The organism is Halomonas sp. 5021, assembly GCF_036663435.1.
GTDB lineage: Bacteria > Pseudomonadota > Gammaproteobacteria > Pseudomonadales > Halomonadaceae > Vreelandella > Vreelandella janggokensis.
In genome coordinates this window covers 172,089-215,501 of the sequence record NZ_JAXOVU010000007.1, presented here as the reverse complement: position 1 = coordinate 215,501, position 43,413 = coordinate 172,089, and the positions used below count along the sequence as shown (strand labels likewise).

At 58.7% G+C, this 43,413-nt stretch carries 43 protein-coding genes (1 of these 43 cut by a window edge); 30 read left to right on the top strand and 13 right to left on the bottom strand.

Features of this window, described 5'->3' with window-relative positions; all coding sequences use genetic code 11:
* The 4 genes from ftsY to rpoH all read left to right on the top strand — a co-directional run.
* On the top strand, positions 1 to 1,077 hold a 1,077-nt coding region (gene ftsY / locus R3F64_RS13155; RefSeq protein ID WP_332611874.1), incomplete at its 5' end, for a signal recognition particle-docking protein FtsY.
* On the top strand, positions 1,074 to 1,742 hold the full coding sequence (ftsE, locus tag R3F64_RS13150; protein WP_085918316.1) for a cell division ATP-binding protein FtsE: 669 nt from the start codon (positions 1,074 to 1,076) through the stop codon (positions 1,740 to 1,742). The genes ftsY and ftsE, both read left to right, overlap by 4 nt.
* Positions 1,739 to 2,779, top strand: a complete 1,041-nt coding sequence (ftsX, locus tag R3F64_RS13145) for a permease-like cell division protein FtsX (protein ID WP_085918317.1) — start codon at positions 1,739 to 1,741, stop codon at positions 2,777 to 2,779. The genes ftsE and ftsX overlap by 4 nt, the downstream gene beginning before the upstream one ends.
* A gap of 105 nt (positions 2,780 to 2,884) precedes the next feature.
* Positions 2,885 to 3,751, top strand: a complete 867-nt coding sequence (gene rpoH / locus R3F64_RS13140; protein WP_199284588.1) for an RNA polymerase sigma factor RpoH — start codon at positions 2,885 to 2,887, stop codon at positions 3,749 to 3,751.
* Between the two features lie 90 nt (positions 3,752 to 3,841).
* On the opposite strand, the gene slmA is transcribed toward rpoH, so the two are convergent.
* The 5 genes from slmA to coaBC form a co-directional block, all read right to left on the bottom strand.
* Positions 3,842 to 4,450, bottom strand: coding sequence for a nucleoid occlusion factor SlmA (slmA, locus tag R3F64_RS13135; protein WP_085918319.1), 609 nt, complete (start codon positions 4,448 to 4,450; stop codon positions 3,842 to 3,844).
* 20 nt (positions 4,451 to 4,470) lie between these two features.
* Positions 4,471 to 5,370 (bottom strand): acetylglutamate kinase, encoded by a 900-nt coding sequence (gene argB, locus R3F64_RS13130; RefSeq protein ID WP_085918320.1) that lies wholly within the window; start codon positions 5,368 to 5,370, stop codon positions 4,471 to 4,473.
* Positions 5,371 to 5,485: 115 nt separating this feature from the next.
* The gene (locus R3F64_RS13125; RefSeq protein ID WP_085918321.1) at positions 5,486 to 6,874 is read right to left on the bottom strand and encodes a phosphomannomutase/phosphoglucomutase; all 1,389 of its coding nucleotides are present in this window, start codon (positions 6,872 to 6,874) and stop codon (positions 5,486 to 5,488) included.
* A gap of 32 nt (positions 6,875 to 6,906) precedes the next feature.
* A complete protein-coding gene (gene dut, locus R3F64_RS13120; RefSeq protein WP_085918322.1) occupies positions 6,907 to 7,365 on the bottom strand; it encodes a dUTP diphosphatase in 459 nt (152 codons plus the stop codon).
* The gene (gene coaBC / locus R3F64_RS13115; RefSeq protein ID WP_085918323.1) at positions 7,362 to 8,639 is read right to left on the bottom strand and encodes a bifunctional phosphopantothenoylcysteine decarboxylase/phosphopantothenate--cysteine ligase CoaBC; all 1,278 of its coding nucleotides are present in this window, start codon (positions 8,637 to 8,639) and stop codon (positions 7,362 to 7,364) included. Before coaBC ends, dut begins: the two co-directional genes overlap by 4 nt.
* Positions 8,640 to 8,755: 116 nt before the next feature.
* Here coaBC and radC point away from each other — a divergent pair, with 116 nt between their 5' ends.
* From radC to ald, 7 genes are all read left to right on the top strand, one after another.
* The gene (gene radC / locus R3F64_RS13110) at positions 8,756 to 9,430 is read left to right on the top strand and encodes a RadC family protein (RefSeq protein WP_085918324.1); all 675 of its coding nucleotides are present in this window, start codon (positions 8,756 to 8,758) and stop codon (positions 9,428 to 9,430) included.
* 252 nt (positions 9,431 to 9,682) lie between these two features.
* Positions 9,683 to 9,919: a 50S ribosomal protein L28 gene (gene rpmB / locus R3F64_RS13105; protein WP_066319413.1), complete on the top strand. Its 237-nt coding sequence runs from the start codon at positions 9,683 to 9,685 to the stop codon at positions 9,917 to 9,919.
* Between the two features lie 50 nt (positions 9,920 to 9,969).
* Positions 9,970 to 10,125, top strand: coding sequence for a 50S ribosomal protein L33 (gene rpmG, locus R3F64_RS13100; protein WP_027337782.1), 156 nt, complete (start codon positions 9,970 to 9,972; stop codon positions 10,123 to 10,125).
* 155 nt (positions 10,126 to 10,280) lie between these two features.
* Positions 10,281 to 11,108, top strand: coding sequence for a bifunctional DNA-formamidopyrimidine glycosylase/DNA-(apurinic or apyrimidinic site) lyase (gene mutM, locus R3F64_RS13095; RefSeq protein WP_085918325.1), 828 nt, complete (start codon positions 10,281 to 10,283; stop codon positions 11,106 to 11,108).
* Between the two features lie 130 nt (positions 11,109 to 11,238).
* Positions 11,239 to 12,429: a class I SAM-dependent rRNA methyltransferase gene (locus tag R3F64_RS13090; protein ID WP_085918326.1), complete on the top strand. Its 1,191-nt coding sequence runs from the start codon at positions 11,239 to 11,241 to the stop codon at positions 12,427 to 12,429.
* Positions 12,430 to 12,461: 32 nt separating this feature from the next.
* A complete protein-coding gene (locus tag R3F64_RS13085; RefSeq protein WP_085918327.1) occupies positions 12,462 to 12,896 on the top strand; it encodes an acyl-CoA thioesterase in 435 nt (144 codons plus the stop codon).
* Positions 12,897 to 13,062: 166 nt separating this feature from the next.
* Positions 13,063 to 14,181, top strand: a complete 1,119-nt coding sequence (gene ald / locus R3F64_RS13080; RefSeq protein ID WP_199284589.1) for an alanine dehydrogenase — start codon at positions 13,063 to 13,065, stop codon at positions 14,179 to 14,181.
* A 25-nt stretch (positions 14,182 to 14,206) separates the two neighbouring features.
* Here the strand turns inward: ald and R3F64_RS13075 are convergent, their stop codons facing one another.
* Positions 14,207 to 14,455 carry a SlyX family protein gene (locus R3F64_RS13075; RefSeq protein ID WP_199284590.1) on the bottom strand — a complete coding sequence of 83 codons (249 nt, stop codon included), beginning with the start codon at positions 14,453 to 14,455 and terminating at the stop codon, positions 14,207 to 14,209.
* A gap of 111 nt (positions 14,456 to 14,566) precedes the next feature.
* Between R3F64_RS13075 and R3F64_RS13070 the strand changes: the two genes are divergently transcribed.
* Positions 14,567 to 15,103, top strand: coding sequence for a cold-shock protein (locus R3F64_RS13070; RefSeq protein WP_085918330.1), 537 nt, complete (start codon positions 14,567 to 14,569; stop codon positions 15,101 to 15,103).
* A 77-nt stretch (positions 15,104 to 15,180) separates the two neighbouring features.
* On the opposite strand, the gene R3F64_RS13065 is transcribed toward R3F64_RS13070, so the two are convergent.
* The 7 genes from R3F64_RS13065 to map form a co-directional block, all read right to left on the bottom strand.
* Positions 15,181 to 15,567, bottom strand: a complete 387-nt coding sequence (locus R3F64_RS13065) for a hypothetical protein (protein ID WP_176243655.1) — start codon at positions 15,565 to 15,567, stop codon at positions 15,181 to 15,183.
* The gene (gene dapE / locus R3F64_RS13060; protein ID WP_085918332.1) at positions 15,567 to 16,739 is read right to left on the bottom strand and encodes a succinyl-diaminopimelate desuccinylase; all 1,173 of its coding nucleotides are present in this window, start codon (positions 16,737 to 16,739) and stop codon (positions 15,567 to 15,569) included. Before dapE ends, R3F64_RS13065 begins: the two co-directional genes overlap by 1 nt.
* On the bottom strand, positions 16,726 to 17,751 hold the full coding sequence (gene dapD, locus R3F64_RS13055; protein WP_085918333.1) for a 2,3,4,5-tetrahydropyridine-2,6-dicarboxylate N-succinyltransferase: 1,026 nt from the start codon (positions 17,749 to 17,751) through the stop codon (positions 16,726 to 16,728). Before dapD ends, dapE begins: the two co-directional genes overlap by 14 nt.
* 30 nt (positions 17,752 to 17,781) lie before the next feature.
* Positions 17,782 to 18,120, bottom strand: coding sequence for a Spx/MgsR family RNA polymerase-binding regulatory protein (locus R3F64_RS13050; protein ID WP_085918334.1), 339 nt, complete (start codon positions 18,118 to 18,120; stop codon positions 17,782 to 17,784).
* 41 nt (positions 18,121 to 18,161) lie between these two features.
* Positions 18,162 to 19,358 (bottom strand): succinyldiaminopimelate transaminase, encoded by a 1,197-nt coding sequence (gene dapC, locus R3F64_RS13045; protein WP_332611879.1) that lies wholly within the window; start codon positions 19,356 to 19,358, stop codon positions 18,162 to 18,164.
* Between the two features lie 112 nt (positions 19,359 to 19,470).
* Positions 19,471 to 22,146 (bottom strand): [protein-PII] uridylyltransferase, encoded by a 2,676-nt coding sequence (locus R3F64_RS13040; RefSeq protein ID WP_332611858.1) that lies wholly within the window; start codon positions 22,144 to 22,146, stop codon positions 19,471 to 19,473.
* Positions 22,146 to 22,937 carry a type I methionyl aminopeptidase gene (gene map / locus R3F64_RS13035; protein ID WP_085918337.1) on the bottom strand — a complete coding sequence of 264 codons (792 nt, stop codon included), beginning with the start codon at positions 22,935 to 22,937 and terminating at the stop codon, positions 22,146 to 22,148. The genes R3F64_RS13040 and map overlap by 1 nt, the downstream gene beginning before the upstream one ends.
* Before the next feature lie 351 nt (positions 22,938 to 23,288).
* Between map and rpsB the strand changes: the two genes are divergently transcribed.
* The 18 genes from rpsB to tilS all read left to right on the top strand — a co-directional run.
* Positions 23,289 to 24,044 carry a 30S ribosomal protein S2 gene (gene rpsB, locus R3F64_RS13030; RefSeq protein WP_085918338.1) on the top strand — a complete coding sequence of 252 codons (756 nt, stop codon included), beginning with the start codon at positions 23,289 to 23,291 and terminating at the stop codon, positions 24,042 to 24,044.
* 223 nt (positions 24,045 to 24,267) lie between these two features.
* Positions 24,268 to 25,137 carry a translation elongation factor Ts gene (tsf, locus tag R3F64_RS13025; RefSeq protein WP_332611855.1) on the top strand — a complete coding sequence of 290 codons (870 nt, stop codon included), beginning with the start codon at positions 24,268 to 24,270 and terminating at the stop codon, positions 25,135 to 25,137.
* A gap of 123 nt (positions 25,138 to 25,260) precedes the next feature.
* A complete protein-coding gene (gene pyrH, locus R3F64_RS13020) occupies positions 25,261 to 26,049 on the top strand; it encodes a UMP kinase (RefSeq protein WP_085918340.1) in 789 nt (262 codons plus the stop codon).
* Positions 26,042 to 26,599 (top strand): ribosome recycling factor, encoded by a 558-nt coding sequence (gene frr, locus R3F64_RS13015; protein WP_085918341.1) that lies wholly within the window; start codon positions 26,042 to 26,044, stop codon positions 26,597 to 26,599. The genes pyrH and frr overlap by 8 nt, the downstream gene beginning before the upstream one ends.
* Positions 26,600 to 26,689: 90 nt before the next feature.
* The gene (gene uppS / locus R3F64_RS13010; protein WP_085918342.1) at positions 26,690 to 27,481 is read left to right on the top strand and encodes a polyprenyl diphosphate synthase; all 792 of its coding nucleotides are present in this window, start codon (positions 26,690 to 26,692) and stop codon (positions 27,479 to 27,481) included.
* Positions 27,474 to 28,280: a phosphatidate cytidylyltransferase gene (locus R3F64_RS13005; RefSeq protein ID WP_085918343.1), complete on the top strand. Its 807-nt coding sequence runs from the start codon at positions 27,474 to 27,476 to the stop codon at positions 28,278 to 28,280. The genes uppS and R3F64_RS13005 overlap by 8 nt, the downstream gene beginning before the upstream one ends.
* Positions 28,277 to 29,473 (top strand): 1-deoxy-D-xylulose-5-phosphate reductoisomerase, encoded by a 1,197-nt coding sequence (gene ispC, locus R3F64_RS13000; RefSeq protein ID WP_332611852.1) that lies wholly within the window; start codon positions 28,277 to 28,279, stop codon positions 29,471 to 29,473. Before R3F64_RS13005 ends, ispC begins: the two co-directional genes overlap by 4 nt.
* 37 nt (positions 29,474 to 29,510) lie before the next feature.
* Entirely contained in the window at positions 29,511 to 30,869 is a 1,359-nt protein-coding gene (rseP, locus tag R3F64_RS12995) for a sigma E protease regulator RseP (protein ID WP_332611850.1), read from the top strand.
* Positions 30,870 to 30,969: 100 nt separating this feature from the next.
* Positions 30,970 to 33,312: an outer membrane protein assembly factor BamA gene (gene bamA / locus R3F64_RS12990; protein WP_422823514.1), complete on the top strand. Its 2,343-nt coding sequence runs from the start codon at positions 30,970 to 30,972 to the stop codon at positions 33,310 to 33,312.
* Positions 33,313 to 33,365: 53 nt separating this feature from the next.
* Entirely contained in the window at positions 33,366 to 33,872 is a 507-nt protein-coding gene (locus tag R3F64_RS12985) for an OmpH family outer membrane protein (protein ID WP_085918346.1), read from the top strand.
* A 54-nt stretch (positions 33,873 to 33,926) separates the two neighbouring features.
* Positions 33,927 to 34,967 carry a UDP-3-O-(3-hydroxymyristoyl)glucosamine N-acyltransferase gene (lpxD, locus tag R3F64_RS12980; protein WP_085918347.1) on the top strand — a complete coding sequence of 347 codons (1,041 nt, stop codon included), beginning with the start codon at positions 33,927 to 33,929 and terminating at the stop codon, positions 34,965 to 34,967.
* 130 nt (positions 34,968 to 35,097) lie between these two features.
* Entirely contained in the window at positions 35,098 to 35,541 is a 444-nt protein-coding gene (gene fabZ / locus R3F64_RS12975) for a 3-hydroxyacyl-ACP dehydratase FabZ (protein WP_085918348.1), read from the top strand.
* Entirely contained in the window at positions 35,538 to 36,305 is a 768-nt protein-coding gene (gene lpxA / locus R3F64_RS12970; RefSeq protein ID WP_199284595.1) for an acyl-ACP--UDP-N-acetylglucosamine O-acyltransferase, read from the top strand. The genes fabZ and lpxA overlap by 4 nt, the downstream gene beginning before the upstream one ends.
* A 12-nt stretch (positions 36,306 to 36,317) precedes the next feature.
* The gene (gene lpxB, locus R3F64_RS12965) at positions 36,318 to 37,502 is read left to right on the top strand and encodes a lipid-A-disaccharide synthase (RefSeq protein ID WP_332611847.1); all 1,185 of its coding nucleotides are present in this window, start codon (positions 36,318 to 36,320) and stop codon (positions 37,500 to 37,502) included.
* Positions 37,492 to 38,109: a ribonuclease HII gene (rnhB, locus tag R3F64_RS12960; protein ID WP_332611845.1), complete on the top strand. Its 618-nt coding sequence runs from the start codon at positions 37,492 to 37,494 to the stop codon at positions 38,107 to 38,109. The genes lpxB and rnhB overlap by 11 nt, the downstream gene beginning before the upstream one ends.
* 36 nt (positions 38,110 to 38,145) lie before the next feature.
* A complete protein-coding gene (dnaE, locus tag R3F64_RS12955; RefSeq protein ID WP_085918352.1) occupies positions 38,146 to 41,649 on the top strand; it encodes a DNA polymerase III subunit alpha in 3,504 nt (1,167 codons plus the stop codon).
* 99 nt (positions 41,650 to 41,748) lie between these two features.
* Complete coding sequence (gene accA / locus R3F64_RS12950; protein ID WP_332611843.1) at positions 41,749 to 42,705, top strand: acetyl-CoA carboxylase carboxyl transferase subunit alpha; 957 nt, start codon at positions 41,749 to 41,751, stop codon at positions 42,703 to 42,705.
* Positions 42,686 to 43,413, top strand: partial view of a tRNA lysidine(34) synthetase TilS gene (gene tilS / locus R3F64_RS12945; RefSeq protein ID WP_332611841.1) — the 5' portion only. It continues 538 nt past the right edge of the window; the window shows 728 of its 1,266 coding nt (coding positions 1–728); its start codon is at positions 42,686 to 42,688; the stop codon falls past the right edge of the window. The genes accA and tilS overlap by 20 nt, the downstream gene beginning before the upstream one ends.

Sequence of the window (43,413 nt, the reverse complement as noted above, 5' to 3'; positions counted from 1 at the left end):
GAGCCAGAGCCAGAGCCAGAGCCAGAGCCAGAGCCAGAGCCAGAGCCAGAGCCAGAGCCAGAGCCAGAGCCAGAGCCTGCGTCAGTTGAAAAACCGGCGCTGCAGGAGAAACCGTCTGCTGACAAAGGCGGGAAAAAAGGCTGGCTGTCGCGTATCAAGTCAGGCCTCGGCAAAACCCGCGCGAACCTGACCGACGGCATTGCCGATCTGTTCCTGGGCAAAAAGCAGATCGACGACGAGCTGCTAGAAGATCTTGAAACCCAGTTGCTGATGGCCGACGTGGGCATTGAAGCGACCAGCGAGATTATCGAGCGGCTTGAAGCCCGGGTCTCGCGCAAAGAGCTGAAGGATCCCGAGGCCCTTTACCGTGGTCTGCAGGAAGAGCTGGCGGCCATGCTTGAGCCGGTCACCATACCGCTGAGCTTTGAAAAAGCCAGCGACGGTCCCTTCGTGATATTGGTCGTTGGCGTCAACGGTGTGGGCAAGACCACCACGATCGGTAAACTTACCCAGCGTTTTCAGCGTGAAGGCAAAAGCGTCATGCTGGCGGCCGGGGACACCTTCCGTGCCGCCGCCGTGGAGCAGCTCAAGGTATGGGGAGAGCGCAATAGCGTACCGGTCATTGCCCAGCACACAGGGGCCGACAGTGCCTCGGTGATTTATGACGCGGTGGCGGCGGCCAAGTCGCGCGGTGTTGATGTGTTGATCGCGGATACGGCAGGTCGTCTGCACAACAAGGGCCACCTGATGGAAGAGCTGAAAAAAGTCCACCGGGTGATGAAAAAGATCGATGAGTCTGCGCCTCACGAAGTGATGCTGGTGCTGGATGCGGGCACCGGGCAAAACGCCATTTCCCAGGCCAGTACCTTCAACGAGGCCGTGCCGGTCAGCGGTATTACGCTGACCAAGCTGGACGGCACCGCCAAGGGCGGGATTATTTTCGCCCTGGCGAAGCAGCTCAATACGCCGATCCGCTTTATCGGTGTCGGCGAAGGGCTGGATGATCTGCGGCCCTTCGAATCGAAAGACTTTGTCAACGCGCTGTTTGACCGCCAGGGAGACGATGCCAACCCATGATCGCCTTTGAGCATGTGGGTAAACGCTACGGAGGGCGCTTCGAGGCGCTATCGCACCTTAACTTTCGCGTAGCGCGGGGCGAGATGGTGTTTCTTACCGGCCACTCCGGCGCGGGCAAGAGTTCGCTGTTGCGCTTGGTCATGCGCCTAGAGAAGCCGAGTCGGGGGCGCGTGGTGGTGGCAGGGCACGATATTGCCCAGTTGCATGCCAGCCAGGTGCCGTTTTACCGGCGCCAGATTGGTGTGGTCTTCCAGGATCACCAGTTACTGTTTGACCGCAGCGTGTTTCACAACGTCTCGCTACCCCTGGATATCCAGGGCATCGAACCCCGCGAGTCGGCCCGTCGCGTGCGTGCAGCCCTGGATAAAGTCGGGCTGTTGCACCGTGAGAAAGCGTTACCCATTGAGCTTTCCGGCGGTGAGCAGCAGCGCGTGGGTATTGCCCGCGCCGTCGTCAACAAGCCGGCCCTGCTGCTCGCCGATGAGCCGACGGGCAACCTGGACCCCCAACTGTCCGCTGACATCATGGGATTGTTTGAAGACTTTAACCGGATTGGTACGACCGTCATGATTGCCAGTCACGATCTGGCGTTGATCGCGGGATTGCAGCATCGGATCATACGCCTGCGCGATGGCCGTCTGGTAGCGGACGAGGGGGCCGCATGAAACGACCCACCGGTATCAAACCCAAAGGCGCCGCGCCTCGCTCGGGGCGTCCCCGTGCGGCGACCAAGGAAGCCCAGCGCCCTCAAAAACAGGGCGCGCGATCTCAGCAGCCGCGCCGTTCTAGCCGCCTGCGCGCCTGGGGTAGGCACCACCGGGCAATGGCGCTCGACAGCCTCCAGCGACTGATTCGCTACCCGCTGGGCAATTTACTGACCATGCTGGCAATCGCCATCGCGCTGGTGCTCCCCGCCGCGCTGTGGTTAACCCTGGACAGTGCCCGGCTGCTGGATGCTGAGCTGGACGAAAGCGCCACCCTCACCGTTTACCTTGAAACCGGCGTTGAGACGCCAGAGGCCGAACGCATCGAGCAGGCCGTCAGCGCTGATGACGATGTGCATAGCACTCGGTATGTCAGTGCTGAGCAGGGCATGGCTGATTTTCAGCAATCGCTGGGCGTTGAGGATGCGCTATCGGGGCTTGATGATAACCCTCTGCCGCACAGTATCGTGGTGCGCCCGGGTAGCGTTGATCCTGAACTTATGCAGACACTGGCTGAGCGGTTAGGCGACATGACGGGTGTCGACGAAGTGCGCCTCGATCTGGCCTGGGTGGAGCGCCTGCGCCACTTGGCGGCGTTGGGAACGCGCGTTGCGCTCGCACTGGGGGTCCTGTTTGGCCTCGGGGTTTTGTTGGTAGTGGGCAATACCATCCGGCTATCGGTGGAGAGCCGGCGCCGTGAAATTGAAGTGGTGATGCTGATAGGCGCGACCCATGCGTTTGTCAGGCGTCCCTTCCTTTACAGCGGCGCCTGGTACGGCGTTGGTGGCGGTGTACTGGCACTGGGGCTTCTGTCGTTGGGTAACCACTGGTTATCAATGCCGGTGGCCGCCTTGGCGGAAAGTTACGGCGCCAGCTTTTCGTTGCCCCGATTGGACTTCACAGGCTCCACAATTTTGCTATCTTGCAGTACACTACTTGGCTGGCTGGGCGCATGGCTTGCCGTGTCCCGGCATCTTGCCAGTATCCGTCCGCGCTGAACGGCCCGCGTTGCTCATCAGGCGACGGCGAGGGAACCTTGTCTACACGGCAAGGTCATAGAGACACACTAACCACGTAAGGGTTACAAGGGAGACCACCTGCACATGAGCACTAGTCTTCTACCGGTGGGACAGCTATCACCAGGCAATGACCTGGGCGGCTATATCAAAGCGGTCAACGGCATTGCGGTTCTGAGTGCCGAAGAAGAGCGTGAGCTTGCGTTCCGCCTGCACGATGAAGGCGACCTGGAAGCAGCGCGACGCTTGGTACTATCGCATTTGCGCTTTGTTGTGCACATCGCCCGTAGTTATTCGGGGTATGGCCTGGCGCAAGCCGACTTGATTCAGGAAGGCAACGTGGGTCTGATGAAAGCCGTCAAGCGCTTTGACCCCAATCAGGGCGTTCGCCTGGTTTCATTTGCGGTGCACTGGATCAAGGCCGAGATCCACGAGTTTGTGCTGCGTAACTGGCGTATTGTCAAAATTGCGACCACCAAGGCGCAACGCAAGCTGTTTTTCAACCTGCGCAGCGCGAAGAAACGCCTGGCCTGGCTCAATAATGATGAAGTCGACGCCATCGCCAAAGACCTTAATGTCAAACCTGGCGTTGTGCGTGATATGGAAGGACGGCTGTCGTCCTACGATGCCGGTTTCGATGCCTCGCCAAGCGACGATGAAGACAGCGCCTACCAGGCGCCGGTCAACTTCCTGGATGACATGGCGGCTGATCCGGCAACGCAGCTTGAAGACAGCGATTTCGAGGAAGACTCGACGCGCCGTCTACAGCTGGCGCTTGAAGAGCTGGATGAGCGTTCTCGGGATATTCTCCAGCGTCGCTGGCTGGTCGAGGACAAGGCGACGTTACACGACCTGGCCGACGTGTACGGCGTTAGCGCCGAACGTATTCGCCAGCTCGAAAAAAATGCCATGAAGAAGTTGCGCCAGAAAATGGGCGATGCCATCGCGGCTTAAGTAAGCGAGCAGGTTCGACCTAATAAAAACGGCACCCCAAGGGGTGCCGTTTTTTATGGAGGACTGAACTGTAGCCTGCCCGATTTGCCGCTAAGCGGGCTGCACCGCTTCGCGCAGCAGCTGGCCCGACAGCAGGATCCACTGATCATCCCAGTAGTCCGTGGGCAAACGTTTGAAATCGCTGCGTACATACTGGGAGATACGCCCCTCGGCGTGGGCGATCAGCAGGTTCGCCGCCGCCGAGGCGGGGATGCTCGGGCGACGCCCTTCACGCAGTTCGGCTTCGCGGAGGATTTGCTTGAACTGGGCTTCCAGCCGTTCGAACAGCTGGTGGATCCGATGCCGTAGGCGCGCAGTTTCGCCGGTCAATACGTCGCCACCCATGACGCGTGCAAGGCCCGGGTTCTTCTCGGCAAAACCGAGTACCAGTGACAAGATAGTGCCACAGCGGTTAGTGGCGTCGGGGACCTCGTCCATGATCCGGGTAATGCGGGCAAAGATGCTTTCTTCGATAAAATCGATCAGCCCTTCGAACATGCGCGCCTTGCTCGGGAAGTGGCGATACAGAGCGGCTTCCGAGACGCCTACCTGGCGGGCTAGTGCCGCAGTGGTGATCCGCTTGCCACTGTCTTCTTCAAGCATCAGGGCAAGGGCCTGAAGGATCTGCTCGCGGCGGCGAGGCTTGCGTTCATCGCTCATGATGTTGCTCTCCGTCGCGGTTAGTGAGTGTCGGTGATCAGCGTGCCGACCCCGGCGTTGGTGAAGATCTCCAACAGCACGGCATGCGGTACGCGGCCATCGATGATGTGAGCACTGTTGACGCCGCCTTTCACTGCATCCAATGCGCACTGAATTTTAGGCAGCATGCCACCATGAATAGTCCCATCGGCAATCAGGGCGTCAACTTGAGCCGTGGTCAAGCCGGTGAGTACCTCGCTCTTGGCATTCATCAGGCCTGCCACGTTGGTCAGCAGCATGAGCTTTTCGGCGTTGAGAGCCTCGGCAATCTTGCCGGCCACCAGATCCGCGTTGATGTTGTAGCTGTGACCTTCGCCGTCCACGCCAATCGGCGCTATCACAGGGATGAAGTCGCGCTTTGCGAGCATTTCAATCAAGTCGGTGGAGATCGACTCGACTTCGCCCACATGACCAATATCGATGATTTCCGGGGCGGTCATTTCAGGACTTTGATGCTCGACCTTCAACTGGCGGGCACGAATCTGCGCGCCGTCCTTGCCGGTCAGGCCAATCGCCTTGCCACCACTCTGGTTGATGAGGTTGACGATGCTCTTGTTGACGAGCCCGCCGAGCACCATTTCCACCACGTCCATGGTCTGCGAGTCGGTGACGCGCATGCCGTTGACGAAGCGCGATTCGATATTGAGTTTGGCCAGCAAGTCGCCAATCTGGGGGCCGCCGCCATGAACGACCACCGGATTGATGCCCACTTCCTTCATTAACACGATGTTGCGGGCAAAGGAGTCGATCAGGGTGGTTTCCGTCATTGCGTTGCCGCCATATTTGACGACCACCGTTTTGCCGGAAAACTGCTGAATATAGGGGAGGGCTTCGGAAAGCACCTCCACAACGACCTGGGGGTCGCGACTGGCTGAACTCATGACGTTGTCCCTTGAAAATGATGTGGCTAACTTATGGGTATTCAGCGCACTGTGACGCTCATGTCGGGCCGTGCCTTCTATTGGGCTCGGTCCCGCAGCATGATGGCGTTCCAGGTCAAACCTGGGGTAGCGTCAAGGCGGGGTCGACGCCTTTCAGTGCGTTGGCAAACTGCGCTTTAATACGCGTCAAGGCTGCCTCGTTTTTTCCTTCAAAACGTAGTACTAACACGGGCGTGGTGTTTGAGGCACGGCAAAGACCCCAGCCGTCCGGGTAGTCGACCCGAATGCCATCCAGCGTGGTCTTAATACCATCGCCGAAGTCGCCCTCCCGAGCAAGTTTATCCACCAGGGTGAATTTGTTGCTGTCGGTGACGGCAATGTTGATTTCCGGTGTGCCGATGTCCTGGGGGAAGCTATCAAAATAGGCATCGGCATCGCCTGGGTAGTTGGCCAGAATCTCGACAAGTCGTGCGGCGGCATAAATACCGTCGTCAAAGCCGTACCAACGCTCCTTGAAGAAAATATGACCGCTCATTTCACCGGCCAGCTGGGCGCCGGTTTCTTTCATGCGTGCCTTGATCAGCGAGTGGCCTGTACGCCACATTTCCGGTTCGCCGCCTGCGTCACTGATCACCTGGGTCAGGTTGCCGGTGCATTTGACGTCAAAAATCACCTTGGCACCAGGGTTGCGGCTTAGCATGTCAGTGGCGAACGCCATTAGCAGATGGTCCGGGTAGATCAACCGGCCGCTTGGGGTAATCACGCCAAGCCGGTCGCCATCGCCGTCGAAGGCCAGACCGATATCGGCGTTCGTTTCCTGGACCGTGCGAATCAGGTCCTTGAGGTTTTCGGGCTTGCCGGGGTCAGGGTGGTGGTTCGGGAAGGTGCCATCTATCTCGTCAAACAGTGGTATCGTTTCAACGCCCAGGCGCTCGATCAATTGCGGGCCAAGCTCGCCCGCCACGCCGTTGCCGCAGTCGACCACTGCCTTGAGGGGGCGGCTGACGCTAACATCATCGAGGATGCGCTGCATATAAATGTCGCGCACGTCCTCTTGGCGGATGCTGCCGCTCCCACTTTCCAGTGCGCCCGACTCGAGACGCTCATAAAGCGCGGTGATGGCGTCGCCGGAGAGCGTCTCGCCGTCGAGCACGATTTTAAAGCCATTGTAATCGGGTGGGTTATGGCTGCCGGTGACCATGACGCCCGAGCGGGTGCCGTCGAGAATATGGGTGGCGAAATACAGGACCGGGGTGGGCACCATGCCGATATCAATCACGTCACGCCCGGCCGCGTTCAGGCCGCGCATTAACGCGGTCTGTAGACGAGGGCCCGAGAGCCTGCCATCGCGGGCCACTACCACGGTGGACTCGCCCCGTGCGGCGGCTTCAGAGCCGATAGCGCGGCCAATCCATTCCACTGTGTCTTCGGTAAGGGTGTCGTCGACAATGCCGCGGATGTCGTAAGCGCGAAAAATCGAAGCAGGAATTGCGGGTGTCGTCATGGGAATATCCTTACGAAAATGGCCAGTGCCGATTAATGACGGCCAGTGCTGCCGAAGCCGCCGCTGCCGCGGGTGGAATCGCTAAATTGATCGACCAGATCAAGTTCAGCCTGTACCACCGGAACAAGCACGTACTGTGCCAATCGCTCAAAGGGGGCAATCGTGAAAGCGCTTTGCCCTCGATTCCAAACGGAAATCATCAACTCGCCCTGGTAGTCGGCATCGATCAACCCCACCAGATTGCCCAGCACGATGCCGTGCTTATGCCCCAAACCGGAGCGCGGCAAAATCATGCCGGCAAGGCCGGGGTCTTCAATATAGATCGCCAGGCCCGTTCGTACGAGCTGGGTGTCGCCCGGGTTCAGGGTAAGCGGCTCGTCAAGCAGCGCACGTAGATCCATGCCCGCTGACCCGTTGGTCGCATAATGGGGTAAATAGTCACGCAGTCGTTCATCCAGCATTTTGCACTGCAGGCGAGGACGGGGGCTCATAAGGTTGCTCCGTTAGGCGAGGGGAGTAGCGTCAGGGCTTGTTGGATCACGCGCTCCGCTAACTGTGTTTTGGGCTGGGGGACTTCCATCCGACGCTCGATACCCTGGGGGGAGCGCCATAGCAGAAGCGCCGCGTTGTCGTCGCTGCCAAAGCCCATGCCTTGCTGGCTAACGTCGTTGGCGACGATCATGTCGAGGCGCTTGCGGGTCAGCTTGTCCGCTGCATAGCGTTCAACGTCCTGGGTTTCGGCGGCAAAGCCGACCACCACAGGGCGACTGGCAGGTGGAAGTGCTGCCACCGAGGCAATAATGTCGGGGTTTTTGATCAGGGTCAGCGTCAAATTGTCGCTGTCATCGGTCTTTTTCAGCTTATGCTCGGCGGCACTTGCCGCGCGGTAATCAGCGACGGCGGCACAGCCGATAAACAGCGCTGCCTTAGGGGCCAGTTGCAGCGATTCCTGGTGCATCTGCTCGGCGGTTTCAACGTCAATGCGTGTGACGCCTGCAGGCGTTGCCAGCGTCACCGGGCCGCTGATCAACGTGACCCTGGCACCCTGAGCGGCGGCCGCGGCGGCCAGGGCGTAGCCCATCTTTCCCGAGCTGTGATTGGAGAGGTAGCGCACCGGGTCGAGGGCTTCCCGGGTGGGGCCTGCAGTAATCACGACATGCGGCGCTGACGCTTTCGGCGTCGCGCTGCTCAGGGGCGAAAACTGGCGCAATAGCGCGTCAACAACCGTTTCGGGTTCGCTCATGCGGCCTGGGCCAACGTCGCCGCAGGCCTGGTCGCCAGCGGCAGGGCCTATCAACTGCCAGCCATCGCAAGCGAGCCGTTCCACGTTGCGCTGGGTGGCGGGGTGGCGCCACATGGCCTGGTTCATGGCCGGAGCGATCAACCTGGGCGCCTCCGAGGCCAGGCAGAGCGTGGTCAGCAGGTCATCGGCCATGCCATGGACCAGACGAGCAATAAGGTCAGCGGTCGCCGGGGCAATCAACAAGACATCGGCCCAACGGGCAAGCTCAATGTGGCCCATGCCCGCCTCGGCTTCAGGGTCGAGCAGCGAGGTTCTTACCGGTTCACCCGACAGCGCCTGTAGCGTCAGCGGGGTAATGAATGCCTGGGCACCATCGGTCATGACGACGCGAACCTCGCAGCCCGCCTGTTTCAACAGTCGCACGATCAGCGCGCTTTTATATGCGGCGATACCGGCACTGATGCCCAGCAGCACGCGCTTACCGTTAGCAATTGGCATTGTGGTCGAAGTCACGGACGTCATGGCAGAGGATCCATATTGAGCGTTCTTTAGGAGGCTTACCATACCATTCGTCCGCACAATTTGGCATGCTGCATTCACGCATAGGGACAGGTGAAACACCGCGCAGGGAGGCGATGATGGGCATTAACCACTGGCCGGAAGGCGAGCGGCCAAGAGAAAAGCTATTGAATCTGGGCGCGCAAGCGCTATCCGATGCCGAGCTGCTGGCTATTTTTCTGCGTGTCGGCGTTCAGGGGCGTTCAGCGGTCGACCTGGCGCGAGATCTGCTTGCTAGTTTTGGTGGCCTGCGTCAACTGCTGGAGGCCGACCAGGATAGCTTTTGTAACGCGCGCGGGCTGGGTAGTGCCAAGTTCGCTCAGTTGCAAGCGACGCTTGAGCTTTCAAGGCGGCATCTGGCTTCCCAGCTTGCCCGCGGTGAAGCGCTGACATCGCCCACCCTGGTGCGCCATTATTTGAGTGCACAGCTGCGCCATTTGGGCCACGAAGAATTTGCGGTGCTTTTTTTGGATACACAGCACCGAATTATTCGCTATGAATCCCTGTTTCGCGGTACCCTAGACAGCGCATCCGTTTATCCCCGCGAAGTTGCCAAGCGTGCCCTGGTGCACAACGCTGGCGCTGTTATCCTGGCCCACAACCATCCTTCGGGGGTTGCTGAGCCCAGCGATGCTGATCGACGCATTACAGATCGCCTGAAAGAAGCGCTCGCCCTGTTTGACGTGCGGGTGCTGGATCATTTCGTGGTGGGGGACGGAGACGTGGTGTCATTTGCCGAGCGCGGCTGGCTATAGCGGTGCTGGCCCGGTAATCAGTGATTAACGTAAGTAAAATGAGCAAAAAGCGGTTTTTTCGCCCTTCTGCAACGGTTTTTCTTGCTGATCGCCAGGTGCTCTGGTATAAAGTGCCACCTTTAAACTTGGGTTGAATAACGGATTTGGTTAAAGCTTGGCGGTTAAATACGTCGACTCCTTCCCTGCTCCGGTTTGCCCGACAGTTTTGAACACTCAGGTTATTATATCCTGGCCAAGCGGTTGGAGGCTCTCATGTCCAAAGTATGTCAGGTTACCGGCAAGCGTCCGGTAACTGGTAACAACGTTTCACACTCCCAGCGCAAGACACGTCGTCGTTTCTTGCCGAACCTGCACACCCATCGTTTTTGGGTTGAAGCTGAAAGCCGCTTCGTCAAGCTGCGCGTTTCCTCCAAGGGTATGCGCATCATTGACAAGAAAGGCATCGAGACGGTTCTGGCCGATATCCGCAAGCGCGGCGACGCCATCTAAGCTATTTGTTTGGCTAACCATTCTTGGCCAAAAATTGGGAGAGTTAAACCATGCGCGATAAGATCAAGCTGGTGTCCAGTGCCGGTACAGGCCACTTCTACACCACTGATAAAAACAAGCGGAATACCCCGGACAAGTTCGAATTCAAGAAATACGACCCGGTGGTCCGTAAGCACGTCATGTACAAGGAAGCCAAAATCAAGTAACTACGGTTACGATGACTGGCTTTCACTGCAGGCGAGCGCCTGTCAAAAACCCGGCCCCAAGCCGGGTTTTTGCATGCCTGGGTGTTCAGCGCATGCAAGCGTGAACACCGCAAGCGTCAACGATCGTCACCACTCTGTCATCAAAGGCTCTCATCATGCCCGAGCTGCCCGAAGTTGAAACCACTCGGCGGGGTATTGCACCTTATCTGGAAGGTCAGGAAATCACCGAGGTATTGGTGCGCCAGCCCCGTTTGCGCGTGCCGGTACCGGACGATTTCGCCGAACGGCTCGTGGGGTCTCGTATCGGTGAGTTGGCACGCCGAGCCAAGTACCTCCAGGTTCCACTGGCTACCGCTGAGGGAGAGGCGACGCTGCTGTGGCATTTGGGGATGTCGGGCAGCTTGCGGATTGCGCGTGTGGGTGACTTGCCTAAAAAGCATGATCACGTGGATGTGGTGACCCAAAGCGGCGATGTGTTGCGCTACCATGATCCGCGGCGGTTTGGCTTTGTCGATTGGCAGCAGGGAGACGGCAGCGCTGACAGGCGCCTGATGCATCTGGGCCCCGAGCCTCTGGATGATGCCTTTAACGGGCGATGGCTGTATCGCATCTCACGCAATAAGCGGGTATCCGTAAAGCCCTTTTTGATGGATAACCGTGTGGTCGTCGGTGCTGGCAACATCTACGCCGCTGAAGCGTTATTCATGGCGGGGATTGATCCCCGGCGGGCGGCAGGGCGTATTTCTCTGGCCCGTTACGAGAAGTTGGCGGCTGCCGTGAAGGAAGTGCTGGCGGCTGCCATTATCCAGGGCGGTACCACGCTGCGTGATTTCGTCAGCGGCCAGGGCGAGCCTGGCTATTTTGCTCAGCGGCTGAATGTTTATGGTCGGCACGGTCAACCCTGCATGCGCTGTGGGGTGGAGCTGCGCCGTATTACGCTTGGCCAGCGAGCCAGCGTGTTCTGCCCTGGCTGCCAGCGCTAATCGGGGCGCCACACTTTTTTGTTTTTCTAAATTTTTAAGCCCAGGTTTGAGCCCACGTTTTAAGCCCTGCTGCCTGAATACTGGTGTTAGAAACCGAGCTTTTGAAGCCAAAGCTGTTTTGGAGATTGTTGTGACCCAACGCCTGCGCCTGAATAAAAACGCTGACCGCCGCCTCAAAGCGGGTCACCTGTGGATCTATTCCAACGAAGTCGATATCAAGGAAACCCCGCTGAAGAACTTTACCGCGGGTGAAGCTGCCCTGGTCGAGGCATCCAACGGTAGAACCCTCGGGGTCGCCTATGTGAACCCGCATTCGCTGATTGCGGCGCGGGTGATGTCACGTGATCCCGAGATGCGCCTGGATCGTTCGTTGTTCGTGCATCGCTTTAACCAGGCGCTTGCCTTGCGTCAGCGCCTGTTTGAACAACCGTTTTACCGTCTGGTTCACGGGGAAGGTGACCTGTTGCCGGGGCTGGTGATCGACCGCTTCGGCGATGTGGTGGTGGTGCAATTGAACACTGCGGGTATGCAGACGCTGGCCGAAGAAATCGTCGATGCCCTGGAGAAAGTCCTCAAGCCCAGCGCGATTGTGTTCCGCAATGACACCGGCGGGCGTCGCCAGGAAGGCCTGGATGCCCAGGTGGAAGTGGTCAAGGGCACATTGCCCGACGAAGTCGTGCTGGAAGAGAACGGCGTGCGTTTTGTGGTGCCGGTCATCGATGGTCAGAAAACCGGCTGGTTCTTCGATCATCGGGTCAACCGTTCCTGGCTCAATACTCAGGTTGCCGGTAAGCGGGTGCTGGACGTATTCAGCTATGTCGGCGGTTGGGGGGTGCAGGCTGCCGCCAGCGGTGCCTCTGAGGTATTGTGTGTCGATTCATCTGGCCCTGCGCTTGAGCAAGTGGCCCGCAACGCCGAACTCAACGGCTTACAGGAACAGGTCGCCATTGGTGAAGGCGATGCGTTCGAGGCGCTGGCGGCGCTTAAAGCCGACGGCGAACAATTCGACGTGGTAATTCTGGATCCGCCCGCGTTTATCAAGAAACGCAAGGATATCCCCAATGGCGAACGTGCCTACAACCGTCTGAACCGCGAAGCAATGCGCTTGCTGGGGCGTGACGGCTTGCTGATGTCGGCGTCTTGCTCCATGCACCTGGCGCCGGAGCGTCTGGTAGATGTGGTACGCGGCGCGGCGCGCCATCAGGACCGCCACGCTCAGGTGATCTTCCAGGGTCACCAGGGGCCGGACCACCCGGTACATCCGGCGATCCCCGAGACGTCCTACCTGAAGGCGCTGGGCGTGCGCGTGTTCCGCGACTAGGTCGTCAAGCAACCGGTGAAGGAGCCAAGACAATGGAGTGGGCGCTACCCGAGCCTTTTGTGATGGAGATCGACGTGACGGATGAGGCCATCGACGCCTACCGGCACGTCAACAACAGTGAATACCTGCGCTGGGTTGAGCAAATCAGCTGGGCGCATTCAGAAGCGCTGGGGCTTACGCTCGAGCGCTACCGAGAGCTTGACCGCGCCATGGTCGTGCACCGCCACGAGTTGGACTACCTGGCGCCAAGCTATGAGGGTGACCGGCTTCAGTTGGCGACCTGGATCGTGGCCTGTGACGGACGCTTTAGCTTGACCCGTCGCTTCCAGTTGAAGCGCAAGCACGACTCTAAAACCTTGCTCAGGGCCCGTACCCGCTTTGCCTGCGTGGCGCTATCCAGCGGGCGGCCCATGCGTCTGCCCGACGAGTATCGGCGACTTTACGGTGATGCGGTGGTTGTTGAATAACGATGATTTTTTTGCCAAAAGCCGCTAGCCGCTAGATTTTTCTCCTGATAAACGCCTTAACCGGCGTTTTTTTTGTTTTATATGCCGGGGGATGGAGGCGAGTAAAAGCTGTGCTGTAATGGCATCAATATTGACGAATTTCTCGCTCAATCACGAGGAGCCAACTATGCGCATCGCTGTCCCTAAAGAGATCAAAAACCATGAATACCGGGTGGCCTTGACGCCCACTGGCGCGCGCGAATTGACCGGGCGGGGTCATCAGGTAACGGTTCAAGCGGGCGCGGGTGAAGGTGCCGGTTTTCATGACCGCGACTACGAAGCAGCGGGGGCAAGCGTCGAGGCGGATGTCGCGATGCTTTGGCAAAACGCCGAGCTGATTTTGAAAGTGAAGGAGCCTCAGGCAGAAGAAGTCGCACGGCTGACGCCACAGCATACCCTGTTTACCTACCTGCATCTGGCTGCCGAGAAGACCCTCACCAAGGGGTTGATGGAAAGCGGCGCGACCTGCATCGCTTATGAAACGGTTACCGACGCCAAGGGCGGCTTGCCGTTGCTCGCGCCGATGAGCACGGTGGCGGGACGCATGGCCGTGCAGGCGGGCGCCCATAGTCTTGAAAAAGCCCAGGGGGGTGCGGGCGTGCTGTTGCCGGGCGTGCCGGGAGTGGCGCCAGGGAAAGTGACCGTCATCGGTGGCGGTGTGGTCGGTGAAAACGCCGCGCGTATGGCCCTGGGGTTAGGCGCAGACGTCACCATTCTGGACAAATCCATTGATCGCCTGGAAGTGCTGGACGACCGCTATCAAGGCCGGATCAAAACCGTCTACTCAACGGCGGATGCGCTCGATGAAGCCGCCAAAACGGCTGATATGATCATCGGTGCGGTACTCATCCCGGGGGCAGCGGCACCTAAGCTGATTACCCGTGCCATGCTGGCGGATATGCAGCCCGGTAGCGTGCTGGTGGATGTGGCGATCGATCAGGGCGGTTGTTTCGAAACCAGCCGACCCACTACCCATGCCGAGCCGACCTATATCGTCGATGGCATTGTCCATTACTGCGTTGCCAACATGCCGGGGGCGGTGGCGCGGACCTCCACGCTGGGGCTGACCAATGCCACGCTGCCATTCGTGCTGGCGTTGGCCGATAAAGGATGGCAACAGGCGTTACGCGATAACCGGCACTTCTTGCCAGGGCTTAACGTCCACAATGGACAGGTGACCTACGCGGCGGTGGCTGAGGCGTTTGATCTGGAAAGTGTTGACCCCGCAGACGCGGTGAATCGATAGGTCGCTGTTGGGGCATTATCATTCATCAGTAGTGGGGCGGTATGTCGTCCTCGGGTCGGCTGGCATCGGGGGCGTCATCCATATGGCGTGCCTGGTGCTGTTCGCGAATCCGTTCGTGCATCAGCGCACTGAGTTGCTCCAGTGTCGCTAGTCGGCGTTCCTGTTGGGCGACGGCTTGATCCAGGGTATCGAGCCAGTGTTCTTGATAGGCCAGGCGGCTTTCTAAAGATTCAAGCTGTTGAGTGAGCTCAGCGGGCGATAACGTAGATGTCATGGTAACATTGCAACCTTGTGTAGTAGCTCGATACATTGGGTCGTCAAAACCCGTTGAATTGAGTATTGTCCTTCTTCTGTTACCCATACAACAAGAGAGCTTTTTTTATCCATGAACCCAAAAGTTGTGTTTCGCAGTATCTTGATCAGTATTTTACTTGCCGCCCCCACGCCGCTATTGCTGGCGGGGATTGTTCATTTAACCGACGCACCCCTGGCTGAGCAGTGGCTGGCCGAGCTTGCCGTGACAGGCGCTGGCGGCATCTATATTGCCGTTGCCATCGGAAGTTTCATTGTGCTTTGCATTGCCACCTTGGCAACCGCTGCGCTCGCACCGCCTGTCGTGGTGTCGCCTGATGTGGCCGTTCGTTCCAAGCCAGCACCGCGTCAGTCTCAAGCCCCGGCGGCGGACGATGATGAGGATCTCATCGACCCTAACGACGGCCGCGAAGAGGGTGAGGTGAAATGGTTTAATACCAATAAAGGTTACGGCTTTATTACCCGCGATAACGGCGACGATGTGTTTGTCCATTTTCGGGCAATTCGTGGTCGTGGTCCGCGCATGCTCGCGGAAGGCCAGATTGTGCGCTACCACGTGATTAAAAATGAGCGTGGTTTGCAGGCTGACGATGTGAGTATTATCGAGTAGTCATCAGCCAGGGTGTTATTGGCTAGCATGATCTCTTGACCCCGCCTCGGCGGGGTCAAGTTCTTTAGGTTGATCGGTTAGCGACCTGAATCGGGCCATTGTATGGGCCCTTCGCGGCCGTCGGGTAGCACCTGCCAAAAACGATCGGGGTCATCACCGGGATGCCAGCCGCCCAGCGAGCAGCGAATTTCGGTCTGCAAGGCTTCAGCCGCGTGCTGTGCGGCTTCCTGGTCGGTCTGCCAGGGGCTATGGCTGCTGTCCAGCCATAGGCTGGCAAAGCCGTCGGCGGCTTTTTCCACCAATAACACGGGGACGACGTGCCCCTGGTAGCTGCCCTGAGTGCGCCATTTGCCTTTACCTGCCGATGCAAGCGGCGGTGCCTCCAGAGCGTCGGCGAGCCATTCGTTTAGCGCCGGATGGACGACATCGGCAAGGTAAATCTCAATATCCGGGTAAGATTCCATTATGCGCGTACCTTGTCGGCGATGAACAGCGCTTGCAGGGTGGCTTCGTAGATCCGGCTTAAGTCGTCCAGGTCGTTTGCACGCACGCGTTCATCGATCTTGTGGATCGTGTCGTTGAGCGGCCCCAGTTCGACCACCTGGGCGCCCAGGGTGGCGATAAAACGTCCATCCGAGGTGCCCCCGCTGGTGGATAGCGCGGGACGCTCGCCAGTGATGGCTTCAACGCCGCGCATGGTGGCATCGACCAGCTCGCCTTCGGCGGTCAAGAACGGCTCGCCGTTGAGCATCCAGTCAATGTGGTACTCAAGGCCGTGCTGATCCAGGATCGCTTCGCTGCGTGCCTTGAGGGTTTCATGGGTGACTTCCGTTGAGTAGCGGAAGTTGAAGACGACTTCGACCTCACCGGGAATCACGTTGGTGGCGCCCGTCCCCGCACGAAAGTTGGAAACCTGAAAGCTGGTAGCCGGGAAAAAATCATTGCCCGCATCCCAGTGTTCGTTGACGAGTGCATCCAGCGCAGGCATTGCCTGGTGGATCGGGTTGCACGCCAGGTGCGGGTAAGCCACGTGGCCCTGCACCCCTTTTATATGCAGCACGCCTCCCAGAGAGCCGCGTCGGCCGTTTTTGATCGCATCCCCCAGGCGTGACGTGGAGGAAGGCTCACCGACGATGCAGTAGTCGAGGCGTTCATTGCGCTCGCGCAAATGCTCGACCACCGCGCGAGTACCGTCGACGGCGGGGCCCTCTTCATCGGAGGTGATCAGAAAAGCAATACGGCCATCGTGATCGGGGTGCGCGGTCACAAACCGCTCGACAGCCGTGAGCATTGCCGCGAGGCTGCCTTTCATGTCGGAAGCACCACGCCCGCACAGCATGCCCTCGTCGTTGATGCAGGGAGTGAAGGGGGGATACTCCCAATTGGTATGAGGCCCGCTGGGCACCACATCGGTGTGGCCAGCAAAAGCCAGCACCGGGCCATGATGGCCGCGCACGGCCCAGAAATTCTTTACATCGCCAAACGGCAGTTGCTCGATATGAAAGCCGAGCGCCACGAGGCGCTCGATCATCAGGTCCTGGCAGCCCTCGTCATCTGGCGTCACCGATGCCCGGCTGAGCAGGTCAAACGCCAGCTGCAGCGTCGGTGATAAACCTTCTGGCTCAGTTATGGGCATGCAGCGCCTCGTTGAGTGCGATGGCGCTTTTATTGGTCAGGCACTCAATACGGCCGCTTTGTGAGTGACGGCGCAGCAACAGATCGTCCTGGCCTGCCAACTCGCGTGCGGCGACGGTGTTGACCTCCTGGCCCTGGTCATCCAGCAGCGTCACTTTCGCCCCTGCGGTAATGTACAGGCCCGCTTCGACAGTGCAGCGGTCGCCAAGTGGAATGCCGATGCCCGCGTTGGCGCCGATCAGGCAGCCCTCGCCAACTTTGATTACCATATTGCCGCCGCCGGAAAGCGTGCCCATGGTGGAGCAGCCGCCGCCCAGGTCGGAGCCCTTGCCCACCATGACCCCTGCCGCAATACGTCCCTCGACCATGCCGGGACCTTCGGTGCCCGCGTTGAAGTTGACGAAGCCTTCGTGCATGACCGTTGTGCCTTCGCCCAGATAGGCGCCCAGGCGCACCCGGGCGGTGTCGCCAATGCGGATGCCTTGGGGAACGACGTAGTCGGTCATCTTGGGGAATTTGTCGACGCAGTCCACCGACAGTGCACGGCCTGCCAGGCGTGCCTTGAGGCGGCGGGCGGCAAGCTCTTCAATGTCGATGGGGCCTTCGTTGGTCCAGGCAATGTTGCGCAGCAGACCGAACATGCCAGTCAAATCCAGTCCGTGGGGTTTCACCAGGCGATGGGAGAGCAGGTGCAGCTTGAGGTAGACCTCAGGTGCGGTTTGCGGCGGCTGGTCGGTTTCCAGGAACATGGCGACCAGGGGGCGCTGGCTGGACGCGAAAGATTCAGCAAGCTCCGCCTGTTCGGGATGGCCCGCTTCCTGAAGGGCCTTGGCCAGGCGCGTGCAGTCTTCCGGCAGGAAGCTGATGGCCGCATTACCCTGGGGCGCGTCGACAACGTCCTTGGCAGCACTCACCAGGCTTTCTGGTGGGTTGATCAGCGGTGCCGGGTAGTAGATTTCCAGCCAGTCGCCCTGGGTATTTTGGGTGCCGATTCCAAGCGCAAAGCTCAGCATAACTGCGTTCCTTTAGGTCAGTGTTTCGTCTTAAAGTTTGTCGTAGTCGCCATCTTTGTAGCCGACCAGGATGGTTTCGTCGTCGACTTCCAGTAGAGGGCGCTTTAACAATGTGGGGTGTTTCAAGAGCAGCTCGCGGCCCGAGTTGGCATCAAAATCTTTTTCTTCATCCGATAGCTCGCGCCAGGTTTTGCTTTGCTTGTTGATCGCCTTGACCAACGGGACGCGGTGCAGGATATGCTCCAGCAGTGGTGCTGACAGACCGTCCTTGCGCAGGTCGTAGGTTTTAAAGGGAATGCCCTTTTCGTCCAGTGCCTTGGCCGCTTTGCGGCAGGTGTCGCAGTTGCTGATGATATAAAGCGTTAGCATGTATGACCTCCTACAATGTCGTCATGCCGTCAACGTTTGCGTTAGCCGCGCTCGATAAGTTGGCGTAGCCGCTCGGCGGCTTCAAGCGTGGGGGCAAGCTCTGCCACCAATGCCAAGCGTAGTCGACCACTTCCTGGATTACGGCCTTCGCGCCCGGGACGGCCCATCAAACTACCGGGCAGCACGCTGACATGCTGCTCGACAAATAGCCGCTGGGTAAAAGCGATATCGTCGCCACCAGGCACGGCGGGCCACAGGTAAAAACTCGCCTCGGGCGTGGGGAAATCCATTACCGGGGCGAGTAGCTCTGTCACGGCGCCAAACTTTTCACGATAAGCCTCGCGATTGGCGAATACGTGGTTTTCATCCTGCCAGGCGGCAATGGAAGCGTGCTGCATGGGCAGTGACATGGCGCAGCCGTGGTAGGTGCGATAGCGCTTGAAGGGCATTATCAGGTCAGCATCGCCCGCGATAAACCCTGAACGTAGCCCTGGCAAATTGGAGCGCTTGGAGAGCGAGTGAAACACCACGCAGCGCTGATAATCATCGCGGCCCAGCTCGGCGCAGGCTTGCAGGAGCCCAGGCGGCGGTGCAGCTTCGTCGAGGTAGAGCTCCGAGTAACACTCATCGGAGGCAATGATGAAATCGTGTTCATCAGCGAGCGCAATCAGTTGCTTGAAGTCGGCGAGGGGCGTGACCGCGCCGGTGGGGTTACCCGGCGAGCAGATAAAGACGATCTGCACATCACGCCAGGTGTCGGCGCTTACGGCGGAGAAATCCGGACGAAAGCCGTTGTCGGCGGTGCAGTCGAGATACAGCGGTTCCCCGCCGGCAAGCAGAGCGGCGCCTTCATAGATCTGGTAGAAGGGATTGGGCACCGCCACTTTGGACGGGCGGCTCCGGTCAAGGGCGGCTTGAACGAAGGCAAAAATGGCTTCGCGCGTGCCGTTGACCGGCAGGACCTGACGCTCGATATCGAGGCCTGCTAGCGCGAAACGCTGGCAGGCCCAGGCGGCAATGGTCTCGCGCAGGGCGGCCAGCCCGTTGGTGGCCGGGTAACGGGCCATCTCAGCCTGATGCGCCACCAGTGCGGCCAGAGCCCCAGGGTAGGGCGCATGCTGGGGTTCGCCGATAGTCAGTGGGATGTGCGCAAGCGATTCGGGCGGGGTCAGGTCCGCCTTGAGCGCCGCGAGCTTTTCGAACGGATACGGATGCAGGGCGTCGAGATCAGGGTTCATGAGTATCCAGAACGCCGTGCTGGCGTCGTTGTAGGCGTCGTGTCGCGAAAAGTAGCCGACGATTATAGGCAAGCCCCGCTGTCGGCTCAAATCCACCGGGGCGATAAGACAATTAAACCCCCAGCACCTCAATCAGGCGTTCACGCAGCTGTTGTTGGCGGTCCGGGTCGGTCAGCGGCTCGCCAGCCTTGGTGGTGATAAAGAACACGTCTTCAACGCGTTCACCCAGGGTGGCGATTTTCGCCGCGGAGAGCGCAATGTCCTGCTCCATGAAGATGCGCCCGACGCGGGCCAGAAGCCCCGGCCGGTCAGGGGCGCTGAGCTCCAGCAGTGTGCGGTCGTTGGCGGGATCCTGTTCGATCAGCACCTCGGTGGCGACCCGGAAGTGCTTGAGCTGGCGCGGCGTGTGCCGCGTGACGATGTCGGGATAGTCGTCGGGATCGTCGAGTTCTTCCACCAGGTGCTGGCGCATTTCTTCGATACGCGCTGAGTCGCGGATTGGCTGGCCCTGATTGTCCAGCACGATGAAGGTATTGAGTGTCCAGTCGTTGTTGGACGTCGCGATACGTGCGTCGTGGATCGACAGTCCCAGCTGTTCCATGGCGGCGGCAGTGGCGGCGAACAGGTCGTCCACCGAGCGGGTGTGGATGAACACCTTGGTGCCCCCTTCGGCCATGTCAGCCGTGGGCGCGCTGATTAATACCAGCGGCAACGGCGATGGTTGATGGGCAAGAATTCCCTGGGTCTGCCAGACGATTTCGCTGGGCGCATACTGCAGGAAATAGTCTTCGCCCAGCGATTCCCATAACCGGTCGATATCGGTTTCATCAACGCCAATCGTTTGCAGTAGTGAACGGGCTTCGGTGCGCGTTTCGCGTACCCAGTCGTCGCGGTCGGGCGGGTTGTTCAGCCCGCGCCGCAGGGCGCGCTTGGTTTCGGCATGCAACTGGCGCAACAGCGACGCCCGCCAGCCGTTCCATAGCGTCGGATTGGTCGCATTGATGTCCGCAACGGTCAGCACATAAAGATAGTCCAGCCGCGTCTCGTTGCGCACTTCCATGGCAAAATCGCGAATCACATCCGGGTCGCTGATGTCGCGCTTTTGCGCGGTCATGGACATCAGTAGATGGTGCTCGACCAACCAGCTGACCAGGTTGGTGTCGTGTTGTGGCACATGATGGCGCTGGCAGAACTGTTCGACGTCCCGGGCGCCGATTTCCGAGTGATCACCACCGCGCCCCTTGCCGATATCGTGAAACAGGCCAGCGATCCAGAGCAGGTCCAGCTTGGGTAACTGCTGCATCAGGGTGGCGGCGACCGGGAAATCGTCCTTGGCCTCCGGCTTGCGGAAGCCGTGCAGGAACTTGAGTAGCCGCAGCGTGTGAGCATCCACGGTATAAATATGAAACAGGTCATGCTGCATCAGACCCACCGCGCGGCCAAATTCGGGCAGGTACTTGCCCAGAATGCCGTAGCGGTTCATGCGCCGCAGTTGGCGTGGAACATTGCCAGGCGCGCGCATGATGGCCATGAAAAGCCGTTGGTGGCGAGGGTCTTCGCGGTAGTGATCGTCGATCTGGTGGCGATGGTCGCGGATCAGGCGGATGGTGTCGGCGCGGACGCCTTCTATTTCAGGGTGCTTGGCCATCAGCAAAAACAGCTCCAGCATGGCCGAAGGCTGTTCCCGGAACAGGTTGCGCGAACGCACCTGAATATAACCGCCCTTGGTTTCAAAACGTTCGTTGAGCTTGACCGTCTCCAGTGCTTCCTTGCCGCGCAGGATGACTTCATCGAAGTGCTGCAGCAGCATGTCGTTAAGCCCGGCCAGGGCGGTTACGTGCCGATAATAGCGTTTCATGAACTGCTCGACCGCCAGGCCTTCGGGGGTGTCGCGAAAGCCGAACATCTCGGCAATGGTGCGCTGATGGTCAAACAGCAGGCGGTCTTCGGCACGGTCGGTGAGCATGTGCAGGGCGTAGCGGACCTGCCACAGAAACGCCTGCCCCTGGCTCAAGATGCGCAGTTCGGCATCGTTCATGAAGCCGTTGGCGACGATATCAGCGTACTGCTCGGTTCCGAAATGGCGCTTGGCGACCCAGCCGATCATCTGGATATCGCGCAGCCCACCGGGCGAGCTTTTGAGGTTCGGTTCGAGATGGTACTCGGAGTTGTTGTAACGGTAGTGACGGGCAATCTGCTCCTGCCACTTGGCTTCGAAAAAGCGGTCGGCCGGCCATACATGCTTGGCGCTGAGCCGTTCGCGCATCTTGTGGCGTAGCGACTCAGGGCCGGCAACCAGGCGGGACTCAAGCAGGTTGGTGATCACCGTGACATCGGCGGCCGCTTCGCGCTCGCAGTCGTTGAGCGAGCGCACGCTATGGCCGATTTCCAGACCAATGTCCCACAAGAAAGTGATGAAGGCGGTCAGCGGCTCCCGGTAGGGACTGTCGTCGTCGTGTTCCAGCAACAACAGCAGGTCGATGTCCGAATGCGGGTGCAGTTCACCGCGCCCGTAGCCGCCCACGGCCACAAGGGCAACGCCGTCGTCGGGCCAGGCATGCTGTTCCCAGGCGATAGCCAGCAGTTGATCCAGATACCACGCGCGGCCCCGGACCAGATCGCGGATATCGGCGCCGGCGCGAAAGCGTTCGTCCAGGCGCGTCTGGATTTCACCAAGCGCTGCCTTGAACGGCGCGATGGGGGAGCGTGACCCCGCAAGCTCGGTGCGGAACAACTCAAGATCGAACAGCGTGGTGTCGGGCTCGAACCGGTAGTGGTGTAAAAGCATCAATGATTCAAGAAGCTGAAGTCTTCGTCGCCGCGTGCGGTCAGCACGTCAACGCCGGTGTCGGTGACCAGCAGGGTGTGCTCCCATTGCGCCGACAGGCTGCGGTCCTTGGTGATTGCCGTCCAGCCGTCGCGTAACACCTTGGTTTTGTAGCCCCCGACATTGATCATGGGCTCGATGGTGAAACACATGCCCGCTTCCAGGCTGATGTCAGCGCTGGGTGCATAGCCATCGTAATGCAGGAACTGGGGGTCTTCGTGAAATTCAGCGCCGATGCCGTGACCGCAAAAGTCGCGAACAACCGAGTAGCCATTGGCTTCAGCGTGTTTCTGAATCACGCGGGCGAGTTCAGAAAGGCGCACACCGGGTTTGACCTGCTCAATACTTTTATACAGGCATTCCTGGGTAATGCGGCACAGGCGCTCGCCCTGGATGGTCTCGCCGACCACGAACATCACGCTGGAATCGCCGTGGTAGCCAGCGGCTGTGCGCACGGTGATATCCAGGTTCATGATGTCGCCGTTCTTGAGCTTTTTGGCGTCGTCGGGAATCCCGTGGCAGACCACATGGTTGATCGAGGTGCAGGTCGCCTTGGGGAAGCCGTGGTAATTGAGTGGCGCAGGCGTCGACCCCAGCTCGTTGACGATGTACTCGTGGCACAGGCGGTCGATTTCACCGGTGCTGATGCCCGCCTGGACGTGAGGGGTGATCATCTCGATGACGCTGGCTGCCTGGCGTCCAGCTTCGCGCATGTTGTCGATTTCAGAAGGCGTTTTAATGGGAACGTTCATGGATTCTCGATGTTGACTCAGAATGGCAAGTTGAGCGGCAATAAAAGGCCCGCTGAACGGATGACGGCTTCATCTTAACGATGATCTATGGTATAAAGCCGCGCGCTTTCCTGCAATCGTCATCCGCTGCAAACTTTCTGCTGTCGGGGACAATGGAGCATCAAAGCGTTATCACGGCATCGCAGGTTTCGTCGCTTACGGGCGGTTGAACGATGCGGTATTGAACAGCAAGCCTTGAAAACACACATGCACCGGCACATGGTCCCGGGTGCCGCTGGCAGCGTCTGACGATGCCAATGGTCGGATCCATGGGGTGCGTGGAGGCCTAACCCGAGTTTCAGGAGTTTTACCATGTCTCACGTCAATATGCGTGACCTGCTTAAAGCAGGCGCTCACTTCGGTCACCAGACCAAGTACTGGAATCCGAAGATGAGCAAATTCATCTTCGGCGCGCGCAACAAGATTCACATCATCAACCTCGAGCATACACTGCCGGCGCTGAACGAAGCGATCGACGTGGTCGAGAAGATGGCGGCATCCAACAACAAGATTTTGTTTGTTGGCACCAAGCGCAGCGCCAGCAAGATCATTAAGGAAGAAGCCAACCGCGTAAGCCAGCCGTTCGTCAACCATCGCTGGTTGGGCGGCATGCTGACCAACTTCAAGACCATTCGCGTGTCCATCAAGCGTCTGCGCGAACTTGAAGCGATGCACGAAGACGGCACGTTCGAGAAGTTGACCAAGAAAGAAGTTCTGATGGCAACCCGCGAGCAGGACAAGCTCGAGCGCTCCGTAGGCGGTATCAAGAACATGGGCGGCCTTCCGGACGCACTGTTCGTGATTGACGTTGACCACGAGCGTATCGCGATCAACGAAGCTAACAAGCTGGGTATACCGGTCATCGGCGTGGTGGATACCAACTCCAACCCCGATGGTGTGGACTACGTGATTCCGGGCAACGATGATTCCATCCGCGCTATCCAGATTTACGTAAAAGCGATTGCCGATGCCTGCGCGCGTTCCAAGGAAGGTCGCCCCGACGAGTTCGTCGAAGTGACTGACACCGAAGAAGCCGCTGACGCCGACAGCAGCGCTGCCGCCGAGTAAACCGGTGGTCGATGCGGCGTCGTCACGGGTGCCGCATCATGTTAAGAGGGGGCCTGAGCCCCCTTTTTCCCGCTTTGGGTTAAGGCTTGGAGTGGGCAGTCTTGGGCCGACATCAATGTTGGCAGCGCCATGCAGAGTGAGATCATTCGGTCATGAACCGTTGCGACACTCGGCAAGGCGTTTAACTAACTCTCAGCTAGAACCATTTCAGAGGTGAAATCTCATGGCCGCTATCAGCGCCTCTCAGGTTAAAGATCTTCGCGAACGCACCGGCTTGGGCATGATGGAGTGTAAAAAAGCACTCACCGAAGCGGGTGGCGACATCGACGTTGCCATCGAGAACCTGCGTAAAAGCTCCGGCTTGAAAGCCGCGAAAAAAGCCGGCCGCACCGCTGCGGAAGGCGCCGTTGTAACCCGCGTTGCCGACGATGGCAGCTACGGCGTTATGGTGGAAATCAACTCCGAAACCGATTTTGTGGCTCGCGATGACAACTTCATCGACTTCACCAACAAAATTGCTGACGCCTTCTTTGCCGCGAAAAGCGAAGACGTTGCCGCCGTGATGGACGGTGAGCTGGAAACCGCTCGTGAGCAGTTGGTGCAGAAAATCGGCGAAAACATTGGCGTGCGCCGTGCCATTGTTGTCGACGCTGTTGACGGTGGCGTGGTCGGTGAATACGTTCACGGTGGCCGTATTGGTGTGCTGACCGTCCTTAAAGGCGGCAATGCCCAGGTGGCGAAAGACGTGGCGATGCACGTTGCCGCCATCAACCCGTCGGTTGCGCATCCGGAGAACATGCCTCAGGAAGAGCTGGACGCCGAAAAAGCGATTATCCTTGCTCAGCCTGATATGGCCGGTAAACCGGAACAGATCGCTGAAAAAATGGTGCAAGGTCGCTTGAAGAAGTACCTGGCAGAAAACAGCCTGACCGAGCAGCCGTTTGTGAAAGACCAGAACCAGACGGTGGCTGAGTATGTCAAAGCGGCAGGCGGTGAAGTGATTGGCTTTACCCGCTTTGGCGTAGGCGAAGGCATCGAGAAAGAAGAAGTCGACTTCGCGAAAGAAGTTATGGAACAGGCTGGCCGTCGCTAAGGTCTGATGTTCCAGCTGTAGGTTGGCGTGCGCGCGAGCGCACGCCTTCGCGTATCCGGCCCCTGCATAATACAAGGGGTGATGCCGCTTGTCGGCGCCAAGGTCTGCCCTAGGAGAATTGCCATGTCGCGTGATGTTCAAGAACCGCTTACCTCCCTGTCTAGCAAATCGAAAACCGACGGTTCCAAGTCGAAATACAAACGTATTTTGCTCAAGCTGTCGGGTGAAGCGCTGATGGGAGAGCATGATTTTGGCATTGACCCGAAGGTGCTGGATCGAATGGCACTGGAAATTGGCCAGCTAGTGGGTATTGGCGTTCAAGTGGGTATCGTCATCGGTGGTGGCAATTTGTTTCGCGGTGCGGCGCTGAATGAAGCCGGTATGGATCGCGTCACCGGTGATCATATGGGCATGCTGGCAACGGTGATGAATGCCCTGGCGATGCGTGATGCGCTGGAACGTTCCAATATTCGCTCGCGAGTGATGTCGGCGATCCCCATGAGCGGGGTGGTCGAGCACTATGATCGGCGTACGGCGATTCGCTATTTGACGTCCGGTGACGTGGTGTTGTTTTCAGCCGGGACCGGCAACCCTTTCTTTACCACTGACTCGGCTGCTTGCCTGCGGGGTATTGAGGTCGATGTCGATGTGGTGATCAAAGCGACCAAGGTCGACGGTGTCTACGATAAAGACCCGGTGAAGCACCCCGACGCCGTCAAATATGAACAACTCACCTACGATGATGCGCTTGATCAAAAGCTCGGCGTCATGGATTTGACCGCTATCTGCCTGGTACGTGACCATGACATGCCAGTGCGGGTGTTTGATATGAACAAGCCTGGTGCCCTGCTAAATTTAGTAGTTGGGGGCAGGGAAGGTACGCTGATAGACAGAGGTTATCCACGTGATTAATGACATTCAGAAAGATGCCGCGGCGCGCATGAAAAAAAGTGTCGAGGCACTGCACAGCAACTTTAACAAGATTCGTACCGGGCGTGCCCATCCGAGCATTCTGGATGCGGTGACCGTGGAATACTACGGTAGTCAGGTGCCGCTGAACCAAGTGGCCTCGGTCAACGTTGAAGACGCGCGTACACTGACGATCTCCCCCTGGGAGCAGAGCATGGTGCAGAAAATCGAGAAGGCCATCATGACCGCCGATCTGGGTCTCAACCCGGCCAGTGCGGGCAACGTGATTCGCGTGCCGATGCCGATGCTCACCGAAGAGACGCGCAAGGGCTATATCAAGCAGGCTCGCAGCGAGGCAGAGCATGCCCGTGTTGCGGTGCGCAACGTACGCCGCGATGCCAACGGTGATTTCAAGTCATTGCTAAAAGATAAAGAAATTACCGAAGACGATCAACGTGAAGGCGAAGATGCGATTCAAAAGCTGACCGACAAGTATATCGCTGAGATCGACCAGGCACTTGCTGCGAAAGAGCACGACCTGATGCAGGTGTAAGAAGCGGATGTTCACGCCGCGGGCAGCAGGGCTGCCCGCTCAGCCATCTTTGAGTGGCTTTTCTATGATTGATCTTTGGTGCAAGCATTCATGACGTCACCGCAGCTCCCCGGACAACGACCGGACGATGCCAACGCGATGGAGGTGGAGCAGGATTCGTTGCCGTCCCATGTGGCGATTATTATGGACGGTAATAATCGCTGGGCGCGTGCGCGAGGTCTGTCAGGCGCGCGCGGGCATCGCGCAGGCGTAGAGGCCGTCAGGGCGGTTATTCAGCGTGCCGCCGAGCGTGGGGTGCAAACGCTTAGCCTGTTCGCTTTCTCGAGCGAGAACTGGAAGCGGCCAGCAACGGAAGTCAATGCGCTGATGGAGCTTTTTCTGATGGCCCTCAAGCGAGAGGTCAAGAAGCTGCATGAGCGTAATATCCGCCTGTCGATTATCGGCGAGCAGCGTGGTTTTTCCCATGCGATTCAGAAGCATATTCAGCGTGCCGAATCGTTGACCGCCAACAATACCGGTATGCATCTGGTGATTGCCGCGAATTATGGCGGCCAATGGGATATTGCTCAGGCGGCCCGCCGACTGGCTGAACAGGCGGTTGCAGGGGAGATTTCCCCATCCGCTATCGACGAAGTCCAGGTGGATCAGGCGATGGGTGAGGGTGCTTATGTTCCACCTATCGACTTGTGTATTCGAACCAGCGGTGAACAACGGCTTTCGAATTTCATGCTCTGGCAACTGGCTTACGCCGAGCTGCACTTTTCGCCGTTACTCTGGCCCGATTTCCATGCCCAGGCCTTTGATGATGCCCTGGCTGATTTCTGTCGCCGGCAGCGTCGCTTCGGCATGACCGACGAGCAGTTAGAGGCCCAGGGTGCTTAAGCAACGAGTGATAACCGCGGTCTGGCTAGCACCTGTGGTGCTGGTCGGCCTGTTCGGTCTGCAGGGTGAAAGCTATGCCCTTTTCACGGCCTTCGTCATGCTGCTGGGTGCATGGGAGTGGACCAATCTCGCCGGCGTGATTCAACCGTTGAGGCGTGCCGCACTGGTCGCCGGTTGTGCCGTCCTGATGCTGGTGATGTGGACCAGTGGCGCCACCCATGCCCAATGGCCGCTATGGCTTGCCGCGGCAGGCTGGCTTCTCAATCTGGTATGGGTCACCCGCTACCCAGGCCTGGCGGCACAGTGGCATTCTACTCCAGGCCGTCTATTGATGGGGCTTTGGGTGCTGTTGCCGTGTTGGGTAGGGTTCAATATTCTGCGCGAGACCGGGGCCGTGTGGCTGCTGTTCGTACTGCTGCTTGTCTGGTCGGCGGATATTGGCGCTTACTTCGCGGGGCGCCGATGGGGAAAGCGCAAGCTGGCACCCCGGGTCAGCCCCGGTAAATCGTGGGAAGGCGTGATGGGGGGTATGGCGGCCACGGCCCTTTTGGCGATTGGATTCGCGTTCACGCTGTCGCTGGGATTGGCCGAAGGTGTGGCCCTGGTGGCGGTTACGCTGCTGGTCACGTTAATCTCTGTGTTGGGCGATTTACTGGAGAGCATGCTCAAGCGCTACCGCGACGTGAAAGATTCAAGCCAGCTGCTGCCGGGACATGGCGGCGTGCTGGACCGCATTGACAGCCTGACGGCGGCGATTCCGCTGTTTGCGCTGCTCTATCTACAGGTGCTGGGCCTATGACCTCGATAACCACACGGCGTGTAACGGTGCTGGGCTCCACCGGCTCCATCGGAACCAGTACGCTTGATGTCATCGCCCGTCACCCTGATCGCTATCAGGTGCATGCGTTAACCGCACATACCTCAAAAGAAACGCTGCTCAGCCAGTGCCTTCGCTTTCGCCCTGCCGTTGCGGTACTTGCCAATGAGGCGGATGCTCGTTGGCTGCGCGCTGAGTTGCGCCGGGCAAGCCAATCCACCGAGGTCATGGTGGGGCCGGAAGCGCTATGCGATGTGGCTCGTGATGCCAGTGTCGATATTGTCATGGCAGCGATTGTTGGTGCGGCAGGCTTGTTGCCCTCGCTTGCGGCGGCAGAAGCGGGTAAGCGGGTGCTACTGGCCAATAAGGAAGCGTTGGTGATGAGTGGAGCGCTCTTCATGAAGGCGGTCGCTCGCTCCGGGGCCACGCTATTACCCATTGATTCCGAACATAATGCGATCTATCAGTGTCTACCTCCAGAGCATCGTGGAGGCCTTTCGCGCCACGGTGTATCGCAATTGCTGCTGACGGCCTCAGGTGGACCTTTCCGGACCTGGAGTGAGGCGGCAATTGCTCAGGTCACGCCCGAACAGGCCTGTGCGCATCCCAACTGGTCGATGGGGCGTAAGATATCGGTGGACAGCGCCACCTTGATGAATAAAGGGCTGGAGCTGATTGAGGCCTGCTGGCTGTTTGATGCCCGCCCTGACCAAATTCAGGTTGTCGTGCACCCGCAAAGTATCATTCATTCGATGGCGGCTTATCAGGACGGCTCCGTGCTTGCGCAGTTGGGCAATCCCGATATGCGTACCCCCATCGCGTATGGACTGGCGTGGCCAGACAGAATCGAGGCGGGCGTTGAAGCGCTGGACCTTTTTCAGGTGGCGCGGCTCGATTTTGAAACAGCGGATGAAGCGCGCTTTCCGTGCCTGCCACTGGCCCGCGAAGCGATGCGCAGTGGTGGTTTGGCGCCTGTCGTGCTTAATGCCGCCAATGAAGTGGCGGTCGAAGCTTTCTTGAATCACCGATTGGGTTTTCTGGGCATCGGTCAGCTGGTCGAAGAGGCGTTGTCCTCGCCTATCGATGGGTCTGCCGATTGCATTGAGAGTATTTTATGGGCCGATCAACGCGCACGTCAGCGTGCCGCTGGATGGCTGGCACGTTGGTCCGCCTAGTCTTAGCCCGGCTGAGGCGCATATCGAGGAGTACCCTGTGGGCCTGATACAAAACATTTTAGCGGTGATCGTGGTATTGGGGCTGCTGGTGACCTTCCATGAATTTGGTCACTTTTGGGTGGCGCGTCGCTGCGGGGTCAAAGTACTGCGCTTTTCGGTTGGGTTTGGCAAGCCTCTGTGGTCGCGGGTTGACCGCCACGGTACCGAGTTTGCGATTGCCGCCATCCCGCTTGGCGGGTACGTCAAAATGCTCGACGAACGCGAGGCACCGGTACCTGACGAACAGCTCGATCAGGCATTTAACCGTAAAAGTGTCTGGCAGCGTATTGCCGTCGTGGCGGCGGGGCCTGTTGCCAACTTCCTGCTGGCGATTGTCGCCTATTGGGCGTTGTTTGTGGCGGGCACAACCGCCGTTGCGCCGATGGTCGGGGAAACCGTGCCGAACTCCCCTGCCGCCGAAGCGGGGCTGGCCCACGGGGACGAGATTACCGCGATTCAGGGTGAAGCCGTTAGCAACTGGGAGGCGGTCAACCTGAAACTGGTGTCGATGATCGGCTTCACTGGAGAGCTAACCATTGAAGCTCGGCCTCAGGGTGAGAGCAACGCGGTGGCTTACCAACTTCCGTTACGCGATTACATGACCCGTCAGGATCCGCCGCAACCACTGGAAACGCTGGGTTTGACCCCCTGGCAGCCCGATGTCCCGGCCACGCTTGGCCAGGTGATTGAGGGCGAGGCGGCCGCCGAGGCAGGTTTACAGGTGGGTGATCGCATTATCGCGGTGGATGAACAGCCCATTGCGGACTGGATGGATTTCGTCAACGTCATCCGTGGTAGCCCCGATGAGGCATTGACGGTTGCCGTTGAACGAGACGGCCAACGGCAAACCACCACTTTGACCCCCAGTCGCAACAGTCTGGAGACCGGCGTTGAAATTGGGTACATTGGTGCGGGTGCCGAGCCTGTCGAATGGCCTGAAGAGTATCAGCGCGAGATACGCTATGGCCCATTGGAAGCTGTAGGGCAGTCACTGTCGCGCACGGCAGACATGACATTGTTGACCGTTGATGCCATTCGCAAGATGCTGGTAGGGCTGATATCGCCGTCCAATCTGTCTGGTCCTGTGACAATTGCCCAGATTTCAGGGGATTCCGCACGGGCGGGGCTGGAAGCATTTGTCAGCTTTCTGGCGTATCTTTCCATCAGCCTCGGGGTATTGAACCTGCTGCCTATCCCTGTGCTGGATGGGGGGCATCTGCTTTATTATTTTCTGGAGATCGTGCGCGGGCGGCCGGTCTCCGAGCAAACCCAAGCCATCGGCTTACGTATCGGGCTTGCCATGGTGGGCACCCTGATGCTGATGGCTCTGTACTTTGATCTGATGCGCCTTTGGTAACGACGCGTGTAGTGCCTAGGATGCCTTGTCATCTGCCTGCACAAATGTATATGGTGCCTGTTTGAATGCATAGGCAGACCAACGCGAGCGAAATGACTGCATGAAAATCAAGACCTTTGGAATGGCGGTACTCTTGCTGGCGGGCGCCAGCGGTGCCCAGGCACAATCCTTTGATGTTTCGGACATTCGTGTGGAAGGACTGCAGCGGGTTTCCGCCGCCTCGGTCTTTAATGCGTTTCCTGTCAGCGCCAATGACCAGGTGAGCGAAAGCGAACTGGCAGCGGCGGCGCGGCAACTTTTCGAAACCGGGTTGTTTGAAGACGTATCGCTCGCCCGGGAAGGCGATGTGCTCGTGATACAGGTTGTTGAGCGCCCCACCATTACCCAGTTGAACATCAGCGGTAACGAGCAAATCTCGGAAGATGACCTGCGGCGTGGGCTGACGGAAGCAGGTCTGGCGGAAGGCGAGGTGCTTCAACTCTCGACGCTTGAGGAAATGGAGCGTGAGCTGGAAGGTGTTTACCAATCCCAGGGCCGTTATAGTGCAGGTATCGACACTGAGGTCGAGGAAATCGATGAAGGGCGCGTGCGTGTCAATATCAATATCAACGAAGGCGAAGTCGCCAAGATTCGCCAGATAAACATCGTCGGCAACGAGGCTTTCGACGATGAAACGCTGCTGGATCTTTTCGAGCTCGAAGATCGCCCTGGCTTCTGGTTTGGCTGGTTTTCCAGCGATGAATACTCCCGTGAAGCGTTGTCAGGCGATATCGAACGTCTGCGGTCTTATTACCTGGATCGCGGCTATGTCAACTTCGACGTGACCTCTACGCAAGTATCGATCGGGGCCGACAAGTCAGAGATATTCATAACGCTCAATGTCAACGAAGGCCAACAGTACCGCGTCGGCGATGTGAGTTTCAGAGGTGACCTGGAAATCAGTGAGCAGGAGGCCCGGGACCTGCTCACCATTGAGCGTGGCGAGATATTCTCGCGTCAGGACCTCAATGCCTCGACCGAGGCGCTACGTCAACGCCTTGGCGCAGAAGGTTTTGCCTTTGCTGATGTTCAGGGCGTGCCTGAGGTGGCCGGTGACGGTGAGACGGTCGATCTGGTGATTAACGTCGATCCGGGGCAGCGTGCCTATGTACGACGTATCGAGTTTGTCGGTAATACGACCACCGATGATGAAGTGTTGCGCCGGGAAATGATCCAGATGGAAGGCGCTCCTGCTTCCACGGAGTCGATTACCCAGTCACGTCAACGCCTCGAGCGATTAGGCTTTTTCAGTCAGGTTGAAGTCGATACCGAGCGGGTCCCGGGCGAGCCCGACAAGCTGGACGTCACCTACAACGTTGAAGAGCAACCGTCGGGCTCTGTGTCAGCCAGCGTCGGCTTTTCGCAAAGCGCTGGGGTGATATACGGGGCGTCGCTGTCGCAGAATAATTTCCTGGGTACCGGTAACCGAGTCAACATTGGCGCTCAGCGGAGTGACACCTTCACCAGCGTGAACTTCGGTTTCACCGACCCTTACTGGACGCTTGACGGTATTTCACGAGGCTATAACGTCTTCTACCGTGAAACCGACTACGAAGATTCCGATATCTCGACCTACTCCACGGATGCGTATGGTGCCGGTATCAACTTCGGCTATCCGGTCAGTGAGTTATCGCGGCTGAACTTTGGCGCCAGCGCCGAAGACTTAACGGTAAAAACCTACTTTGATACCGCCTCTGAAATTCGTCGTTATGTTCAGGACGAGGGAAAGGATGCGCAAACCCTGAAGCTGAACGCCAACTGGACGCGCAATAACCTTAATCGCGGTATCATGCCCACGGCGGGAAGCTACCAGCGTGTCGCCATCGAAACCGGTGCACCTGGCAGCGACACGCAATACTATAAAGCCAGTGCCCGAGCACAGCAGTTATTCGCGCTCAACGATGCATGGTCGTTGAAATTTACCGGTGATCTTGGCTACGCCGATACGATAGGCGATGACCCGTATCCGTTCTACGAAAACTTCTACGCCGGGGGGCTGGGGTCCGTGCGCGGGTTTACCTCCAACACCCTCGGGCAGCGGACGACGCCGGCGAGAGAAGGTGGGCGAGATCGTACCCTGGGCGGTAACGTGCTCGTCGAAGGTAGCGCCGAAATTATTTTCCCGCTTCCGTTTGTGGAAAATCAGAACTCTTTGCAGACATCGCTGTTCTTAGATGCGGGTAATACGTTTCTGTCATCCTGCTATGACGTGCTCGATGAAGATGCCAGCCGCCAACGCTGTAATTCAGGGGTTGATCTTGGCGATCTACGCTACAGCGCCGGGGTGGGGCTATCCTGGCTGACGCCGGTAGGTCCGTTGACCTTTGCGGTGGCTGAGCCTCTCAATGAAGAGAGTGGCGATGACACCCAGTTCTTCCAGTTCTCGTTAGGCCAGTCATTCTAACGTGTTGAGATGCGCCGTCAGGCGCATCCGTTTTACAAAAAGGAGTTATGACCATGCTTAAGCTCACTAGGGTCGTTTGTCTATTGGGTGCCATGGTGTTATCTGCTCAGGCTCAGGCAGACGAAGTGGCTGTTCTTGACTGGCGTGCGGCATTGATGAACAGCGATTCCGCTCAATCATCGATCAGCCGACTGGAAAGCGAGATTGGTAACCAGCAGCGTGAAGCTGAAAGCCTGGGCAGCGAATTGCAGGGCTTACAGGAACGCTTGCAGACCGAGGGCGAGACGATGTCCGAGGCACAACGCGAGTCGCTGATTGCTGAATTGCAGGAAAAAGGTCGTCGATTTGAGCAGTTACGCCAGCAAATTGGTCAGGCGCAGCAACGCTCAGAGCAACAGTTTCTTGAGGGCGCCGAAGCCAAACTGGAACAGGCGGTTGAACAAGTGATTGATCGACATGGTATTGAAGTCTTGGTTGAGCCCCAAGGCGTGCTGCATTCATCCAGAGATTTACCCAACGTGACGGATGAAGTCACGCAGATTTTTAACTCGCTCAACTAAAATACCCATAATGCTCGGTGCGGCTCAGCCGCACCAAAGGTTCCTTGGCCGCCCATGACCCACGCTTCTCACGACCTGACCCTTGCGGATATTGCCCGCCATTTGAATGTTACCTTCGAGGGTGACGGGAGCCAGCCCATCAGAGGCTTGGCGACGCTTAAAGACGCCCAGGCAGATCAGGTGGCTTTTCTGGCTAATCGCGCCTACCTGAAAGATCTGGCCATGACGCAGGCAGGGGCGGTTCTGCTCCACCCTGAGCATGGCAAAAGCTGCCCGGTGCCACGCCTGGAAATCGATAATCCATATTTGGGTTATGCCACACTCTCCCAGCTTTTTGACCCGTTACCTGCCCGTGATGTGCCGGGAATACACCCAAGTGCGGTTGTTGCTGAAAGCGTTTCGCTCGGGGATGGCGTCAGTGTGCAGGCCAATGCGGTCATCGAGGAAGGGGTGGTGCTGGGTGACGACGTGGTCATTGGCGCGGGCAGTCTAGTGGGCGCCGACAGTATTATCGGCGAGGGGACGCGTTTACATGCCAACGTCACCGTGTGTCATGGCGTCGTGATAGGCAAGCGTGTCATCCTGCAGAGCGGCTGTGTGATTGGCGGAGATGGGTTTGGCTTTGCCCACGATGGCGGCAAGTGGCACAAGATTGCTCAATTGGGCGGTGTGGTGCTCGGCGATGACGTCGAGGTCGGTAGTTGCTCAAGCATTGACCGGGGGGCGCTGGGCAATACCGTGATCGGTAATGATGTGAAGATCGACAGCCAAGTGCAGATTGCCCATAACGTCACGGTCGGCGATCACAGCGCACTAGCTGGCTGCGTGGGTATCGCCGGTTCAACCCATGTGGGGCGGCACTGCATGCTGGGTGGAGGCGTTGGCCTTTCAGGCCACCTGACGATCTGCGATGGTGTCCAGGTGACCGGAATGAGTCTGGTGACCAACTCTATCCACGAACCCGGCGTTTATTCTTCCGGCACCGGCGCCATGGGCAATGCCCAATGGCGAAAAAATGCCGTCCGTTTCAAACAGCTTGATGAGATTGCCAAGCGTTTGTCTCGTTTGGAAAAAAATCATCGCGGCCAATCGTGACTGTGTGAATATGGCAGTGGGCCGGTTGAGGCTCATCCGCAGCGCGTTATAATCCACTGCCTTTTGATCGGCCTGTGTGCCGATGTTTGCCTGATGTACCAGGTGTTTTGTCTTTTTAGAGGTCGCTACGATGGTTATGGATATTAACGAAATTCGCGAGTACTTGCCGCACCGCTACCCGTTTTTGCTGGTTGACCGGGTAACGCAGTTGACCAAGGGCGAATCCATCGTTGCGTATAAAAACGTCAGCATTAACGAGCCGTTTTTTAACGGTCATTTTCCCCACCATCCCATCATGCCGGGTGTCCTGGTGATAGAAGCGTTGGCTCAGGCCTGCGGTATTCTAGGGTTCAAAACGGTTAACAAACTTCCCGCCGATGGCTATGTGTATTACCTGGTGGGTAGTGATAAAGTACGTTTCAAGCGCCCGGTAATGCCTGGCGACCAGATGATGCTCGAAGCCGATGTTATCCGTGGCAAACGGGGCATCTGGAAATTCGCCTGCCGTGCAACGGTGGATGGTGAACTGGCCTGCGAAGCAGAGATTATTTGTGCTGAGAGGAAAGTAGCTTGATACATCCTACCGCCCTTGTTGATCCCGCCGCGCAGCTTGCTGACGACGTTGAGGTTGGCCCTTTTAGTGTGATTGGCCCGGATGTCACCATTGGTGCGGGGTCGGTTGTCGGTCCCCATGTGGTGATCAAGGGACCGACTAGCCTCGGTGAGCGCACGCGCATTTTCCAGTTTGCCTCTGTGGGCGAGGATTGTCAGGATAAAAAGTACGCAGGCGAGCCAACGCGCCTGGTGATGGGTGATGATAACGTCATTCGCGAAGGTGCCACGCTGCACCGCGGCACGATTCAGGACCGTGGTGAAACTACCATCGGGTCGCGCAACCTGATCATGGCGTATGTGCATGTGGGCCACGATTGCGTGATTGGCGATGACTGTATTCTGGCCAACCAGGTCACATTGGCCGGTCACGTGACAGTCGGCAATTTTGCCATTCTGGGCGGATTGGCGGCGATCCATCAGTTTTGCTATTTCGGCGACCATGCCATGGCAGGCGGGGGCTCAATCATCACCAAGGATACGCCCGCGTATGTGATGATCAACGGCAATCCTGCTGAAGCCCGCGGTCTCAACCTTGTGGGTTTGAAACGACGTGGTTTCAGCAGCGAAGCCATCAACGCCCTGAGTGCTTCCTACAAATTGGTGTACCGGCAAGGCTTGACCGTTGAGCAGGCACTTGCCGAAATGCGTAGCCGCTTCCCAATTCCTGAAGTGTCCCACTTCGCTGATTCCATTGAGCGTTCAACACGCGGCATTACCCGCTAACCGGCGGTTTTCATGCAACCACAGCGCATTTACCTGGTAGCAGGCGAGCTTTCCGGCGATATCCTCGGCGCGGGGCTGATGCGCGAACTCAATGCACGCCACCCGGGTGTTGAGTTTCGCGGCATCGGCGGCCCGCGCATGGAGGCTCAGGGACTCACTAGTCGCTTCCCCCTCGAAACCCTGTCAGTGATGGGGCTGGTGGAAGTCATCAAGCACTTGCCTGAGCTTCTTCGCGTACGCCGGACGCTACGTGAAGAAGCCATCGCCTGGCAGCCCGATATCATGATCGGCATCGACGCCCCCGACTTCAATATCGGCCTTGAGAAGCAGCTTCGCGAAACGGGCATAACGACGGCGCATTATGTCAGTCCGTCGGTATGGGCGTGGCGGCAAGGCCGGGTAAAAAAGATTGCCAAAGCCGTGGACGGCATGCTGACGCTGTTGCCCTTTGAAGCGGCTTTCTATCGCCGTCATCAGGTGCCGGTTGCTTTCGTGGGTCACCCGCTAGCCGATGAACTGCCGCTCGAGAACGATCGGTCAAGCATCCGTCAATCACTTGGTCTGGACGAGCAGGCGCCGGTACTGGCGCTGCTACCCGGGTCAAGGGGCAATGAGATACGCTTTTTAGGCGCGACCTTCTTGCAAGCGGCCGAGACGCTCTGCCAACAGCATCGCACACTCCAGGTGGTGATTCCGGCGGCCAGCGCACAGCGACGTGACGAAATTGATCAGCTCTTGGACGTCTATCCAGCGCTTGGCGAACGCGTGGTGTTACTCGATGGTCAGGCCCGCGAGGCGATGGTAGCAAGTGATGCCGTACTGTTGGCGTCAGGCACCGCTGCGCTGGAGGCCATGCTGTGCCACCGCGCCATGGTGGTGGCCTACAAAATGGCTCCGGTGACGCACTGGCTGGCCAAGCGGCTGGTCAAGACATCCTGGGTGTCATTACCCAGCCTGATTGCTCAGCAGTCGATTGTGCCTGAACTGATACAGGACGATGCCTTACCCGAGGCGATTGCCGAGCAGCTCAGCGCGTTATTGACCGACGATGCGGGTCGGCACGCATTGGAAGCCCGCTTTGCCTCAATGCACCAGGCGCTTCAGCGGAATGCCAGCCGCCGAGCGGCAGATGCCATCGACGCGCTGGTCGCCGGTCAGCCATTAGCCGTACAGGATGACAGCATCGATGGGTGTTAAAGCAATCGATTTTCCACCACTGCAGATTGACTATGCCGGTGAGCGCCTGGCGGGGGTCGATGAAGTGGGCAGGGGGCCGCTGGTAGGCAGTGTGGTAGCCGCCGCCGTGATCCTTGATCCTGCCAGGCCCATCGATGGTCTGACCGACTCCAAAAAGCTGACGGCGCGCAGGCGGGAAGCACTGGATAACTTGATTCGCGAGCAAGCACTGGCGTTCACGGTGGCCGAGGCCAGCGCCGCCGAGGTGGACCAGCTCAATATTTATCATGCCACGCACCTGGCCATGCGACGGGCCATCGATGGTCTCGCTCCGGCGGCTGAGTACTTGCTGGTGGACGGAAATCGGCTGCCGGGTCATGTGCTACCCGGTCAGGCGGTCGTCAAAGGCGATGCCCGGCATCCGGCAATAGCGGCGGCGTCTATTTTGGCCAAGGTTGCCCGGGATGCCCAGATGGTTGCCCTGGATATGCGCTATCCTGAGTATGGGTTTGCGCGCCACAAGGGCTATCCAACCCGAGAGCATCTATCAGCGCTTGCGGTTCATGGACCATTAGCCGACCATCGACGAAGCTTTGCGCCGGTGCAGCGCCAGTTAGCACTGCTGTAGCCTTTCTATTTACTCAGCGTTTTTACCGAGAGTCTCATGACGGTTCCGTTCGTTCATCTACGTTTGCACAGTGAATATTCCCTGGTCGATGGCTTGGTCAAGCTCAAGTCCCTGGTCAGCACGACCGCTGAGCGCGAGATGCCAGCGCTGGCGCTGACCGACGAAGCCAACCTGTTTGGTCTGGTAAAGTTTTATAAGGCTGCCCAGGGCGCTGGTCTGAAGCCTATTATCGGCAGCGACTTGTGGCTGCATAATCCCCACGACGAGGCGCACCCCTACCGGCTGACGCTGCTGGCGATGAACGATATCGGTTATCGCAATTTGACCGAACTGATTTCCAGAGGCTGGACCGACGGCCAGCGGCAGGGCCGCGCCATTCTGGATAAACAGTGGGTGCTTTCACAAAGTGAAGGACTGATTGCGCTGTCTGGGGCGCGCGATGGTGAAATAGGCCGCCACCTGCTTTCCGACCACGAACGCGAAGCACGTGGGTTGCTGGAGGAGTGGCAGCAGGCGTTCCCCGACCGTTTCTACCTTGAGCTCATCCGCACCGGGCGGCCCCTGGAAGAAGACTGTGTGCATGCCAGCGTGAAACTGGCGATTGACACCCAGACACCGGTGGTGGCGACCAACGATGTGCGTTTCCTGGAGCGCGATGACTATTGGGCCCATGAAACACGCGTGGCGATCGGTGAAGGCAAGGCGCTTGATGACCCGCGGCGCGAGCGTCGCTATACCGAAGAGCAGTATCTCAAAAGCCCTGCCGAGATGGCCGAGCTGTTTGCCGACATTCCCGAGGCGCTGGAAAACAGCGTGATGATCGCCGAGCGCTGCAGCGTCGACGTGCGGCTCGGTGAGATATTCCTGCCCGAGTTCGAAATTCCCGAGGGCATGACCCAGGACGAGTTTTTCCGCAAGATTTCCCACGATGGTCTCACGGACCGGCTGGATTTTTTGTACCCCGCCGAGCGTTACCCGCGCGACGGTGATGAGTACAAGGCAATCGACCAGCGCTATCGTGAGCGGCTCGATTTCGAGTTGAACATCATCATCCAGATGGGCTTTCCCGGTTACTTCCTGATCGTGATGGACTTTATCCAGTGGGCCAAGGACAACAATGTCCCGGTAGGGCCCGGTCGCGGTTCCGGTGCGGGTTCACTGGTGGCCTACGCGCAGAAGATCACCGACCTTGATCCCATCGGTTACGATCTGCTTTTCGAGCGGTTCCTGAACCCCGAGCGGGTTTCCATGCCCGACTTTGACGTCGACTTCTGCATGGAGAAGCGCGACCGCGTCATCGAGTACGTGGCCGACCGCTATGGGCGTGATGCGGTATCGCAGATTGTCACCTTTGGCACCATGGCCGCGAAGGCGGTGGTGCGCGACGTCGCTCGCGCCCAGGGCAAGCCCTATTCGCTGGGCGACAAACTCTCCAAGCTGATTCCCTTTGAAGTGGGCATGACGCTCGATAAGGCGATCGAGCAGGAAGCGGCGCTGAAAGAATTTATCGACAGCGATGAAGAAGCTGAAGAAATCTGGGAAATGGCCCTCAAGCTGGAGGGCACCACCCGGGGCACCGGCAAGCACGCCGGGGGCGTGGTGATCGCGCCTACCAAGCTCACCGACTTTTCGCCGTTGCTCTGCGATGAGGACGGTTCGGGCCTGATGGTGCAGTTCGATAAAAACGATATCGAAGACGCCGGGCTGGTGAAGTTCGACTTTCTGGGGCTGCGCACGCTGACCATTATCGACTGGGCGCTGGAAATGGTCGACAAGGTGCGCGAAGCCAACGACCAGGGGCCGCTCAATATCGACGCCATTCCCCTGGACGATGGCAAGACCTTCGAGATGCTCAAGCGTGCCGAGACCACGGCGGTGTTCCAGCTGGAATCCCGCGGCATGAAGGAACTGATCAAGCGCCTGTTGCCCGATTCACTCGACGACATGATCGCCCTGGTGGCGCTGTTCCGCCCCGGCCCGCTGCAGTCGGGCATGGTGGACGACTTTATCAACCGCAAGCACGGCCGCGCGGAAGTATCTTATCCACACCCTGATTACCAGCACGAGCTGTTGAAAACGGTGCTGGCTCCCACCTATGGCATCATCCTGTACCAGGAACAGGTCATGCAGATCGCCCAGGTGATGGCAGGCTACACGCTCGGCCAGGCCGACATGCTGCGCCGGGCGATGGGCAAGAAAAAGCCCGAGGAAATGGCCAAGCAGCGCGCCGGCTTCATGGAAGGCTGCGCCGCCAACGGCATTGATAAAGACCTGGCGGGCAATATCTTTGATCTGGTAGAGAAGTTTGCTGGTTACGGCTTCAACAAGTCGCACTCGGCCGCCTACGCACTGGTCTCGTACCAGACCGCCTGGCTCAAGGCGCACTACCCGGGGCCCTTCATGGCGGCGGTGATGTCCACGGAAATGGACAATCTGGATAAGGTTGTGCCGCTGATTGAAGAGTGCCGAAACCTCAAGCTGACAGTGACCCCACCGGACGTCAATGTGGGCGGCTACAAGTTCACCGTCGACATTGAGGGCCGCGTGGTATACGGACTGGGGGCGATTCGTGGCGTTGGTGAGGGTCCGATTGGCGCCATCGTTGACGCTCGTGAGGCAGGCGGCGCATTCAGCGACCTCTTCGATTTCTGCAAGCGTATTGACCCCAAACGCATGAACAAGCGCACGCTGGAAGCGCTGATCCGCTCCGGCGCGCTGGATAATCTGGGGCCGAATCGCGCCGTGCTAGCCGCTGCCATGGAAGACGCTCTCAAGGCCGCCGCGCAAAATCACACCAACCAGAATCTGGGTATGCTGGATATGTTCGGCGAGGCGTTTGCCGCTGAAGAAGAGGCGGTAGATGTCTACGCCGAATACCGCCACGTCCGTGAATGGACCGACCGCGAACGGCTGTCCGGTGAGAAAGATACCCTCGGCCTTTATCTGACAGGCCACCCGATTGACGAGTACGAGCGTGAATTAAAGCGCTTTGTATCGACGCGGATCAGCGATTTAAAAGCGTCCTGGGAGCCCCAGCGTATCGCTGGTTTGGTGGTGGCCATGCGCACCATGAAATCAAAGCGCGGCGATACCATGGCGTTTATCACCCTGGATGACCGCACCGGGCGCATCGAGGCCTCGCTATTTGGCGAGCTGTTCGAACAATTGCGTGGGCAAATCGCCGCCGATGAAGTGGTGATTATCGAAGGTGAGGTGTCCAACGATGACTTCTCCGGTGGGCTCAAGCTGCGCGGCAAGGATGTCACGCCCATGGTGGCGGCTCGCGCCCGCTTTGGTCAGGCAGTGGAGTTGGCACTGGATGCCCAGCAGCTCAACGGCCGTCTGGTCGAGAGCTTGCGCGCCAGCCTGTCACCATTTCGCGACGAGGCCGGGTTGCCTGTCCGCCTGCAGTATCGACACCCCGATGCCGTGGGCTGGCTGGAACTGGCGGATGAATGGAAGGTCGCCCCCAGCGATGATTTGCTGCTCACCCTGCGCGATGTCCAGGGGCAGGTGGGTGTCCAGCTACGGTACAAGTAATGCGCGTTCTTCGTGGTGCCTTGCGTGATAGGGTCAGGGTGCGATAATGGCGTCATACATGCGCGTTTCGACAAGGCTTATTTTTAACAGGCAGAGCCGATGAATCCTAATTATCTCGATTTTGAACAGCCCATTGCCGAGCTTCAGGCAAAAATTGAAGAGCTGCGTCTGGTCAGTTCCGATAGCCAGGTCAATCTTTCCGACGAAATCGCCCGGCTGGAAGAGAAAAGCCGCAAGCTGACGGAGTCGATTTTCAAGGATTTGACCCCTTGGCAGGTGTCCCAGCTGTCGCGCCACCCCCAGCGCCCCTACACGCTCGATTACCTTGAGCATATCTTCAGCGACTTTGACGAGCTGCACGGCGATCGCAATTTCGGCGATGATGCCGCCCTCGTCGGCGGTGTGGCGCGCCTGGATGATAAGCCTGTCATTGTGATCGGCCACCAGAAGGGCCGCGACGTGAAGGAAAAGGTGCGGCGCAATTTTGGTATGCCGCGTCCCGAAGGCTACCGCAAGGCCTGCCGACTGATGGAAATGGCCGAGCGTTTCAAGATGCCGGTGCTGACCTTCATCGACACGCCGGGGGCCTACCCGGGGATCGACGCCGAAGAGCGCGGTCAGTCCGAGGCGATTGCCTACAACCTGGCGGTCATGTCGCGCCTGAAAACGCCAATTATCTCCACGGTGGTCGGTGAGGGCGGTTCCGGCGGCGCACTGGCGATTGGTGTGTGCGATGAACTGCAGATGCTGCAGTACTCGACCTATTCGGTGATCTCGCCGGAAGGCTGCGCGTCGATTCTGTGGAAGAGCGCCGACAAGGCTTCAGACGCTGCTCAGGCGATGGGCATTACCGCCGAGCGCTTGAAAGAGCTGGGCTTTGTCGACTCGCTGATCAAGGAGCCGTTGGGTGGCGCGCACCGGCATCCGGTGACGACGTCCGAACGCATCAAGGAAGCATTGACGGCGAGCATCGACCGGCTGCAACAGATGGATACCGAGGCGCTACTGGCGCGTCGCTATGACCGCCTGATGAGTTATGGCGCCCCAGCCGCCTGAATCGCTGGCTGGCCTGCTCAATGACGCCCTGGTGGAAACCCCACCGGGGCGATCTATTTGGGTGGCCGTCTCCGGCGGACTGGATTCGTCGCTACTTTTGACACTGGCCGCGGACGCCTGCCGAAAGGCCCGACGTCGCCTACGAGCGCTGCACGTCAATCATGCGTTGCAACCCGCCGCCGACGCGTTTGAAGCGCACTGCCAGGCGTTGTGTGCCAGGCTCGGCGTGCCCCTCACGGTGGCCAGGGTAACGGTCGAACGCCAGGGCGAAGGGCTTGAAGGTGCTGCTCGCCGGGCGCGCCTGGCCGCCTTTCGACAGCATATCCCGCCTGGCGATACACTCTGGCTGGCCCAGCATCAGGACGATCAGGCTGAAACGCTGCTGCTGGCCGCGATGCGTGGTAGCGGGGTTCGCGGACTCGCCGCTATGCCCTATCGCCGTGACTGGCAGGGCATCACCCTGTTGCGTCCCTGGCTTGATATAGGTCGTGATCAGCTCGCCGAAACGGCCAGGGCCATGCAGCTAGCCTGGTGCGACGACCCGACCAACGACGACGTTGCCCTGGACCGCAACCTGCTGCGCCACCAGGTAGTGCCGCGACTTGAAGCGCGCTGGCCTGCAGCACGCCGGGCGCTATCGCAAAGCGCCCGCCTCGCGGGAGAAGCCGACGCCTTGTTGGCCGCCTACGCCGGTGAAGAACTGCAAAC

Bases quoted from the DNA above. Each gene is read 5' to 3' on its own strand.
- lpxD (WP_085918347.1), top strand. From the start codon at position 33,927: ATGACCCACGCTTCTCACGACCTGACCCTTGCGGATATTGCCCGCCAT.
- rpmG (WP_027337782.1), top strand. From the start codon at position 9,970: ATGCGCGATAAGATCAAGCTGGTGTCCAGTGCCGGTACAGGCCACTTC.
- ispC (WP_332611852.1), top strand. From the start codon at position 28,277: ATGACCTCGATAACCACACGGCGTGTAACGGTGCTGGGCTCCACCGGC.
- dut (WP_085918322.1), bottom strand. From the start codon at position 7,365: ATGAGCCCCCGTCCTCGCCTGCAGTGCAAAATGCTGGATGAACGACTG.
- rpoH (WP_199284588.1), top strand. From the start codon at position 2,885: ATGAGCACTAGTCTTCTACCGGTGGGACAGCTATCACCAGGCAATGAC.
- tsf (WP_332611855.1), top strand. From the start codon at position 24,268: ATGGCCGCTATCAGCGCCTCTCAGGTTAAAGATCTTCGCGAACGCACC.
- R3F64_RS12985 (WP_085918346.1), top strand. From the start codon at position 33,366: ATGCTTAAGCTCACTAGGGTCGTTTGTCTATTGGGTGCCATGGTGTTA.
- ftsE (WP_085918316.1), top strand. From the start codon at position 1,074: ATGATCGCCTTTGAGCATGTGGGTAAACGCTACGGAGGGCGCTTCGAG.
- rpmB (WP_066319413.1), top strand. From the start codon at position 9,683: ATGTCCAAAGTATGTCAGGTTACCGGCAAGCGTCCGGTAACTGGTAAC.
- coaBC (WP_085918323.1), bottom strand. From the start codon at position 8,639: ATGACGTCCGTGACTTCGACCACAATGCCAATTGCTAACGGTAAGCGC.
- radC (WP_085918324.1), top strand. From the start codon at position 8,756: ATGGGCATTAACCACTGGCCGGAAGGCGAGCGGCCAAGAGAAAAGCTA.
- argB (WP_085918320.1), bottom strand. From the start codon at position 5,370: ATGAGTTCAGCCAGTCGCGACCCCCAGGTCGTTGTGGAGGTGCTTTCC.
- dnaE (WP_085918352.1), top strand. From the start codon at position 38,146: ATGACGGTTCCGTTCGTTCATCTACGTTTGCACAGTGAATATTCCCTG.
- R3F64_RS13070 (WP_085918330.1), top strand. From the start codon at position 14,567: ATGAACCCAAAAGTTGTGTTTCGCAGTATCTTGATCAGTATTTTACTT.
- R3F64_RS13075 (WP_199284590.1), bottom strand. From the start codon at position 14,455: ATGACATCTACGTTATCGCCCGCTGAGCTCACTCAACAGCTTGAATCT.
- fabZ (WP_085918348.1), top strand. From the start codon at position 35,098: ATGGTTATGGATATTAACGAAATTCGCGAGTACTTGCCGCACCGCTAC.
- dapD (WP_085918333.1), bottom strand. From the start codon at position 17,751: ATGCTGAGCTTTGCGCTTGGAATCGGCACCCAAAATACCCAGGGCGAC.
- pyrH (WP_085918340.1), top strand. From the start codon at position 25,261: ATGTCGCGTGATGTTCAAGAACCGCTTACCTCCCTGTCTAGCAAATCG.
- R3F64_RS13125 (WP_085918321.1), bottom strand. From the start codon at position 6,874: ATGACGACACCCGCAATTCCTGCTTCGATTTTTCGCGCTTACGACATC.
- ald (WP_199284589.1), top strand. From the start codon at position 13,063: ATGCGCATCGCTGTCCCTAAAGAGATCAAAAACCATGAATACCGGGTG.
- R3F64_RS13085 (WP_085918327.1), top strand. From the start codon at position 12,462: ATGGAGTGGGCGCTACCCGAGCCTTTTGTGATGGAGATCGACGTGACG.
- R3F64_RS13040 (WP_332611858.1), bottom strand. From the start codon at position 22,146: ATGCTTTTACACCACTACCGGTTCGAGCCCGACACCACGCTGTTCGAT.
- R3F64_RS13065 (WP_176243655.1), bottom strand. From the start codon at position 15,567: ATGGAATCTTACCCGGATATTGAGATTTACCTTGCCGATGTCGTCCAT.
- slmA (WP_085918319.1), bottom strand. From the start codon at position 4,450: ATGAGCGATGAACGCAAGCCTCGCCGCCGCGAGCAGATCCTTCAGGCC.
- dapE (WP_085918332.1), bottom strand. From the start codon at position 16,739: ATGCCCATAACTGAGCCAGAAGGTTTATCACCGACGCTGCAGCTGGCG.
- map (WP_085918337.1), bottom strand. From the start codon at position 22,937: ATGAACGTTCCCATTAAAACGCCTTCTGAAATCGACAACATGCGCGAA.
- ftsX (WP_085918317.1), top strand. From the start codon at position 1,739: ATGAAACGACCCACCGGTATCAAACCCAAAGGCGCCGCGCCTCGCTCG.
- mutM (WP_085918325.1), top strand. From the start codon at position 10,281: ATGCCCGAGCTGCCCGAAGTTGAAACCACTCGGCGGGGTATTGCACCT.
- accA (WP_332611843.1), top strand. From the start codon at position 41,749: ATGAATCCTAATTATCTCGATTTTGAACAGCCCATTGCCGAGCTTCAG.
- dapC (WP_332611879.1), bottom strand. From the start codon at position 19,358: ATGAACCCTGATCTCGACGCCCTGCATCCGTATCCGTTCGAAAAGCTC.
- bamA (WP_422823514.1), top strand. From the start codon at position 30,970: ATGAAAATCAAGACCTTTGGAATGGCGGTACTCTTGCTGGCGGGCGCC.
- rnhB (WP_332611845.1), top strand. From the start codon at position 37,492: ATGGGTGTTAAAGCAATCGATTTTCCACCACTGCAGATTGACTATGCC.
- lpxB (WP_332611847.1), top strand. From the start codon at position 36,318: ATGCAACCACAGCGCATTTACCTGGTAGCAGGCGAGCTTTCCGGCGAT.
- rpsB (WP_085918338.1), top strand. From the start codon at position 23,289: ATGTCTCACGTCAATATGCGTGACCTGCTTAAAGCAGGCGCTCACTTC.
- uppS (WP_085918342.1), top strand. From the start codon at position 26,690: ATGACGTCACCGCAGCTCCCCGGACAACGACCGGACGATGCCAACGCG.
- R3F64_RS13050 (WP_085918334.1), bottom strand. From the start codon at position 18,120: ATGCTAACGCTTTATATCATCAGCAACTGCGACACCTGCCGCAAAGCG.